At 59.6% G+C, this 55,659-nt stretch carries 53 protein-coding genes and 6 tRNA genes (2 of these 59 cut by a window edge); 32 read left to right on the top strand and 27 right to left on the bottom strand.

Going from position 1 to position 55,659, the window contains the following annotated elements; genetic code table 11:
- The 6 genes from QIT27_RS00800 to QIT27_RS00775 form a co-directional block, all read left to right on the top strand.
- Positions 1-185: the 3' portion of an ABC transporter ATP-binding protein gene (locus QIT27_RS00800; RefSeq protein WP_285262605.1), read on the top strand. Its footprint begins 778 nt before the window's first position; 185 of the gene's 963 nt are visible here — the last part of the coding sequence; its start codon lies off the left edge, out of view; its stop codon occupies positions 183-185.
- Positions 182-955, top strand: a complete 774-nt coding sequence (locus QIT27_RS00795; RefSeq protein ID WP_285262604.1) for an ABC transporter permease — start codon at positions 182-184, stop codon at positions 953-955. Before QIT27_RS00800 ends, QIT27_RS00795 begins: the two co-directional genes overlap by 4 nt.
- Before the next feature lie 54 nt (positions 956-1,009).
- A complete protein-coding gene (gene queF / locus QIT27_RS00790) occupies positions 1,010-1,843 on the top strand; it encodes an NADPH-dependent 7-cyano-7-deazaguanine reductase QueF (RefSeq protein WP_285262603.1) in 834 nt (277 codons plus the stop codon).
- A 28-nt stretch (positions 1,844-1,871) separates the two neighbouring features.
- The gene (locus tag QIT27_RS00785) at positions 1,872-2,432 is read left to right on the top strand and encodes a nitroreductase family protein (RefSeq protein ID WP_285262602.1); all 561 of its coding nucleotides are present in this window, start codon (positions 1,872-1,874) and stop codon (positions 2,430-2,432) included.
- 23 nt (positions 2,433-2,455) lie between these two features.
- Complete coding sequence (locus QIT27_RS00780) at positions 2,456-2,962, top strand: YiiD C-terminal domain-containing protein (RefSeq protein WP_285262601.1); 507 nt, start codon at positions 2,456-2,458, stop codon at positions 2,960-2,962.
- A gap of 92 nt (positions 2,963-3,054) precedes the next feature.
- A tRNA-Ser gene (locus QIT27_RS00775) sits at positions 3,055-3,142 on the top strand.
- Between the two features lie 182 nt (positions 3,143-3,324).
- On the opposite strand, the gene QIT27_RS00770 is transcribed toward QIT27_RS00775, so the two are convergent.
- Positions 3,325-3,702: a DUF6746 family protein gene (locus QIT27_RS00770; protein ID WP_285262600.1), complete on the bottom strand. Its 378-nt coding sequence runs from the start codon at positions 3,700-3,702 to the stop codon at positions 3,325-3,327.
- Positions 3,703-3,928: 226 nt separating this feature from the next.
- Between QIT27_RS00770 and QIT27_RS00765 the strand changes: the two genes are divergently transcribed.
- Entirely contained in the window at positions 3,929-4,810 is an 882-nt protein-coding gene (locus QIT27_RS00765) for a GGDEF domain-containing protein (RefSeq protein WP_159341625.1), read from the top strand.
- Between the two features lie 139 nt (positions 4,811-4,949).
- Here the strand turns inward: QIT27_RS00765 and QIT27_RS00760 are convergent, their stop codons facing one another.
- Positions 4,950-5,729 carry a CLCA_X family protein gene (locus QIT27_RS00760; RefSeq protein WP_285262599.1) on the bottom strand — a complete coding sequence of 260 codons (780 nt, stop codon included), beginning with the start codon at positions 5,727-5,729 and terminating at the stop codon, positions 4,950-4,952.
- Between the two features lie 500 nt (positions 5,730-6,229).
- On the opposite strand from QIT27_RS00760, the gene QIT27_RS00755 reads away from it, so the two are divergent.
- The gene (locus QIT27_RS00755; RefSeq protein WP_159341627.1) at positions 6,230-6,916 is read left to right on the top strand and encodes a type 1 glutamine amidotransferase domain-containing protein; all 687 of its coding nucleotides are present in this window, start codon (positions 6,230-6,232) and stop codon (positions 6,914-6,916) included.
- A 76-nt stretch (positions 6,917-6,992) separates the two neighbouring features.
- Here QIT27_RS00755 and QIT27_RS00750 read toward each other — a convergent pair whose 3' ends face one another.
- From QIT27_RS00750 to QIT27_RS00740, 3 genes are all read right to left on the bottom strand, one after another.
- On the bottom strand, positions 6,993-7,781 hold the full coding sequence (locus tag QIT27_RS00750; RefSeq protein ID WP_159343719.1) for a MipA/OmpV family protein: 789 nt from the start codon (positions 7,779-7,781) through the stop codon (positions 6,993-6,995).
- A 355-nt stretch (positions 7,782-8,136) separates the two neighbouring features.
- Positions 8,137-8,352 carry a hypothetical protein gene (locus QIT27_RS00745; RefSeq protein WP_285262598.1) on the bottom strand — a complete coding sequence of 72 codons (216 nt, stop codon included), beginning with the start codon at positions 8,350-8,352 and terminating at the stop codon, positions 8,137-8,139.
- A 379-nt stretch (positions 8,353-8,731) separates the two neighbouring features.
- A complete protein-coding gene (locus QIT27_RS00740; protein WP_285262597.1) occupies positions 8,732-9,991 on the bottom strand; it encodes a M20/M25/M40 family metallo-hydrolase in 1,260 nt (419 codons plus the stop codon).
- A gap of 190 nt (positions 9,992-10,181) precedes the next feature.
- Between QIT27_RS00740 and QIT27_RS00735 the strand changes: the two genes are divergently transcribed.
- Complete coding sequence (locus QIT27_RS00735; RefSeq protein ID WP_285262596.1) at positions 10,182-11,408, top strand: YbfB/YjiJ family MFS transporter; 1,227 nt, start codon at positions 10,182-10,184, stop codon at positions 11,406-11,408.
- A 63-nt stretch (positions 11,409-11,471) separates the two neighbouring features.
- Positions 11,472-12,935: a sodium-dependent transporter gene (locus QIT27_RS00730; protein WP_285262595.1), complete on the top strand. Its 1,464-nt coding sequence runs from the start codon at positions 11,472-11,474 to the stop codon at positions 12,933-12,935.
- Here QIT27_RS00730 and QIT27_RS00725 read toward each other — a convergent pair.
- A complete protein-coding gene (locus QIT27_RS00725; RefSeq protein ID WP_253017210.1) occupies positions 12,858-14,243 on the bottom strand; it encodes a Y-family DNA polymerase in 1,386 nt (461 codons plus the stop codon). The two genes, QIT27_RS00730 and QIT27_RS00725, sit on opposite strands and share 78 nt — an antisense overlap.
- Positions 14,240-14,683 (bottom strand): LexA family protein, encoded by a 444-nt coding sequence (locus QIT27_RS00720; RefSeq protein WP_159341633.1) that lies wholly within the window; start codon positions 14,681-14,683, stop codon positions 14,240-14,242. The genes QIT27_RS00725 and QIT27_RS00720 overlap by 4 nt, the downstream gene beginning before the upstream one ends.
- A gap of 363 nt (positions 14,684-15,046) precedes the next feature.
- On the opposite strand from QIT27_RS00720, the gene QIT27_RS00715 reads away from it, so the two are divergent.
- Together QIT27_RS00715 and QIT27_RS00710 are read left to right on the top strand one after the other, a co-directional pair.
- Positions 15,047-15,937, top strand: a complete 891-nt coding sequence (locus tag QIT27_RS00715; protein WP_285262594.1) for an alpha/beta fold hydrolase — start codon at positions 15,047-15,049, stop codon at positions 15,935-15,937.
- Between the two features lie 28 nt (positions 15,938-15,965).
- Complete coding sequence (locus QIT27_RS00710) at positions 15,966-17,015, top strand: patatin-like phospholipase family protein (RefSeq protein WP_159341635.1); 1,050 nt, start codon at positions 15,966-15,968, stop codon at positions 17,013-17,015.
- A 62-nt stretch (positions 17,016-17,077) separates the two neighbouring features.
- Here the strand turns inward: QIT27_RS00710 and QIT27_RS00705 are convergent, their stop codons facing one another.
- Entirely contained in the window at positions 17,078-17,641 is a 564-nt protein-coding gene (locus QIT27_RS00705) for a Smr/MutS family protein (protein WP_159341636.1), read from the bottom strand.
- 150 nt (positions 17,642-17,791) lie between these two features.
- Here QIT27_RS00705 and prmB point away from each other — a divergent pair, with 150 nt between their 5' ends.
- The 5 genes from prmB to phaC all read left to right on the top strand — a co-directional run bounded on the left by prmB (position 17,792) and on the right by phaC (position 22,814).
- A complete protein-coding gene (prmB, locus tag QIT27_RS00700; protein WP_285262593.1) occupies positions 17,792-18,751 on the top strand; it encodes a 50S ribosomal protein L3 N(5)-glutamine methyltransferase in 960 nt (319 codons plus the stop codon).
- 13 nt (positions 18,752-18,764) lie between these two features.
- Positions 18,765-19,856, top strand: a complete 1,092-nt coding sequence (gene aroC / locus QIT27_RS00695) for a chorismate synthase (protein ID WP_285262592.1) — start codon at positions 18,765-18,767, stop codon at positions 19,854-19,856.
- Positions 19,857-19,916: 60 nt separating this feature from the next.
- Positions 19,917-20,288, top strand: a complete 372-nt coding sequence (locus QIT27_RS00690) for a hypothetical protein (protein WP_159341639.1) — start codon at positions 19,917-19,919, stop codon at positions 20,286-20,288.
- A gap of 156 nt (positions 20,289-20,444) precedes the next feature.
- Positions 20,445-20,855, top strand: a complete 411-nt coding sequence (locus QIT27_RS00685; RefSeq protein WP_159341640.1) for a phasin family protein — start codon at positions 20,445-20,447, stop codon at positions 20,853-20,855.
- 105 nt (positions 20,856-20,960) lie between these two features.
- Positions 20,961-22,814: a class I poly(R)-hydroxyalkanoic acid synthase gene (gene phaC, locus QIT27_RS00680; protein ID WP_285262591.1), complete on the top strand. Its 1,854-nt coding sequence runs from the start codon at positions 20,961-20,963 to the stop codon at positions 22,812-22,814.
- Positions 22,815-22,904: 90 nt separating this feature from the next.
- Here phaC and lnt read toward each other — a convergent pair whose 3' ends face one another.
- The 5 genes from lnt to miaB all read right to left on the bottom strand — a co-directional run bounded on the left by lnt (position 22,905) and on the right by miaB (position 28,402).
- Positions 22,905-24,362 carry an apolipoprotein N-acyltransferase gene (lnt, locus tag QIT27_RS00675; protein WP_285262590.1) on the bottom strand — a complete coding sequence of 486 codons (1,458 nt, stop codon included), beginning with the start codon at positions 24,360-24,362 and terminating at the stop codon, positions 22,905-22,907.
- A gap of 46 nt (positions 24,363-24,408) precedes the next feature.
- Complete coding sequence (locus tag QIT27_RS00670) at positions 24,409-25,293, bottom strand: CorC family transporter (protein ID WP_159341643.1); 885 nt, start codon at positions 25,291-25,293, stop codon at positions 24,409-24,411.
- A 123-nt stretch (positions 25,294-25,416) separates the two neighbouring features.
- A complete protein-coding gene (gene ybeY, locus QIT27_RS00665; protein WP_159341644.1) occupies positions 25,417-25,878 on the bottom strand; it encodes an rRNA maturation RNase YbeY in 462 nt (153 codons plus the stop codon).
- Positions 25,875-26,972, bottom strand: a complete 1,098-nt coding sequence (locus QIT27_RS00660; protein ID WP_285262589.1) for a PhoH family protein — start codon at positions 26,970-26,972, stop codon at positions 25,875-25,877. The genes ybeY and QIT27_RS00660 overlap by 4 nt, the downstream gene beginning before the upstream one ends.
- Before the next feature lie 86 nt (positions 26,973-27,058).
- A complete protein-coding gene (gene miaB / locus QIT27_RS00655; protein WP_159341646.1) occupies positions 27,059-28,402 on the bottom strand; it encodes a tRNA (N6-isopentenyl adenosine(37)-C2)-methylthiotransferase MiaB in 1,344 nt (447 codons plus the stop codon).
- Between the two features lie 187 nt (positions 28,403-28,589).
- Here miaB and QIT27_RS00650 point away from each other — a divergent pair.
- The 4 genes from QIT27_RS00650 to QIT27_RS00635 all read left to right on the top strand — a co-directional run bounded on the left by QIT27_RS00650 (position 28,590) and on the right by QIT27_RS00635 (position 29,460).
- Positions 28,590-28,665, top strand: a tRNA-Asn gene (locus QIT27_RS00650).
- An 88-nt stretch (positions 28,666-28,753) separates the two neighbouring features.
- Positions 28,754-28,829 (top strand) — tRNA-Asn (locus QIT27_RS00645).
- A 32-nt stretch (positions 28,830-28,861) separates the two neighbouring features.
- Positions 28,862-28,937 (top strand) — tRNA-Asn (locus QIT27_RS00640).
- A 160-nt stretch (positions 28,938-29,097) separates the two neighbouring features.
- Positions 29,098-29,460, top strand: coding sequence for a metalloregulator ArsR/SmtB family transcription factor (locus tag QIT27_RS00635; RefSeq protein ID WP_159341647.1), 363 nt, complete (start codon positions 29,098-29,100; stop codon positions 29,458-29,460).
- Positions 29,461-29,544: 84 nt separating this feature from the next.
- Here the strand turns inward: QIT27_RS00635 and QIT27_RS00630 are convergent, their stop codons facing one another.
- Positions 29,545-31,638: a carboxy terminal-processing peptidase gene (locus QIT27_RS00630; protein WP_285262588.1), complete on the bottom strand. Its 2,094-nt coding sequence runs from the start codon at positions 31,636-31,638 to the stop codon at positions 29,545-29,547.
- A 138-nt stretch (positions 31,639-31,776) separates the two neighbouring features.
- Between QIT27_RS00630 and QIT27_RS00625 the strand changes: the two genes are divergently transcribed.
- The gene (locus QIT27_RS00625) at positions 31,777-33,081 is read left to right on the top strand and encodes a M18 family aminopeptidase (protein WP_285262587.1); all 1,305 of its coding nucleotides are present in this window, start codon (positions 31,777-31,779) and stop codon (positions 33,079-33,081) included.
- A 78-nt stretch (positions 33,082-33,159) separates the two neighbouring features.
- Here the strand turns inward: QIT27_RS00625 and QIT27_RS00620 are convergent.
- From QIT27_RS00620 to QIT27_RS00580, 9 genes are all read right to left on the bottom strand, one after another.
- Positions 33,160-33,236: transfer RNA gene (locus tag QIT27_RS00620), tRNA-Met, on the bottom strand.
- Between the two features lie 64 nt (positions 33,237-33,300).
- A complete protein-coding gene (gene ychF, locus QIT27_RS00615; protein ID WP_159341650.1) occupies positions 33,301-34,392 on the bottom strand; it encodes a redox-regulated ATPase YchF in 1,092 nt (363 codons plus the stop codon).
- A gap of 104 nt (positions 34,393-34,496) precedes the next feature.
- Positions 34,497-35,078, bottom strand: a complete 582-nt coding sequence (gene pth, locus QIT27_RS00610) for an aminoacyl-tRNA hydrolase (protein ID WP_285262586.1) — start codon at positions 35,076-35,078, stop codon at positions 34,497-34,499.
- A 198-nt stretch (positions 35,079-35,276) separates the two neighbouring features.
- Entirely contained in the window at positions 35,277-35,918 is a 642-nt protein-coding gene (locus QIT27_RS00605; RefSeq protein ID WP_159341652.1) for a 50S ribosomal protein L25/general stress protein Ctc, read from the bottom strand.
- A gap of 96 nt (positions 35,919-36,014) precedes the next feature.
- Positions 36,015-36,956: a ribose-phosphate pyrophosphokinase gene (locus QIT27_RS00600; protein ID WP_026001771.1), complete on the bottom strand. Its 942-nt coding sequence runs from the start codon at positions 36,954-36,956 to the stop codon at positions 36,015-36,017.
- Positions 36,957-37,015: 59 nt separating this feature from the next.
- Positions 37,016-37,090: transfer RNA gene (locus QIT27_RS00595), tRNA-Gln, on the bottom strand.
- Positions 37,091-37,120: 30 nt separating this feature from the next.
- Positions 37,121-37,981 carry a 4-(cytidine 5'-diphospho)-2-C-methyl-D-erythritol kinase gene (gene ispE, locus QIT27_RS00590; protein ID WP_285262585.1) on the bottom strand — a complete coding sequence of 287 codons (861 nt, stop codon included), beginning with the start codon at positions 37,979-37,981 and terminating at the stop codon, positions 37,121-37,123.
- A gap of 59 nt (positions 37,982-38,040) precedes the next feature.
- A complete protein-coding gene (gene lolB, locus QIT27_RS00585; RefSeq protein ID WP_159341654.1) occupies positions 38,041-38,685 on the bottom strand; it encodes a lipoprotein insertase outer membrane protein LolB in 645 nt (214 codons plus the stop codon).
- Between the two features lie 75 nt (positions 38,686-38,760).
- Complete coding sequence (locus QIT27_RS00580) at positions 38,761-40,554, bottom strand: tetratricopeptide repeat protein (RefSeq protein WP_285262584.1); 1,794 nt, start codon at positions 40,552-40,554, stop codon at positions 38,761-38,763.
- Positions 40,555-40,782: 228 nt separating this feature from the next.
- Here QIT27_RS00580 and hemA point away from each other — a divergent pair, with 228 nt between their 5' ends.
- From hemA to QIT27_RS00555, 5 genes are read left to right on the top strand one after another with little or no spacing between them, the layout of a single operon-like run.
- The gene (hemA, locus tag QIT27_RS00575; protein ID WP_159341656.1) at positions 40,783-42,093 is read left to right on the top strand and encodes a glutamyl-tRNA reductase; all 1,311 of its coding nucleotides are present in this window, start codon (positions 40,783-40,785) and stop codon (positions 42,091-42,093) included.
- On the top strand, positions 42,090-43,178 hold the full coding sequence (gene prfA / locus QIT27_RS00570) for a peptide chain release factor 1 (protein ID WP_253017234.1): 1,089 nt from the start codon (positions 42,090-42,092) through the stop codon (positions 43,176-43,178). Before hemA ends, prfA begins: the two co-directional genes overlap by 4 nt.
- Entirely contained in the window at positions 43,178-44,026 is an 849-nt protein-coding gene (gene prmC / locus QIT27_RS00565; protein ID WP_285262583.1) for a peptide chain release factor N(5)-glutamine methyltransferase, read from the top strand. The genes prfA and prmC overlap by 1 nt, the downstream gene beginning before the upstream one ends.
- Positions 44,027-44,056: 30 nt before the next feature.
- Entirely contained in the window at positions 44,057-44,557 is a 501-nt protein-coding gene (locus QIT27_RS00560) for an Lrp/AsnC ligand binding domain-containing protein (protein WP_044628221.1), read from the top strand.
- A gap of 4 nt (positions 44,558-44,561) precedes the next feature.
- Positions 44,562-45,317: a HesA/MoeB/ThiF family protein gene (locus QIT27_RS00555; RefSeq protein ID WP_159341659.1), complete on the top strand. Its 756-nt coding sequence runs from the start codon at positions 44,562-44,564 to the stop codon at positions 45,315-45,317.
- 100 nt (positions 45,318-45,417) lie between these two features.
- On the opposite strand, the gene ahpF is transcribed toward QIT27_RS00555, so the two are convergent.
- Positions 45,418-46,974, bottom strand: a complete 1,557-nt coding sequence (gene ahpF / locus QIT27_RS00550) for an alkyl hydroperoxide reductase subunit F (protein ID WP_159341660.1) — start codon at positions 46,972-46,974, stop codon at positions 45,418-45,420.
- A 179-nt stretch (positions 46,975-47,153) separates the two neighbouring features.
- Positions 47,154-47,717 (bottom strand): alkyl hydroperoxide reductase subunit C, encoded by a 564-nt coding sequence (gene ahpC / locus QIT27_RS00545; RefSeq protein WP_159341661.1) that lies wholly within the window; start codon positions 47,715-47,717, stop codon positions 47,154-47,156.
- Between the two features lie 353 nt (positions 47,718-48,070).
- Between ahpC and QIT27_RS00540 the strand changes: the two genes are divergently transcribed.
- The 4 genes from QIT27_RS00540 (at position 48,071) to QIT27_RS00525 (ending at position 52,233) form a co-directional block, all read left to right on the top strand.
- Positions 48,071-49,174 (top strand): polyamine ABC transporter substrate-binding protein, encoded by a 1,104-nt coding sequence (locus tag QIT27_RS00540; protein ID WP_159341662.1) that lies wholly within the window; start codon positions 48,071-48,073, stop codon positions 49,172-49,174.
- Positions 49,175-49,269: 95 nt separating this feature from the next.
- The gene (locus tag QIT27_RS00535; protein ID WP_159341663.1) at positions 49,270-50,451 is read left to right on the top strand and encodes an ABC transporter ATP-binding protein; all 1,182 of its coding nucleotides are present in this window, start codon (positions 49,270-49,272) and stop codon (positions 50,449-50,451) included.
- Between the two features lie 31 nt (positions 50,452-50,482).
- Positions 50,483-51,394 carry an ABC transporter permease subunit gene (locus tag QIT27_RS00530; protein ID WP_159341664.1) on the top strand — a complete coding sequence of 304 codons (912 nt, stop codon included), beginning with the start codon at positions 50,483-50,485 and terminating at the stop codon, positions 51,392-51,394.
- Complete coding sequence (locus QIT27_RS00525) at positions 51,391-52,233, top strand: ABC transporter permease subunit (RefSeq protein ID WP_159341665.1); 843 nt, start codon at positions 51,391-51,393, stop codon at positions 52,231-52,233. The genes QIT27_RS00530 and QIT27_RS00525 overlap by 4 nt, the downstream gene beginning before the upstream one ends.
- Before the next feature lie 18 nt (positions 52,234-52,251).
- On the opposite strand, the gene QIT27_RS00520 is transcribed toward QIT27_RS00525, so the two are convergent.
- Positions 52,252-52,461, bottom strand: coding sequence for a zinc ribbon domain-containing protein (locus tag QIT27_RS00520; protein ID WP_159341666.1), 210 nt, complete (start codon positions 52,459-52,461; stop codon positions 52,252-52,254).
- Positions 52,462-52,623: 162 nt separating this feature from the next.
- On the opposite strand from QIT27_RS00520, the gene QIT27_RS00515 reads away from it, so the two are divergent.
- A complete protein-coding gene (locus tag QIT27_RS00515) occupies positions 52,624-53,037 on the top strand; it encodes a DUF3617 domain-containing protein (protein ID WP_253017241.1) in 414 nt (137 codons plus the stop codon).
- Between the two features lie 71 nt (positions 53,038-53,108).
- Here the strand turns inward: QIT27_RS00515 and QIT27_RS00510 are convergent, their stop codons facing one another.
- Positions 53,109-55,659 carry the 3' portion of an efflux RND transporter permease subunit gene (locus tag QIT27_RS00510; RefSeq protein ID WP_285262582.1) on the bottom strand. It continues 590 nt past the right edge of the window, so 2,551 of the gene's 3,141 nt are visible here — the last part of the coding sequence; its start codon lies beyond the right edge, outside the window; its stop codon occupies positions 53,109-53,111.

Here is a 55,659-nt window from a genome sequence, read left to right as displayed (position 1 = left end):
AGCTGGCGCTGGTGATTCACCGTGGCCAGCAGTTGAACGATGTGTTCAGTGCGCTGAGTGCGCAGGGCATTCAGGTGGTGTCCATGCGTAACCGAGCCAACCGCTTAGAGGAGATGTTCGTTTCCATGGTAGAGAGCAGTCAGCAGGCCATCGACCAGCGTGAACAGCAGGAGGCCCGCGCATGAACGCAATGCAAACTCTGGTGGCTCTATGGACGCTGGTGCTCAAAGAGATCAAGCGCTTTACGCGTATCTGGCCGCAAACGCTACTGCCGCCATCGATCACCATGGCCATGTACTTCATCATTTTTGGCAACCTGATCGGCTCGCGCATTGGTGATATGGACGGCTTCAGCTACATGGACTTCATCGTGCCAGGGCTGATCATGATGTCGGTGATCACCAACAGCTACTCCAACGTGGCGTCCAGCTTCTTCTCCAACAAGTTTCAACGCTCCATCGAAGAGATGATGGTGTCGCCCATGCCCAATGGCGTGATTCTCTCCGGCTTCATACTCGGTGGCATGGCGCGCGGCTTGGGCGTGGGCTTGATTGTGACGCTGGTGTCGCTGTTCTTCACCCGTTTGACGGTCGAGCATCCGCTGCTGACGATACTGGTGGTCGTGCTGACCTCGGCGCTGTTCTCCATAGGTGGCTTTATCAACGCCCTATTGGCGAATAAGTTCGACGATATTTCCATCGTGCCGACGTTTATTCTGACGCCGCTCACCTATCTAGGCGGTGTGTTCTATTCGATTTCGATGCTGCCGGATTTCTGGCAGGGCGTTTCGATGCTCAACCCGATTCTGTATATGGTGAACGTCTTCCGCTACGGTTTTTTGGGCGTTTCCGATATTCCGGTAGGCTGGGCATTAGCGGCTATTTTCGCCTTTATCGTCGTACTGTTTATGGTTGCACTGACCATGCTGGAACGTGGCAAAGGCATTCGCAGCTGATTCACGGCCTGACTGCAATGACCTTATTGAACTAGCACGACTGAGAGAGTTTCCATGGCACATCGCCCCGATACCTTAGAGCACGCGCCCTTGGGGCGCGAATCCGCTTACCCAGAGCAGTACGACGCGGGACTTCTATACCCCATTCCCCGCGCAGCCAATCGCGCACCGCTGGGCATCGACGAGCATGCGTTGCCCTTCGTCGGCGAAGACGAGTGGCACGCGTTCGAGGTCTCTTGGCTCAACGCGCGTGGCAAACCCATCGTTGCGGTGGCGCGGTTTCGCTTGCCCGCCAGCTCGCCTCATCTCATCGAGTCCAAATCCTGGAAACTCTACCTCAACAGCCTCAACCAAACGCGCTTTGCCAGCCAAGCCGAGGTGGAGAAGACGTTGGTACACGACCTGAGCCGCGCTGCCGGTGCTAGCGTTAGCGTTGAGCTGCTGGGGGTAGACGATAGTGAGCTGGCCCCCCAGCGCCTGCCGGGAGAGTGCCTGGATGATCTAGATATCGAGGTGAGCGACTACACTCCAAGCGCCACGCACCTTGCTACCAGTGATGAGATCATCGAAGAGACGCTGCATTCGCATCTGCTAAAATCCAACTGCCCGGTGACCGGTCAGCCGGATTGGGGAAGCGTCTTGATTCGTTATAAAGGCCCCAAGCTCGACCGAGAAGGGCTACTGCGCTACCTGATTGGCTACCGGCAGCACCAGGATTTTCACGAGCACTGCGTCGAGCATATCTTCACTGATTTAATGCAGCAGGCGAAGCCGGAAGAGTTGCTGGTGTTGGCGCGCTACGTGCGTCGTGGCGGCTTGGACATCAGCCCGTGGCGTGCCACACCGGGTTTGGCACCCCCTAGCCCGCTGCGCCTGGCGCGCCAGTAACGCTCACCCTAACGGATAAGGAGTCACCATGGACGCCCTCACGCTGCTTCACGAACGTAGCTCCATGGGCAAGCTCGCTGAGCCTGCCCCCAGCGCCGACCAGCTCAGCGCCATCTATCAAGCGGCGCTTCGTGCCCCCGACCACAAAGGGCTGCGACCGTGGCGCTTCATCGAATTCACCGGTGAAGGCCGGGAGCGCCTGGGCGAGCTGTTTGCCGAAGCGGAGTTTCAGGAAGACCCTCACGCGAGCGACGAGACGCTCAACGCCGCGCGTAAAAAGCCTTTACGCGCGCCGATGATCATTGCCGTGATTGCCAAGGTCACCCCGGATATTCCCAAGGTGCCCAAGATGGAGCAGGTGATTTCCGCGGGTTGTGCCGCTCACGGCATCCTGCTGGCGGCTCATGCGCTTGGTCTTGGGGCCATGTGGCGCAGCGGAAAATACGCGTTCGACCCCGTGGTGCGTAAGGGGTTAGGGCTTGAGGAAGAAGACGAGGTCGTCGCCTTCATCTATCTGGGTAGCGTGGGCGGTCGCCACAAGCCTCTTCCCCAGCACGACACGGCAGATTTCGTCGAACGTTGGCAATAATCGCCGCCGCCAAGGAGAGCGACATGCGCCCAACACGCCAGCCGGGTATGCCAAACCCACGATTGCCGCTGCCGGAAGGAGAAGAGGATCTCATCGCTTTCCAGCGCTGGTTGGAGGCCGCCATTCCCATGGTGGCAGCGCTTGGTATTACCCGTATGAGCCAAGCCAACGGTGCACTCACGTGGCAACTGGCGCTGACGCCCAATCTCAACGACAAAGGCACTGGCTTCGGTGGGGCGCTGACCGCGCAAACCACGCTGCAAGGCTGGTGTTGGGTCACCCTGTGGCTTCGCCAGCAGGGCAGGGCGCAAGACGTGGTGGTCGCCGAGGCTAGCCAACGTTTTCTCGCCCCGGTCACGGGTGACTACCGCATGACCTGTGCCCCCAGCCATCCGGATGGCCCTGCAAAGCTTGCCGCCAAACTCAGCGAGAGAGGCAAGGGCAGTATCGAATTGACCCACCAGCTCTACTGCGGTGATGCGCTCTGTTTAGAAGCCACAGGCCGCTACGCCGTGCTGCCAAACGCCTAGTCAGGAAAAAGGCTTGCTATTTCACGGCTTAGACCATAGAATATGCGCCGTTCTGTTGAGAAAGGCAGCGCCTAACAGCAGAGCTGAAATGTGGAGAGGTGTCCGAGTGGTCGAAGGAGCACGCCTGGAAAGTGTGTAAGTCGAAAGGCTTCGAGGGTTCGAATCCCTCCCTCTCCGCCACAGAATTTAAAAAAGCCCGCTGAGCAATCAGCGGGCTTTTTTGTGCTTGAAATTTGGCTTGGCCGCTAGCCAAGCGACACGCCGTTGAGCGCTATTGCGTATGTGGGGCCAGGCCGATGAAGTTGCTTACTAGGCAGTGGTAAAGGTAATGCCCGTCGGTGCGACGGGCTTTCGAGCATTGTTTACTGGTTGGTTAGGGGAGCAGCGGCTTCCAAGTAAGCTGCGCCATTCGAGCTCACGCGCTCTTGATCCAGCGTTTCAGAGCCCAGGTGCAGCTCTTCCAGTGAGATTGCCATGGCGTCGACTTCTTGATCGATGCGTTGCAGTGCATTTTCAAGCGTGTACGTCAGCATGTGGATCTCACCCATTTGCTCGTCCGAGAGCGTCTCAGCGCTAAGGAGTTGGTTGAGACGTTGGTTCCCTTCTTGAATATTCTCAAGGGCTTGGGGGAGGTTCTCGGAGGGCGCGCCCTCAAAGTGATCCAGGCGGTCTTGGCTGTCTGCCAGCACCAGCCCGCTACTCATCAAGCCACCTACCATCACTAAGAAAAGTCGTTTCATTGAAAGCCTCGTCGGAGTGTTGCGGGATTATGTGAGCTTTTTATTTGAGCGCAAAAATAGTATTTTTGCAAATCTTAATGATATATATTCGTATTTGCGATCAAAGAATATCAAGAGTCCATCCCGGTTGCATGGCGAGCAAGCGGTGCACATGCCTGGACAATGGGTGTCCAGACGGTTCGTGATCCGTCTATACTCGGGATAAAGTCACCCCACCAGGCTGCCCATGTCCGTTGATTTGCAGGCGCTTTACCCCAAGCTGATTCACTTGATGCTCGATACTGTGTTCGTAGTCGATGCAGGGCATCGCATTCTATTCGTCAGCGATGCCTGCGAGTCGCTGCTGGGCTACCGCGCGGATGAACTGGTAGGCACACTGATTACTCGCTATATGCACCCAGAAGATTTGGCGGCCACCCAAGACTCCATCAAGCGGGTGATGAACGGGCAGCCCCATCTCGATTTTCGCAATCGCTACCTGCATAAAAGTGGAAGCGTGGTGCACGTGCTGTGGTCGGCGCGCTGGTCGGAGGAGGATCAAGTACGCATCGGGGTGGCTCGCAATGTGACCGCCCTGGTGCAAGCGGAAGACGATCTGCGGTTTCTTGCACACCACGACCCGTTGACCAAACTGACCAACCGGTCGCTGTTTTACGATCGTCTGGCGTCGGCGATAAGCGCTGCCAAGCGATATCGAACGCGTTTTGCGCTGCTCTTTTTGGATGTGAACGACTTCAAGCGCATCAACGATGTGCATGGTCATGCGGCAGGCGACGCCGTGCTATGTGAAATAGCGCGTCGTTTGAAAGAGTGCGTCCGGGAAACCGATACGGTGGCCCGTATGGGCGGCGATGAGTTCACAGTGCTGTTGACCGATATTCACTCTAAAGAGACCGCGATGGAAAAAGCGGCCCAGCTGCTCGATGCGTTAGTCACGAACGAAAAGAGCGGTACACCCAGTATCGGCATGCCGTCTTGCAGTGTAGGGGTGGCCATCTACCCTGAAGACGGCAAAAGTGCCGATGCGTTGCTTCACTATGCTGACGTCAACATGTATCGAATGAAGAGACAGCGCGGACGCTCGTCATCCGCCATGTTAAAACGGTAGGCCGCCGCTAACGCCAAAAACCGCCACGGCAACCACGACAACGACAACCACGATGGTAGTAGTAGATGGCATGCTCTCGTCCTTTGAGAAATGAGTGAGCTATTAGCCTAGACGCTAGTGGACGATTTCGCACATTGGGCTACCGCCCACAGCCTAGCGCTGCACCAAGAGCTGAAAAGTAGTCGCTAAACGCCCCGTTGATCTGCGCACGCTGTTCGCCTTGTGGGTACAGGCCGCGCTCGGCTTCAGGCGAAGTTTTGGTACCTTTGACCAAAAAGTGATTTGTGATGGCAGCGTCCTGCACGAAGGCTTCGAAAGCGCGGGCGCAAAGTTCTTCGGGTTTGCTGTAGTAAAGCTGTCCCAGCGCCTTGTCCATCGCGGCAGAGTGGCGAAATAGCGGGCTAGGCTGCTGGCCGTCCGATTGAAGCAAGATGGCCCGAAAGCAGGCGATCAATCGTTGGTTGAGAGGGTGGCGAATGGGCGTGGCATCGGCTAACCAAGCGGCGGATGCAAAGGCGTTGCGGGGGGCTGCCTGGAAGCACTTAGGCGCAATGTAGTGGTCGAAGGCGTGAAACCACTCATGGGCAATGCTGCCCGGTCCTGCGTTCTTGGCGAGTGCAAAGCTGCGCTGACTGGGGTCGTAGTGTGCCGATACCCCAGGGCGGCCTCCGGTGCCGTACTGTAGTGCCAGTGTGCCTCTCAGCGAAATCAACGTTTCCGTGCCCTGCAAGATCAGCATGAGGTCACAGAGTGCGTCGTGAAACAGCGCTGCGGCTCGGTCGCGCTCTTCGTTCGTCACCCAGCGGCCAATCTCGATGGAGCGGAAATCGAATTGGCGACGAATTGCGCCAAAGCTGCTGGCAGCGTCTGCGCGATGTCGCGGACCGTTACGAAAAAATGTGCGTTCGTGAAAGCTCACGTGTCACCTATGACGGTGGGAGTCATCGCGTTGGCTACATGGCGCCCATGAAAAAGCGCCCTCATAAATGAGGACGCTTTTTTAAGCACCAATGCTTCCAGTACCTAGCCTTCCATGGTCATCGCTTAGCTCTTCCTGAGCGTGCTCCTTCCTTGGCGTTACATGGCTCTTCCTGAGCATGCTCTTTCCATGAGCAGTGTCTTGCTGTTCCTTAGCGTTCATTCCCTTGTGACGCGGTATCCCTGCCGCGAACGTGTTCAACTATAGGTTAGGGATAAATAATGTACAAGATTAAATTGTATCTTTATTGTACTTGAATAGTACGTAAATGATGCTACGTGTTATCTATTGGCGCGAAAACATCGCGTTATCCGAGCGTTGGCACTGCTGGATTTTCTATACACGAGACGTGGAGGGGGCTTGTAACCCACCATGATCGCCCCAACGTAGGTGAAGCAACGCACCACGCTATCCCACTCTTCACTATTAGGAGCATCGAGATGAGCAAGCGTATTCTAGTGGTATTGACCTCGCACGATCAGCTCGGCGATACAGGCGAAAAAACCGGCTTTTGGCTGGAAGAGCTGGCAGCGCCTTACTACGTATTCAAGGATGCGGGAGCAGAAGTGACGCTTGCCTCACCCAAAGGTGGACAGCCGCCGCTGGACCCCAAAAGCGATGCGGAAGATAGCCAAACCGACGAAACCCGTCGCTTCCAGCAAGATGAGGTGGCGAAAGCCGAACTGGCGAACACTCACCGCCTGAGCGACATGAGCGCTGATGATTTCGACGCCGTGTTCTATCCCGGTGGTCACGGCCCCTTGTGGGATTTGGTGGATGACAAAGACTCCATCAAACTGATCGAAACCTTCATCGCTCAGGGTAAGCCGGTGGCATCCGTCTGCCACGCGCCTATCGTGCTGGTGAATGCCAAGGACAGCAATGGCGAACCGGTGGTGAAAGGCCGTCAAGTCACCGGGTTTACCAACGGTGAAGAAGAGGCGGTTGGCCTCACTAACGTGGTCCCACACTTGGTGGAAGATGCGTTGCAGAAGTGCGGCGGTATCTATAGCAAAGCCGATCTCTTCACTCCCTACGTACGTGAAGATGGCCAACTGATCACCGGCCAGAACCCGCCTTCCTCTGCACCCACGGCAGAAGCGCTGATGGCGTGGTTCACGCGCTAATCCATGGCGTGACAGCGAAAAAAGGCGGGCCGTTGAGCCCGCCTTTTTGATACCTGTGCGAGTGGCCGGTCAGATGCTAAAACCGATAGGTCAGCGATACGCCACCCAATCCTTGCCAGTCACTGCCCAGCTCATCCACGATGGGGCTATCCGACGCGTTGCCGGTGAGGACGGTCGTGCCTACGAAGCCCGTGGCGGTCCATTCCCGGGTGAGCGCGTAACTCAGAGAAGCATTGACACCTGCTCGCCAGTAGCCGCCATCCGGTGAGTAAGGAGCGATGCCGCTGCGTGCGCTATCTTGGGCAGAAACTCCAAAGAACGATTCGGTCCACTTTTCGTTGGAGTAGCTCACGCTGGGCGTCAGCGTGAAGAGCGCGCGCTCGCTCATGGGCAGTCGCAAGGCCGCCTCACCCGTGAAGTTAGCGCCTTCGACATCTCCCGTCACCGCCGTGCTGCCCGCGATGCTGTAGCGCCACATGCCCTGCTGGTAGCTGACGCGCAGGCCAAGGGTCGCGCCGCCATCCACTTTCTCGAAGCGGCTGATGTCGCCTTCGTTGTCTCGCCCGAAGGTGTAACCGATATATGGCGACACGGTCCAGTCACCTTGGCGGAGAGCGTGCCAAGCGATCCCGTCGCGCAGGTTGATGGAAACATCGTCACCGTACGTGAGGTTCAGCACCGGTAGCGGCTGCACGTCGTAATCATCGCTACCCAGATAGTCGGGGGCGTAGGCCGCACCGGCGCCCACGGTACCTTCCCAGCTATTAGCCAGGGCAGGGGTCGCCAGCATGACCCCGAAGGCTGCTGCGAGGTAAGGGGCCAAGCGCGTGGATGAAGCAGAGGCAGAAAACGTTGAGAGATTCATGGTCACGGGTATGTCCTCATGAGTAACAAACGTACGTGATGGTATGTTTTTCTCACTCGCCTGCGCAAGCGCGAGTGAGCGCGCCCGGCGATGACACGAAAAACTTTTTGCGTTTCATATCCCAGGTTAGATAACTGGGCCGTGATAGGGCGCACTGTGTGCACATAACGCAGGGATGGCGTTACAAGGAAGTGCAAGCAGGGAGTGCTTGCGGCGCACAAGGAAGCATGAACAGGACGTTCGTGACGTAAGATTAAGGAGGACCTGATGAAACCCCGGCCAGCGATGGCCGGGGTTTTTTTATGAGCCAGCAACGTACGGACTGTTGCTGTGGTCGCGGCCGTTGCAAAGGCCATTAACAGGCGTAGTGATAGAACAGAGTGCTGAGCTGGCTCATGGGTGCTGACACTGCCGTTTGGCAGCTTAAACAGCGCAGCAGCACGCTGTCTTTACCGGTGCCTTCCAACCGGAACCGATTGAGGTACGATGTTGTGGCGGATTCTGCATTGCCGCAGTGGCGGCACATGATATCCACACCGTGGACTTTCGAACTGATCATGATATGTCGCACGCTGACCTCCTACCGCTAGGGGGTGAATGGGTTCAGGCGTGGTAACGTCCGTGTAGAGAAGCATCACGAAGGATGCTCAAAAAGTATAGGTAGCGCTGACACAAAGCGCTATAAAAAGCATGCGCAGGCGTTTTTGGGCGAATGGCAGAAGGAAGTGTCAAAAAATTTAATAAAAGTGCGGTGTTTTCTATCTCACGTTAATGTCGTTGACACATATAAGGTTCATGGTGGGCAGTAACACAGGGAGGGTGTCAAGGAGTAAGAGCAAGCACGGAGCGCTTGTAAGACCAGGGATGCACGAACAGGACGTTCGTGAAGAAGGATTACGGAGGAGTCACTGCTACCCCGGCCATGTTTGGCCGGGGTTTTTTTATGCTGATTAAGCGGAGGCTTCTTCGTCGCTTCCGGGTTTGGCGCTGCCTTGGTGAGCCAGCGGGCTGGCTTGATCGAGACGCGGGTGATTATCCAAGAACGCCCGTTTGAGATTGGGCAGGGCATCCAGCGCTTGAATGGTGTGGTGCAGCGCGTGAATCGCTGCCAGCACGTCTTGGGTGTTACCGGTTTCCGAAATGGTGTGCATGTTGCGGATCGGGAACCCCATGGAGGTCGCTGCACTATCGATGGAGGCCAGGACGCCTGCCATGCCATCAGTGCCGGTATCCACACCCACGATGTCCCGCTGCATGGGAATGTCCTGCTCTTTAGCGGCGCTGGCGATGATGCGGTTGAGCTGCTCGCTGGCAATCGAACCCACCGATAGCGTAAAGCCTTTGCCCATTTCCAGCGGCTGCATGCGCTTGTCGCCAATGCCGGGTGCCGCTACGTAGTCGTGGTTCACGTCCACGCCAATCAGCGCATCGGGCTTTAGCTCACCGGCCAGCACGCGGCTGCCGAAGCGGCCAATCTCTTCGTAGCTGGCAATGGCAAACATGACCCGTACATTCTCGGTGCCGCCTGCTTCGGCGATCAGGCGCGCGACTTCAGCCGTCACAAAGCAGCCCAGGCCGTTATCTAAATACGCACCGTAGAACGTATTCGGGCTAAAGCCTTGGCGGATAGGGCGGTTGAAGATGATCGAGTCGCCCGGACGCACGCCCAGGTTCAGCACCTGCTGCTTCTTGTTCTCGCCATGAATCTGCAGGTCGAGGTAGATCTGCTCTTTCTTGATGCCTTTGCTGCCATCGCGCTGGGCAGGGTCGGAGAAGTGGATCGCACCTAGCGCTTCCACCGTGCCGCCCTCGATGCTGCGGTAGCTGCCGGGGGCGTCCGGGTCTTCGCTGAACAGCGTCACTTCATGACCGATCAACACGCCTGGCAGGAAAGAGTCGGTATTGATCCAGATTTTGCCGTCTTCACCAATCGAGCGAACCTGCATGCGGATTTTGTCCGCATGGCCGATGATCATCAGCTTGAACATATCATCACGGCCAGGGTGCGTATCCAGTACCACGCCCGCGTTGCCTTTGAACTGGTGCAAGTGCCAGTCGCTGGGGGCGAAGCGCTCGAAGTAGGGCTTCAGCACGCCGTAGGTCATCGCGCCTTCCAGGCCTACCGGGCTGGGGGCTGCCAAAATGTCGCGCATCAGTTTGAACTGCGCGTCGGGCATCGGTTGCGTCCAGGGTTTTGCAGTATCGCTCATGGTGCTTACTCGCTTATGAGGGTAGTGAACGTGAGAGTTAGTCTGCCAGATTCCGAGCGCTAATGCGCTGCTTCTCCATGCCACGTTTAGCCGATAGTACGGCACTGGTTTCCGCGTATGATGGAAGATAGCTGGCTACCTATTTAAGCCACACTACCACAACAAAAATAGTCACGACGAGGGAGTGTCCATGCCTACTAGAAGTGTTCAGGCCCAGCGCTTTAAAGTGCTGTTGGCGGGGGTATTTAGCCAAATTTTATGTATCGGCATTGCGCGGTTTGCCTATACGCCGCTACTGCCGGTGATGCAGCAGCAGAGCTGGATCAGTGATGCCGATGGCGGTTGGCTAGCAGCGTTGAATTACGCTGGCTATATGCTAGGAGCGGTGCTGGCGGCCTCTATTCGCACGATTTATTTGAAGGACACGCTGTTTCGCATTGGCTTAGTGCTGGCCGTATTAACCACCGCCGGTATGGCGCTAACCGAGCACTTTTGGGTATGGGCGGGGCTGCGCTTTTTGGCGGGGCTTTCTAGCAGCGGCTCGATGCTGTTGGCATCAGGGCTGATTTTGCACTGGCTGATTCAGCACCATCAGCGGGGCGAGCTGGGCATCCACTTTGCAGGCGTCGGCATTGGCATTGTGGTCGCGGCCTTAGCAGTAGAGCTAATGCTGGCGCTTTCAATGAGCTGGCAAGCGCAGTGGTGGGGCTTTAGCGCGTTGGGGGCGGTGCTGCTGGTGCCTGCCTGGTGCTGGTTACCGCGTCCGGTGAAACCGGTGGTAGGCAGCGCTGCCAGTCATCAAGCACCTGCAACGCCGCCTAGCCGCACCTTTATGCGTTTTATGCTGCCTGCCTACTTTTGTGCGGGCTATGGCTATGTGATCAGCGCAACGTTTTTGGTCGCGATTGTGGAGCGTGAACCGCTGCTGGCCGGAGCCGGAAACTGGGCCTTTGCGCTGGTGGGGCTGGCCGCAGCACCCGCCGTGATGCTGTGGGATTTAATCGCGCGGCGGATTGGTTACTTAGGCGCGCTGATTATGGCCATGATGGTGCAGGTAGTCGGCATTGTGCTGCCTGCGATCAGCCCAACGTTACCGGGCGTTTTGATTAGCGCAGTGCTCTACGGCGGCACGTTCCTGGGGTGCGTCAGTTTAGTGCTGACCATGGCGGGTAGGCTGTACCCCGCCAGCCCCGCCCGCTTGATGGGACAAATGACGTTGGCTTACGGCGCAGCGCAGATTGTGGCACCTGCGCTCACCGGCATGCTCGCGGAAGCCTCCGGCCATTACGATGTCGGCTTGTGGTTAGCGGGTGGCTTTGTGGGGTTGGGTGCCGTGCTGTTGGCGTGGCTGCGTCGCGTCGACCAAACCGCCCAGCGGCTAGATACCGAAGCCAAAGCCAGCTATGCCACGCCGTGATACGTGGGCATTCGCGGCAAAATCCACTAGGATAGGCGCTTTTTTCCGATAGGGTGGAAGGTCATGGCGTCTTCGGGACAACCTCGCATTCAGTGGCTGGGCCGCTGGGGCTTCATGCTGGCAGCCACAGGCTCAGCGGTAGGGCTCGGCAATATTTGGAAATTCCCTTACATCACCGGTGAATACGGTGGTGGGGCCTTCGTGCTGGTCTATTTGGCCTGTATCTTGGCGGTAGGTGTGCCGGTCATGATAACGGAAATTGCCTTTGGCCGCCGAGGGCGCGGTAGCCCCATCGACGCCATTCGCCGGGTGGTAAACGAGTCTGGCCGCTCGTCCGCTTGGTCGCTGTTGGGCTGGATGGCCATGCTGTGCGGCTTCATGATTTTGTCGTTCTACGTCGTGGTGGCGGGCTGGTCGTTCTCCTACTTGTGGAAAATGCTCTCCGGCGGTTTGGCAGGCACCAGCGTCGACGACATGGCGGCCGTGTTTGGGGCCAACAATGCCAACCCGCTGACGCTGGGGGGATGGAGCACGCTGGTCACGCTACTGACTATGGTCATCGTCGGCAAAGGCGTTCAAGAGGGCATCGAAAAAAACGTCAGTTGGATGATGCCTGGCCTCGTACTCATGCTGCTGCTGTTGATTGTGTTTGGCGTGTTTTCCGGCGGGTTTGGTGACGCGGTGCGCTTCCTGTTCTCCTTCAAGGCGGGCAGCCTCTCCAGCGAAGGGATGCTGGCGGCGCTGGGTCATGCGTTCTTTACGCTCTCGCTAGCGTCTGGAGCGATCCTGACCTATGGCAGCTACCTGCCCAAAGGCACCTCCATTGGCCGCACCACGCTCAGCGTCGCCGTGGCGGATACCGTGGTAGCACTCATGGCCGGGCTGGCGATCTTCCCGGTGATTTTTGCCAACGGCATGAACCCCGGCGAAGGCCCAGGGCTGATCTTCATGAGCTTGCCGCTGGCGTTCCAAGCAATGCCCATGGGGACGCTCTTCGGCGTGCTGTTCTTCTTGATGCTCTCCATGGCCGCGCTCACGTCGTCGATCTCCATGGTGGAAGCGACGGTCTCGTGGCTGTGCGATAACAAAGGCATGAGCCGTAAGTCGGCTGCTTGGGCCACCGGCATCGTACTGTGGCTGATCAGCACACTGGCGATGCTGTCGTTCAACCTGGGCGCCGACTGGACGATGGCAGGCAAGAACGTCTTTGACTGGCTGGATTACCTCACCTCCCGCTGGATGATGCCGCTGGGCGGTCTGGGCATGGTGCTGTTGGCGGGCTTCGTATTGAAAAGCGAGACGTTCCGCGACGAGCTGGGGCTAGCGCCGCTGCCCTATGCGCTGTGGTTGGCCATGGTGCGCTACGTCAGCCCGCTGGGCATTTTGGTGATCTTTGTCGATGCCTTGGGCCTGTATCAGGTCTCGTTTGCCGCCCATTGGCCGGTGCTGCTAGCGCTGCTGGTACTCATTGCCGTGATCGGTGAAGCCATTAGCCCGCGTCTTCGCCAAGCGCTTTCCGCCCGCTAAGCGCTGTTTTTCTCGCCTTGCCCTGGCGTCGGCAATCGCGCCAGGGTGAGTGCCGGCCTCCATTAACTCCTCCCAGCACGTGGTGTAACGCCTGGAGCGATGCGCGCAGCGCAGCTGCCAAGGCGCGTCGGCATCGGTCATGCCAAAGCGCAGCGTGCCTTGCCCCATCTTTTGGTTGATGGCGTCGACCGTCTTCATCAGCTGCGGGTGCGCCTTGGTCGTGGGCTGCAGCAAAGAGAGCTGGTACTGCTGCGCATCCACCAAGTCCAGCAGCATCACGCCGGCTTTCATGAATGTGTAGCCGGGGCGATACATCTGATCGAGCCCTTCACGCACGGCTTCTAGAATGAGGCGGGTATCGTCAGTGGGCGCAGCGAGGGGAATCATCGCGCTGGGCGAGAGCTGCGGCTGATCTTTGCGGTGGCGATTGGTGTTTAAAAACAGCATCACCGCGCGGGCCAGACTGCCTTGCTGGCGCAATTTTTCGGCACTTCGCTGGGCGTGACGGCGTAGGGCGGCGTGCAGCTCCTCTTTCACGCCGGTGGATTGGCCGAACGAGCGGGAGGTCATGATGCGCTGGCGGGGCTGCTCCACGGCGTTCATCTCTAGGCAGGGCGTACCGCGTAGCTCCAGCGCGGTGCGTGCCAGTACCACAGAAAAGCGTTTGCGCAGCTGCTTGGGGTCGCACTCGCGCAGATCCCAGGCAGTGCGAATGCCACTGACCGCTAGCCGCTCCGCCAAGCGCCGACCGACGCCCCATACCTCGCTAACGGCCAGTTGTCTCAGCACTACCTGCGTGGTAAGGCTCTCGCCGTGAAGCAAGCACACTCCCTCGTAATGCGGCTGCTTTTTGGCCACGTGGTTGGCAAGCTTGGCTAGCGTGTGTGTCGGCGCAAGGCCTACGCACACGGGCAGCCCTAAATGGCGACGAATACGGCGGCGCAGTGCTGCACCGATGGCTTGGCACTGGGCGTCGTCGAAGCCATCCAGGTAAATGAACATCTCGTCGATGGAGTAGGGGGCAACCTCGGGGCAGGCATCGCGCAGCAGTTGGGCAAGTCTCGCCGACATATCGCCATACAGCTCGTAGTTGGAAGAAAGCAGATGAATCGCCCCACGGCGGCGTAGCCCCTCTAACTGGTACGCGGGCGTGCCCATGGCGATCTCCATGGCTTTCATCTCCTCCGAGCGGGCAATCACACAGCCGTCGTTATTCGACATCACGCCAACCGGCTTGCCTTCTAGCGCGGGGTTGAACACCCGCTCGCAGGAGACATAGAAGTTATTGGCATCCACTAACCCGATCATGGCAAGTACTCGTGAATGACGGCGCGCACCACGCCCCATAGCTGGCAGTCGGTGCCTTCTAGCGGCAGCGGCGGATAGTGGGGGTGGGCAGAGCAGAGGTGGGGCGTGCCGCGATACAGCGCGTAGCGCTTGATCAGCACTTCCTCGTCGAACATGGCCACGAGGATATGCCCTAAGCGGGGCGTCACGCTGCGGTCGACGACCAGTAAATCGCCTTCGAAGATTCCCCAGCCCTCCATGCTGTCGCCGGTGGCGGTGAGGTAAAACGTTTGGGTGGGGTGTTTGATCAGCCGCGCATTGAGATCGAGGGTGCGCGGCTCGTAATCTTGGGCGGGGGAGGGAAAGCCGCTAATGCCGGCGCGGCCCGTTTGGGGAGGAAACGGCAGCGGCTGAGACGTTAACGGCAAGGCTGTCGCAACGGGGGCGAGTTGAGACGGCATCGTCGGTATCCTCAAGAATAAATAGTGTGTTTATATACAGTATATATAAACAGTATTTATTCACGAGGCAAAAATTGCAAGCACTGCCCTTAGCGAGCCAGCCACAGCCCCACGACCAAAGCACTGATGACTGTAATAAAGAACACAAGGTTGCGAACGCGGGTATCGCGGCGAGGTTTCATGGCAATCTCCATCAAAAAATGAACGGCGTCGTGGCCCATGGCCGCGTAAAAGCAGCACAAGCGCTGCGCCGAGCATGGTAACGTTTGAGCCACAACGTTTGCACCGCAATGTTTGCATCGTAATGTTCACATTTAGGCGCATCATCAGACGCGCCAGATTTTCGCAGTGAGACCCATTGTTATGAACGACGCTTCCCGAGTAGGCGCGGCGCCTCAGCCGCTTTCGTTGGCCGGGGGGCGGTTGGCGGCATTGAGCTGGGGGCAGTACGACGCACCCACCTGGCTGGCGCTGCATGGTTGGCTGGATAACGCCGCCAGCTTTACACGCTTGGCCCCACGCTTGGTGAGCGCGCTGGGCATTCGCATCGTGGCGATCGATTTTCGAGGCCACGGGCACTCCGCTCATGCCCCGACTGGCAGCGACTACGCGCTTTGGGACTACACCCACGATGTGCTGGATGCTATGGATGCCCTAGGCCTCGAGCAGACCACGCTGCTGGCGCACTCCATGGGCGCGGCGGTCTCTTGCTTGGTCGCGGCCGCGCTGCCGGAAAAAGTAGCGCGACTGATTCTGCTGGACGGGTTGGGCGCGCTCAATACGTCGGCAGAAGAGACGGCCAGCCAACTGCGTAAAGGCATCATCGCTCACCGGCGCTCCTCGTCTCGCACACCGCGCTACCCCGACCTGGAAAGCGCCATTGCGGCCCGGGTGGCGGGCGGCGTTACGCCGTTGGATAGCATCACCGCCACGCCGCTGGTCGAGCGTAATACTCAAGCCACGGCCGATGGCAAAGTGCAAATGCGTACCGACAGCCGCCTGCTCAAGCCCTCTCTGGTGCGCTTTACACCGCCGCAAGTGCTAGCGGTACTGAGCGAGATTCGCGCACCGGTGCTATTGATAGAAGGAGAGCAGGGCATTTTGGGCGAGCGTGCCTGGGCAGCCCAGGCGCGGCAGGCGGTGCCGCAGCTCACTCGGCACGTGCTGACTGGCGGCCACCATTTGCATTTGGAGCCGCAGGCCGTCGAGCGCGTGGCCGAGGTGATTTGCCGGGAAGGCCACACGGCCAGTTAACGTTGGAACACAAGAACGACGTGTGCGTATGAGACACCATGCCAAAAAGGAGGGGCAGAACGTGGTTAGCCAGTTGACGGGGAGAGCGTTGGGGAGCGGTCGTAAAGTGGCCCTGGTGCTGGGGAGCGGCGGTGCAAGAGGGTACGCCCATATCGGTGTGATTGAAGCGCTGGAGGCCCGAGGCTTCGAGATCATTTCGATTGCCGGGTGCTCCATGGGTGCGCTGATCGGTGGCATTTATGCCTCGGGCAAGCTGCCGGAGTACCGCGAGTGGGTGTGCAACCTCGACTACTTGGACGTGCTAAAGCTGGTCGACGTGACCTGGAGCCCCATGGGGGCGATGCGCGCCAATAAAGTGATGAGCAAATTGGAAGAGTTGGTGGGCGACCGGCTGATCGAAGATCTGCCCATCCCAGTGACCACCGTGGCGACGGACTTGGTGCGCCAACGCGAAGTCTGGTTTCAAAACGGCCCGCTGCTGCGAGCCATTCGCGCCTCGATTGCCGTGCCTGGGGTGATTACGCCGGTCCACATCGGCGAGCAGGTGCTGGTGGATGGCGGGCTGCTCAACCCGCTCCCCATGATGCCGATTCTCGCCGCCCACGAGGCGGATTTCGTGGTTGCCGTGAACGTTACCGCCCACAGCCCGCAGCCCGTAACGCTGGACGAGCTGCTGCCCCAAGAGGGGGGCGATGACGACCGCACCGCCTTGGAGCGGGACCGCGACGCCAACATAGGCGGCTGGATGGATGAAGTACGCGCCACGACCCGGCGGCTTTGGGGCGGCCTGGGCGGCGGCGGTGACGACAGCGACGACGATGAGACGGTGGATCTGCGCGGTAAGCGCGAGTGGGGCAAGCTGGATATGATTCTGGAGTCGTTCGATATCACCCAGGCGGCGCTGGCGAAGTACAAAGTGGCGGGCTACCCGCCTGACGTACTGATCGAAATTCCCAAAACGGTGTGCAGTACCTACGAGTTTCACCGCGCCAACGAGCTGATTCGGTTAGGCCGCCACCTAGCCGACGAAGCGTTGGAGCGACGCATGCCGAGCATCGCCTCGGATGCAGCTGAGTAGTCGTGACGAGGGCGTGGCGGCGAAAAAAACAGTGATTCAACGCAATGGCAGAAAAGGTATCGCTACTGGCCGCGCTTGCGCAGCAGGATATACACCGCCCCGGTGCCGCCATCGATATCGGTGGCGGAGCAGAACGCCAGCACGCCGGGCCACTCCCGTAGCCACGCGTTGGTGTGGCTTTTCAGTACCGGGAAATCAGACGTGGTGCCCCACGCCTTGCCATGCACCACCAGCACACAGCGCAGCCCCTGGGCAGCGGCATCGCGCAAAAAACTCTCCAGCTCCAGCCGCGCCTCTTCCAAAGTGTAACCGTGCAGATCCAACCCCGCCTGCCACGCCGTCTGCCCGCGCTTGAGCTGGCTGAAGGTGCGCCAGGGCAGGTCCGGCACGCTGAACTCTAAATACTCGGAGGGTCGAACCGCCTCCACCCGGCCATCGGACGTGCGCCCGCTGGTTTGCAGCGTACTGCTCTCGACCGCCGCTCGGCGACGCGCTTCGCTGGCATCTGACTGGCGCTTTGGCTTGCCGGGGTCGGCTTGGTTGGTGGCAATACGGCGTACCCCTGCCGCCTGCAGCGCTTGGCGAAAGGCACTGATATCGTCATCGTTGGGCAGGTGTCGCGTCATGGTCGGCTCGAATCAACTAAGTAGTGGTGAAAAAAGGGGCGGTGGATAAAAAACGCTAAGGCGAGACAGTATAGCGAGCTTGGCGCTGCTGTGAACCGGGCGGCGTCAAAGGTACAATCCCCCAACGACCTTTTGACGCCAGGAGCCCTTGTGACCACGCATCTCACCGATGAGTCCTCCCCTTCGACGCTATCGCTGCCGGATTCGGCGCTGGTCAGCGATCTTTTTACACTACGGGACTATTTGCGCTGGGTCTCCAGCGAGTTCTACTTGGCGGGGTTGCACTATGGGCACGGCACGCAGTCACCCTGGGACGAGGCGGTCGCCCTCTGCCTGGGCGCGCTGCATCTTCCTTGGAACGTCGACCCGGCCGTGCTGGATGCGCGGCTGCTGCCCATCGAGCGTGAGCGGATCATTCGCCTCGCCCGCGAGCGCGTTACCACGCGCCGCCCGCTGCCTTACCTGCTGGGGGAAGCCTTCTTCGCAGGCTACCCCTTCAATGTAGACGAGCGCGTGCTGATTCCCCGCTCACCGATTGCCGAGCTGATCGAAGATGGCTTTGCGGCGTGGTTCCCCGAAGAGCCGCCCGCCCGCGTGCTGGATTTGTGCACCGGCTCCGGCTGCATTGGCATTGCCACCGCGCTGGTACTGCCCACCTGCGAAGTGGCGCTGGCGGATATCAGCCAGGATGCCTTGGCCGTAGCGCGGCAGAATATTACCCGCCACGATGTCGGCGACCGTGTACGCGCCGTGGAGTCTGACGTGTTCGACGGCCTGGAAGGCCAGCGCTTCGACCTGATCGTCTCCAATCCGCCCTATGTCGATGAGCGCGACCTGGCCACCATGCCCGCCGAGTTCCGCCACGAGCCGTCGTTGGCGCTGGGCGCGGGCAGCGACGGCCTGGATATCGTGCGGCGTATTCTGCGCGAGGCCCGGTCACACCTAACGGAAGAGGGGTGGCTGATCGTCGAAGTCGGCAACTCTGACCGCCATGTGGAGGCCGCCTTCCCCGAGGTGCCCTTTATCTGGCTTGAATTCGAGCGTGGCGGCCAGGGCGTGTTTGCCCTGAGCGCCGCTGAACTCGACGCCCATGCGGCGTCTTTTGCGTGAGGAATTAACGCCCATGTCTGGCAATACGTTTGGCAAACTGTTTACCGTCACCACCTTTGGCGAAAGCCACGGCCCCGCGTTAGGGGCCATTGTCGATGGCTGCCCTCCGGGCATTGCGATTAGCGAAGAGGATCTGCAGGGCGATTTGGATCGCCGCCGCCCCGGCAGCTCGCGCCACACCACCCAGCGCAAAGAGCCGGATCAGGTGCGTATTCTGTCCGGCGTGTTCGAAGGCAAGACCACCGGCACCTCGATTGGCCTACTAATCGAAAACACCGACCAGCGCTCCAAAGATTACTCCAAGATCAAAGACCAGTTCCGCCCCGCCCACGCGGACTACACCTACCATCACAAGTATGGTCACCGGGACTACCGGGGTGGCGGCCGCTCCAGCGCCCGTGAGACCGCCATGCGCGTGGCGGCAGGTGCCATTGCCAAAAAGGTGCTGGCGGCACAGGGCATTCAAATTCGCGGCTACATGAGCCAGCTCGGCCCGATCAAGATCGACTTCAAAACCTGGGAAGCCGTCGATCAGAACGCCTTCTTCTGCCCCGACCCCGATAAAGTCGCCGAGCTAGAAAGCTACATGGACCAGCTGCGCCGGGACCAAGACTCCGTGGGCGCGGAAATTACCGTGATTGCCGATGGCGTGCCCGTAGGCCTGGGCGAGCCGGTCTTCGACCGTCTGGATGCTGACCTAGCGCACGGTTTGATGAGTATCAATGCGGTAAAAGGGATCGAGATTGGCGCGGGCTTCGGCTGCATTGCCCAGCGCGGCAGCGAACACCGCGATGAGATGACGCCGGATGGCTTTCTTTCCAACCATGCGGGCGGCGTACTGGGCGGTATCTCCAGCGGCCAGCCCATCGTCGCACGCCTAGCGCTGAAGCCGACCTCCAGCATTACCACGCCAGGGCGTTCCATCGATGTGCACGGCGAGCCGGTCGAGGTGATCACCAAAGGGCGTCACGACCCCTGTGTGGGCATTCGGGCAACGCCGATTGCCGAGGCCATGATGGCGATTACGCTGCTCGACCACTGGCTGCGCCACCGGGGCCAAAACGCTGATGTCAGCGTTGATACACCGCGTTTAGGCCAGCAATAACGCCAAGGTACGCTGAGTGGTTCGCTGCTACACTCAAGGAAGACGGTTAAGGAGTGCCCTATGAAAATTAACGTTGAGTTTGACCTGACGCCGGATGAATTTCGGCAGTCGCTGGGGCTGCCCGATGTGGAAGCATTCCAGCAGAGCCTGCTGGACAACATCCAACGGCAGATGGAATCAGGGGTAGAAGGTTACGACCCCATGAGCTTGATGCGTCCTTTCCTGCAGCAACCCATGATGCAGCAAGGACTTTCACAGGGGCTTGCTAACTTTGGCACCTATCAGCAGATGATGCTGGATATGCTGCGTCAGGCCGGTAGTGCCCATAGTGGCGGTGCCAGCCAAGCAGATAGCGAACCCTCGTCGGCGGCCAGTGAGAAGACCACCAAGGCGAAAGCCACGGCGTCGTCGCGCTCTCGGGCCAAAGGGTAGGCGAGCTAGGCGCTATCAAAAGGGGCCCGCAGTGGGAGTCAGTGGCATGTTGCAAAGCAGCATGCCACGTATTACTCTTTTTTGCGGTGCAACAATTTGCGATGTGATGAGCCACTCCAGGCTCATGCCAAGGAACGAGAGACAGGAGCAACCACAATGCAAGATAAAATGATGGACGCCTTTAACGCCCAAACCCGCCAAATGTTCGAGCCGATGCGTAAGATGAACTCGCTGATGCTCAACAACATGGAAAAAATGACCCAATACCAGCTGGAAGCGATGAAACGCTACAGCCAAATGGGCACCGAGCGCATCCGTAGCGCCACAGAGATCAGCGACGCCGAAAGCCTGCGCGATTTCGGTACCAAGCAAGCGGAAATGATGAACGAGCTTTCCCAGCAAATGCAGGAGGACGCGCGGGTGATGAGCGAAATGAGCCTGCAGTTCAAATCCGAAATGGAAAAGCTGTTTAGCGAAGCCGGACAAAAAATGAGCGAACAAGCCAGCGCGGCCGCCAAAGGCGAGCAGCCTGCCAAGGCGTCCAGTCAGTCGTCTCGCAAGAGCTAATCGTTGAAAGAGTCGTGCGGCGCCCATAAGGCGCCGCCTTCTTTTGTCGTGTTCTTTAGTGCGTTGCCAGGGCGGACGCCGCCTAGCAGGTGAGGGGGAAGTGGTATGCAGTCAGGGTGGAAAATGCCGTCTCAACACTATTCGCAAGAAGAGATGGAGGCATGGAAAGAGCAGCTCGACGACATTGGTGAGCAGTACAAAGCGCTCTTGGGAGACTTGCTGACGCGCATGGCGCCCAGCGAAGCCGCCGACTCCGTCTACAGCGATATGCGCGAGAGCTTCGAAGCCGCCGCCCGTTCGCTGATGAGCAACCCGAATCTGCTGTGGCAGACCCAGTCGCGGCTGCTGCAAGACCAGTGGCTGCTATGGCAGCAGGGCGTGCGCGCCATGGCCGGTGAACAGGTGGCTCCGCTGGTGACGCCGCCCAAACATGACCGCCGCTTCAAGGACGACGCCTGGACCACCGACCCCTACTACATGGCGATCATGCAGCAATACCTGCTGTTTTCGCAGATGGTCGACGAGCTGATTAACGACCTCGATGGGTTAGACCCCGTACATAAGCGCAACCTGACGTTCTATGCCCGGCAGTTGGTGAATGCGATGTCACCCACCAACTTCGTCTCCACCAACCCGGAAGTGATGCGCCGCACCCTAGAAACCAAAGGCCAGAATCTCGTCGATGGCCTGACCCGGCTGCGGGAAGACCTCGCCAACTCGGCAGAGGGCATCAACGTGCGCATGACCGACCGCAGCGCCTTTGGCGTGGGCGAGAATATCGCGGTAACGCCTGGCGCCGTGGTGTATGAAAACGAGCTGATTCAGCTCATTCAGTACACGCCGACCACCGAAAAAACGTTCAAAACGCCGTTGTTGATCGTGCCGCCCTGGATCAACAAGTACTACATCCTCGACCTGCGGGAAGATAACTCGCTGGTGAAGTGGATGATCGATCAAGGTCACACGGTCTTTCTGATCTCCTGGCGTAACCCAGGTCCCGAGCAGCGCGACATTACCTGGGCCGACTATATGCAGATGGGCCCGATCAGTGCCATGGAGGCCATCGAGCATGCCTGTGGTGAGAAGTCGGTCAACCTGCTGAGCTACTGCGTGGGCGGCACGCTGACGGCCTCCACCGTGGCCTACCTCACCAGCACCCGCCGTGGCCGCAAGGTGAAGTCGGTCACCTATATGGCCACGCTGCAGGATTTCCGCGATCCGGGTGATATCGGCGTGTTCCTGAACGAGCGCGTGGTGCAGGGTATCGAACAAACCATGCAGATGAAGGGCTATCTGGATGGCCGCTCCATGGCCTATACCTTCAACCTGCTGCGGGAAAACGACCTGTTCTGGTCGTTTTATATCAATAACTACTTGAAGGGCGAGATTCCGGCGGCCTTCGATCTGCTCTACTGGAACACCGACGGCACCAACCTGACGGCCGGTACCCACGCGTGGTACCTGCGCCATATGTACCTTGAAAACCGCTTGGTGGAACCCGGCGGCATCGAGTTGGATGGCGTCAAAATCGACCTGCGCAAAATCTCGGCGCCCAGCTATTTTGTGTCCACCAAAGAGGACCACATCGCCAAGTGGAACAGCACCTACTATGGCGCACTGTTGCCCAAAGGCCCGACGACCTTCGTGCTGGGTGGTTCTGGACACATTGCCGGTATCGTGAACCCGCCCCATAAGAACAAGTATGGCTACTGGACCAACGACACGCTGCCCGAAACTCACGACGCCTGGCAGGAAGGCGCGACCTTTAACGAAGGCTCTTGGTGGCCCCACTGGCAAGCGTGGGTGACGGAGAACGGCTATGCGGATGCCGACCCGAAAAAGATGGTGCCCGCCCGCCAGCCGGGGGAGGGGGAGTTAAAAGTGATCGAACCCGCACCGGGCCGCTACGTGCGCATGACCATTCCGGAAGTGTTAGGAGAAATCCCCAGCAGTACTTAGCCGGCGCGTTTTAACGAAGCCGCCTAAAACACGAAGCCCCCGGCCACGAACGTGGCTGGGGGCTTTTGTATGGCCGCTGGGCTACGGGCATTAGCGCCGACGCACGAACCCCGGCAGCAGCAGTAATCCCGCCAGCAACCAAACGGGCAGGCTGCCCAGTCGGGTGAACGGCGTGAGCCCCTCCATGGCGTAAAACTCGCCGGTGAGGTAGGTGGTCTCGAACTGCGGCGCGCGGTCCACCACGTTGCCACGCGGGTCGATGATCGCGGTAATACCGTTGCTGGTGGCACGTACCACGTAGCGGCCGTTCTCCAAGGCGCGCAGGCGCGCCATTTGCAGGTGCTGGTGCGGGCCAATGGAGGCCCCGAACCACGTATCGTTAGAAACGGTCACGATCACGCCGCTGTCTGCCGCCCGTTGGGCAACAAGTTCAGGGTAGATGATCTCGTAGCAAATGGCGTTACCGATAGCGACACCGGCCGCTTGCATGGGCGTTTGATCCGCAGCGCCCTTGGTAAAGCTGGACATGGGCAAGTCGAAGAAGTTGATTGCGCCGCGCAGCAGGCTCTCCAGCGGCAGGTACTCACCAAACGGCACCAAGTGCTCTTTTTGGTAGCTGCCTTCCACGTTGCCAACGCCAATCACGCTGTTGAAGTAGCGGTCGTCCTCATCCAACTGCACGATGCCCGTCAGCAGCGCGGTGTCGACGGGCAGGTTGGCCTGCACTCGTTCCAGCACGGGCCGCGCCTGGCTATCGATCATGGGCAGAGCGGTTTCCGGCCACAAGATCAGATCTGCCTCGTCTGCGACGTCGCGAGTCAACTCGCTGTAGGTATTGGCGGCGGTGCGCTGGCCTTCGGGGGTCCACTTGAGCAGCTGCGGCAAATTCCCCTGTAGCAGCGCCACGCGAGTCGGTTCGCTGACCGGTGTCGTCCACTGGTGGGGTAGCGCAAGCGGGGCTAGCCAAATGGCTGCCAGCGGAAGCGCGGCCCACCACTGGCGGCGCAGCACTTCCACCCCCAGCGTGCCGGTAAGCACCACCAGCAGCGAGAGTAAGTACACGCCCCCAACGGGTGCCCAGCTAGCCAGCGGGGAGTCCACGTAGCTAGAGCCCACCAGCAGCCAGGGGAAGCCGGTAAACAAGTACGTGCGCAGCACTTCGCCCAGCACCCACGCGCCTGCGAAGGTAAGCAGCGCCCAGCGGGGGCCGATAAAGCGCCGGTAGAGCCAGAACGTGCCCGCGAAGAACAGCGCCAGTACGCCCACAAACAGCGCGGTTAAAAAGACCGCGAGCGGCACACCGGTATAGCCGTAGTCGTGAATCGAGACGTAAACCCATGAGGTGCCGCTGGCAAACAGCGCCACGCCATACAGCCAGCCTTTTAGCGCTGCCTGGCGCGGGGTAAGCGTGTGTAGGCCCACGTACAACAGACCCATGGCCACCGGGCCTAGCCACCAGAGTTCGAAAGGGGAAGCAGTCAGCGTGGTGAAGCCGCCCGCCACCAGGGCGGCGAGCAGCTGTAGCGTCAACGTGGGTGTGAACCCCATGGCGATATCCTATCTAGGGTGGTAGAGGCAGTGAGAGAACGACCGCCTAGTCGTCCTGTGGTTCGTCGTCAGCGGCGTTGCTGTCGCGATAGGCTTCGAGCAGGCGAATGCGGCGGTTATCGGCGTTCAGAATGACGAACCGCCAGCCGCCCAGCGTCGTGTGTTCGCCGCGACCGGGTAGGTGACCAAACTGCTGCATCACCAGCCCGCCCACCGTATCGAATTCGTCATCGGAGAATTCGGTGCCGAAGCGTTCGTTGAAGTCTTCGATGGGCGTGAGGGCGCGAATGGCGAAGTGGCCGTTCTCCAGCGTGCGGATGTCGTCCTCTTCATCGGTGTCGTGCTCGTCTTCGATATCCCCGACGATCTGCTCGAGAATATCTTCGATGGTGATGATACCCGCCGTGCCGCCGTACTCGTCCACCACGATCGCCATGTGGTTATGGGTTTCGCGGAACTCTTTGAGCAGGGTATTGAGGCGCTTGGATTCGGGAATGAACATCGCCGGACGCAGCACGTCTTCCAGTTTGAACGCGTCGCGGCTCTCTTGCGATTGCGACAGCAGCGGCAGCAGGTCTTTGACCAGCAGAATGCCTTTTACGTCGTCCAGGTTCTCGCCCACCACCGGGTAGCGGGAGTGGCCGGTCTCTTGGATCAACGGCAGGTAGTCGTCCCGCGTTTGGTCGAGGGTAATGGCCGACACCTGAGAGCGTGGGATCAAGATTTCACGCACCTGCTGATCGCTGATATCGAGCGCCCCCTCAATAATCATGATGGCGTCTTGATCCAGCTTCAGTTTCCCTGCGGTGTGGCGTAAAAACGTCATCAGCTCATCCCGCGAGCTGGGTTCGTCGTTGTCTCCGGAAAGGGCGCCAAAGAGTTTCTCGAGCCATGATTTTTGATTGGGGTTGCTCGATCGGTCTTCGCTCATTGCGTCAAATCTCTCAGTTACGAAAAAAGGTGTTACCAGGATGATCGTACGTACACGCCATCGTTTTATCACTGAGTGGCCGTTGACACCACTCTAAACGTTCGCTTGATTTAGGGGGGCGGCTTACGCGTGATAAGGATCAGGAATATCGAGAGTCGCCAACAGCTCGCGCTCTAGCTGCTCCATCTCCTCGGCTTCCTGGTCGTCGATATGATCGTAGCCCATTAAGTGCAGCGTGCCGTGTACGACCATATGCGCATAGTGGTGGGCCAGCGGTTTCTGCTGTTCGTCGGCTTCGCGGGCGACCACGGCGTGGCAAATGATCAGATCGCCCAGCAGCGGCAGGGTGATGCCGGGTGGGTTCTCGAACGGAAACGAGAGCACGTTGGTGGGCTTGTCTTTACCGCGATAGTCGCGATTCAGCGCCTGGCTCTCCTCTTCGTCCACGAAACGGATGGTCAGCTCTTGGCGTTCGTCATCCGGATGGCGAGAAAAGACACAGCTCACCCAATGGGTGAGCTGTTCGAGCGACGGCAGCCGCGGCTCGTCGATGGCCGCCTGCCGGTCGATCACGATATCGCTCATCGGTCGTTCTCTCCCGAGCGGTCGCTATAGCTGCTGCGTTCCATGGCCTGCATACGCGCTTCGCGCTCCTGCTGGCGAGCTTCACGCCGGGCGCGCTCGGCCACTTCCTGCTGAGACTCGAACTCGTCGTAGGCTTCGATGATGCGCTGCACCAGCGGGTGACGCACCACGTCCTTCGCGGCAAAGTGGGTCACGCCGATGCCGGGGGTGTCTTTGAGGACGTCCAGCACCTGCGACAGCCCTGAGCGCTGCCCGCGGGGCAGGTCGACCTGGGTAATATCGCCGGTGATCACGGCGGTGGAACCAAAGCCGATCCGTGTCAGGAACATTTTCATCTGCTCCGGCGTGGTGTTCTGGCTCTCATCCAGGATGATGTACGAGTTGTTCAGCGTACGGCCACGCATGTAGGCCAGCGGGGCAATCTCGATCACCTGACGCTCGATCAGTTTCGCCACCTGCTCGAAGCCGATCATTTCGTACAGCGCGTCATACAGCGGGCGCAGGTACGGGTCGATTTTTTGCGCCAAGTCGCCCGGCAGGAAGCCCAGTTTCTCACCGGCTTCCACCGCTGGGCGTACCAGCAGAATGCGGCGCACCTCTTGCTGGTTGAGCGCTTCCACGGCAGCCGCCACGGCAAGGTACGTTTTACCGGTGCCCGCTGGCCCGATGCCGAAGTTGATGTCGTGTTCGCGGATGCTCTGCACGTAGCGCTGCTGGTTCAGGCCGCGCGGTTTGATCATGGTGCGCGGTGTGCGCATGATCACTTCATCGCTACCGCCTTCGCCATCCTCTTCCTCCTCCAGCGCTTCCAGGCCGGATTCTTGCAGGAACAGGTGCACGGTATCCGCCGAGAGTTCATCGGCGGCGGTTTCACGGTAGAGGTGTTCCAGCACGTTGGCGGCCGCTTTGATACGGTTCGCGGCACCGGCCAGCTGAAAAACGTTGCCACGGTTGCGCAACGTCACGTCCAGGCGGCTCTCAATCAGCTTTAGATGCTCGTCCTGTTGGCCGCAGAGACTTGCGAGACGCTGCGGGTCATTGGGTTCAAGGCTTAGGGTGATAATGCGATTGGCCTGAGGTGATGGCTGGCTCAAGAGTAAGAAACCCGTTAGTTGATGTGTGTGAGTCTCAGCTTACTGCCCCGGCGGGGCCGGGGCAATTACCTAGGATACGCGAGCGATCAATAACGCTCGCCAGAGGCAAGCTCGCCACGCAGCGAGTTGGGTAGCGCTTCGGTGATCTCGACATCGACGAAATAGCCGATCAGCTCGGTCGGGTTGGCCGCGCGGAAGTTCACTACGCGGTTGTTTTCGGTGCGCCCAGAGAGCTGACCGGGGTCTTTCGGTGAAAACCCGGTCACTAGAATGCGCTGCGTGGTACCCACCATACGGCGACTGATTTGCGCCGCCTGCTGCAGAATGCGCTCCTGCAGGATGGCGAGGCGCTGCTTCTTCACGCTTTCCGGCGTGTCGTCGGCCAAGCCAGACGCCGGGGTGCCGGGGCGCGCCGAGTAAACGAAGCTGAACGAGTGGTCGAAGCCGATGCGATGAATCAGATCCATCGTCGCTTCGAAATCTTCTTCCGTTTCACCGGGGAAGCCGATGATGAAGTCGGAGGAGAAGCTGATATCTGGACGGTTCGCGCGGATACGCTCCATCTTCTCGATGTACTCTTCTGCCGTGTGCCCGCGCTTCATGGCGCTAAGGATGCGATCAGAGCCTGATTGCACCGGCAGGTGCAGGTGGCTGACCAGCTCCGGTATCTCGGCAAAGGCGTCCACGAGGCTGTCGGTGAACTCCACCGGATGCGAGGTTGTGAAGCGAATACGGTCAATGCCATCGACGGCGGCTACGCAGGCAATCAGCTCGGCCAGGTCGATCTCGTCGCCGTCGTCGTTCTCGCCACGGTAGGCGTTCACGTTCTGGCCCAGCAGGTTGATCTCCCGCACGCCCTGGTCGGCCAGGTGGATGACTTCATCCATCACCGCCTCGAAGGGGCGCGAGACCTCTTCGCCACGGGTGTAGGGCACCACGCAGAACGTACAATACTTAGAGCAGCCTTCCATGACCGAGACGAAGGCCGTCGCGCCATCGGACTTGGGCTGGGGCAAGTGGTCAAACTTCTCGATTTCCGGAAAGGTGACGTCCACCGCCGCAATTTGGTTGTTGTTGCGGGCGTCGAGCATTTTCGGCACGCGGTGCAGCGTTTGCGGGCCAAAAATCATGTCCACGTAAGGGGCGCGTTTGCGCAGCGCCTCACCCTCCTGGCTGGCCACGCAGCCACCCACACCAATTACCAGATCGGGATTGGCGTCTTTCAGCTTTTTCCAGCGGCCTAGCTGGTGGTACACCTTATCCTGCGCCTTTTCACGAATGGAGCAGGTGTTGAGAAGGATGACATCCGCCTCCTTCTCGTTATCGGTGAGCTCCAGCTGGTGAGATTCGCCGAGTAGGTCCGCCATACGCGAGGAGTCGTACTCGTTCATTTGGCAGCCGTGCGTTTTGATGAAGAGCTTCTTCGCCATCGGTACCTGTCATCTATGGGTCGTCAAAGGGGACGAGGGATGAATGAAATAACGGTGAGACAGCGGCAGCGCTGCCGTCGAATGGCTGCATTATACGGACACAGCAAACCAGGGGCTAGCATTCCCCCATAATCGATACTTGACCCGCGCGATTCAATCAGTATACTACGCACCGTGTTTGAGCAGTTCCTCGATAGCTCAGTTGGTAGAGCAAATGACTGTTAATCATTGGGTCGCAGGTTCGAGTCCTGCTCGAGGAGCCAAAACACTTGTCAGCACAATTGCTTAGAACATTTTAAGTGAATACTGATAAGTGATAGGCTCTGCTTCAAACGCAACAGCAAATGATGTTCCTCGATAGCTCAGTTGGTAGAGCAAATGACTGTTAATCATTGGGTCGCAGGTTCGAGTCCTGCTCGAGGAGCCAAGCTGCTGTTCTGCTAAAGATCTTTCTGTTGTTCCCCGATAGCTCAGTTGGTAGAGCAAATGACTGTTAATCATTGGGTCGCAGGTTCGAGTCCTGCTCGGGGAGCCATCTAGCTTACCATCTTTCCTATCTAAATGAGTGCCCGCCCGCTGCCAACTGGCATTTTGGGTGTTTTTTTGTGCGTGGCTGTTTGTGGCGAGTCATTTCTTAACGCTTGTCCACGCTTCGCGTAAACTAGTTGCTTCAATTTATAGCGTGGGAAGGTGTCGTGGGGAAAGCGGCTAGCCTGCAGGCGCTGCAGGTCTTTAAGTGTTTGAGCGATGAAACGCGGCTGATGCTGGTGCTGTTGATTGCCCAGGAGCAGTCGCTGTGCGTGTGTGAGATGACCTACGCGCTGGAGGAGTCTCAGCCCAAGGTGTCGCGCCATTTGGCGCAGCTGCGCCAGTGCGGCCTGCTGATGGATCAGCGGGAAGGGCAGTGGGTTTACTACCGTTTAGCGCCGCAGCTGCCTGCCTGGGCGCAGTCGATTATTGATTCAGGTGCGCAGGGGAGTGCAGTGCAGCTTGAGGCGCTGACGCAGCGTTTGGCGCGTATGGGGGATCGTCCGGCGCGGCGTGCTGCCCTCTGCTAGTAGCGTTTCGGTACCAGCAAGCGTCCACAAAAAACGCCAGCCCTCGGGCTGGCGTTGTTGTTGCTAGCGCAGAGTAAGCGTGGGTTAACGCTTGGCCATGCGCTGGCTCTCTTGCAGGTGAACGTAGTCGAGCAGCACTTCAGCGGCTTCGAGCACGTGGGCGCGGTCCACGGGCATCTCTTCGTCGTCGCTGTCGTTCTCAGCTTCGGCATCTTCCGTGGCGGCGGTGCCGTCGCTACGTGCATCCATCCACTCTTCCAGTTCCGGCAGGCCCAGCGCACGGCGGCGCTGGTTTTCCAGCGAGAGCTGTTCGGCTTCTTGGGCTTCTAGCTCGCGTTGGCGCTGCTCGCGGTTCAGGCTGACGCTGGTGTGCTGTTCACGCAGCTGGCGAGCCAGCGTGGACTGACGCTCCAGGTAGCGGAAGTTGGGGTTCTCTTTGGCGCGCTCTTCATGGCGAGCAATCAGCGCGGGCAACACGCGTTCCGGCTCGCCGTAACGACGGTACTGCACGTTTTGCACGTTGTCCCACGCCAGGGCGTTATCCAGGCTGCTTTCGCCAATGCGCTCGGGGTCGATCAGGCTAGGGAAAGTGATGTCCGGTTCGACACCGCGATTCTGGGTGCTGTCACCTGAAATGCGGTAGAACTTGGCGCGGGTCAGTTTGATCTCGCCGTGGCTCAGCTCGTTCAGGGTTTGAACGGTACCTTTACCAAAGGTCGAGGCGCCCACCACGATGCCGCGGCCATAGTCTTGAATGGCACCGGCGAAGATTTCCGAGGCAGAGGCCGAGAGGCGGTTCACCAGCACGGTCAGCGGGCCGTCGTACACGGTGCCTGCTTCGGTGTCGCCGTAGAGCTGAATGCGGCCCTGGGCGTCGCGTACCTGCACGGTGGGGCCACGATCAATGAACAGGCCGATCAGCGAGTTGGCCTCTTGCAGTGCGCCGCCGCCGTTATTGCGCAGGTCGAGCACGATACCTTCTACGCCCGCTTGTTTGAGGTTCTCGATTTCGCGGGCCACGTCGCGGGTGGTGCTGCGATACTCTTCTTCACCGGCTTGCCAGGCGTCGAAATCGACGTAGAAGGTGGGTACGTTGATCACGCCGATGCGATGTGGCTCGCCGTCGCGCATCACTTCGATCACTTCGCTGTCAGCCGCCTGATCTTCCAGACTGACCGTGTCGCGGGTGATCTCGACGATTTGCGAGCGGGTCATGTCTACGGCTTGGGCAGGCACTACGTCCAGGCGAACCACGGAGCCTTTGGGGCCGCGAATCAGATCGACGACGTTATCCAGGCGCATGCCGACGACGTTGACCATCTCGCCCTCTTCCTGGCCGACGGCGATGATGCGGTCGGCCGGTTCCAGCACGCCTGCGCGCTCAGCGGGGCCGCCGGGCACGAGGCTGGAGACTTTGACGTATTCACCGTCCGCTTGCAGCAGCGCGCCAATGCCTTCCAGCGAGAGGCTCATCTGAATATCGAAGGATTCGCCTTGACGCGGGGAGAGGTAGCCGGTGTGCGGGTCGATGGTGCCGGAGATGGCGGCCATCAGCAGGCCAAACACATCTTCGGATTCCGCTTGGCGTAACCGCGAGAGCTGACCTTCGTAGCGCTGGCGCAGGTTGTCTTCGATCTGATCCGCGTCCTGGTCGGTAAGAGCGAGGGTCAGGGCGTCGTTTTTCAACCGTTTGCGCCATAGCTCGTCCAGCTCGCTGTCGCGGGTGGCCCAGGGAGCGTCTTCACGATCCACTTCCAGGCGCTCGTCGCTGTTGAACTCTAGCGATAATCCTTCGTCCAATTCGGCGAGCAGCCACTCCAAGCGGGCGGTGTGACGCTCGCTCAGGCGGTTGTAGAGGGCGAAAGCGTCGTCCAGGTCGCCATCGAACAGCACGTCGGCCATGTCGTTCTCAAGGTGGCGATAGGGTTCGATGTCTCGGTTCAGTAGGTAGGCGCGCTGACCATCCAGAATATCCAGATAGCGTTGGAAAGCTTCCTGCGACCACTGCTCGTTGAAAGTAATATCAGCATAGTGGCCGTAGCGGAGTGAATCCGCAATTTCCACTGCCGCTTGGCGTTGTTCGTCGGTCGGCGCGAGTTGCGCCAGCGCTGCCGGGCTGGTGATCACCAGCATCACGGCAAGGGCGACCGAGCGCGAAAGCGTTGCAAACAAGCTCATCAGTCAAGCTCTCCCGGATTTGTGTACACTCATTCTTCCCTAGACCCGCAGTTAGCCTATGAGTTGCGTAGGCCGAGGGAGCATTGTAGCAGGTCATTTCCCCTGTGAGACTCAATCATTACTGTTATGAGGAATTCCATGTCCGAGGCTTTCAACGCGGAACGTTTAACGCGGCTGTGCGATTTTTTGCAGCAGTCGCCTACGCCATGGCATGCCACCCAGAGCATGACTGAGCGTTTGGAGCAGGCGGGCTTCACGCGCCTGGAAGAGACCGCGAACTGGCAGCTTGCGCCAGGAAAGCGCTACTACGTGACGCGTAACGATTCGTCGGTGATCGCGTTTCAGTTACCCGTTGGCAAACTGACTAGCCTGCGTATGATGGGCGCTCACACCGATAGCCCAGGGCTGCGCCTGAAGCCCAACGCGACCCAGTACTCGGCCGGCTGGCTGCAGTTGGGCGTGCAGGTATATGGCGGCGTGCTGCTAGCCCCCTGGTTCGACCGCGATTTGGGTTTGGCGGGGCGTGTACACGTGCGCCATGCCGATGGCCGTTTGGAAAGCGTGCTGCTGAACGTAGACCGCCCCATCGCGATGATTCCGAGCCTCGCGATCCACATGGACCGCGACGTGAACGGCGGGCGCTCGATCAATCCGCAAACGCAAATGGCACCGGTGCTGATGCAGAGCGATACCGCCAAATTGCACGAGCTACTGGGACAGTGGCTGGAAGAGCAGCACGGCCTGCGTACGGTCGAGGTGGTGGATTTCGAGCTGGGCTTTTACGACGTTCAGCCGCCGTCACTGGTTGGGCTGCGCAAAGAGCTGCTGGCCAGCGCACGGCTGGATAACCTGCTGTCTTGCTTCGTTGCCCTAGAGGCGCTGCTGGAGTGCGATGGCAGCCAAGGAGCGCTGCTGGTGGCGAACGACCATGAAGAGGTGGGTAGTGCCAGCGCCTGCGGCGCACAGGGGCCGTTCCTGGGCGATGTGCTAAAGCGCTTGAACGCCCAGGTCGGTGGCGGCAGTGAGGAGTCGCTGATTCAGCTGATCCAGTCGTCGCTGATGATCTCCTGCGATAATGCCCACGCGCTGCACCCGAACTTCCGCGACAAGCACGATGAACGCCACGGCCCGGCCATCAACGGTGGGCCGGTGATCAAGGTGAACGCGAGCCAGCGCTACGCCACCAATAGCGTCACCGGCGCGCTGTTCCGGGATGTGTGCCGCGAAGCGGATGTGCCGGTGCAGTCATTCGTCACCCGGGCAGATATGGGCTGCGGCAGCACGATTGGGCCGATTACCGCTACGGAAGTGGGCGTGCCGACCATCGACGTAGGATTGCCCCAGTGGGCGATGCACTCGATTCGTGAAACGTCCGGCACGCGAGATGTGGATTACCTGACGCGGGCGCTGACGGTGTTCCTGAATCGCCCAACGCTCTCCTGATTCAGCCGCCCGGTTAGAAACGAAAAAGGCCCGCTGACTGAGTCAGCGGGCCTTGCTATTGCTAGCGTAATTCGGTGTTGGTGGCTACGCCCTGATTTGAACAGGGGACCCCATCATTATGAGTGATGTGCTCTAACCAGCTGAGCTACGTAGCCGTTCAACGGGGGCGAATATTACTCAGGGAGACGCCGCCCGTCAAGCATTTATTTCTTTTCTCGCTTATACGTTGAAGCGGAAGTGGATCACGTCGCCATCTTTGACGATGTACTCTTTGCCTTCCAAGCGCCATTTGCCGTTGTCTTTGGCGCCTTGCTCACCGCCCAGCGCGACGTAATCGTCATAGGCGATGACTTCGGCGCGAATGAAGCCCTTCTGGAAATCGGTGTGAATCACACCGGCGGCTTCCGGCGCGCTGGCGCCCTGTTTCACGGTCCAGGCGCGGACTTCTTTCACACCGGCGGTGAAGTAGGTTTGCAGGCCCAGCAAGGCGTAGCCCGCACGAATCACGCGGTCAAGTCCTGGCTCTTCCATGCCCATTTCGGCCAGGAACATGCTGCGCTCTTCGTCTTCGAGCTCGGCAATTTCGGCTTCTAGCTGGTTGCACACCGGCACGACGACCGCGCCTTCTTCGGCGGCGATCTCTTTGACGATGTCCAGGTAGGGGTTGTTCTCGAAACCATCTTCATTGACGTTGGCAATGTACATGGTGGGCTTGAGGGTCAAGAAGCCGAAGCTTTTCACCTGGCGCTTCTCGTCCTCGTCTAGCCCAAAGCTGCGCAGCGGCTGGCCTTCGGCCAGATGTGGTTGGATCTTGTCCAGCACGGCTTTGGTGGCAATGGCGTCTTTGTCGCCACCTTTCACCACGCGCACCAGGCGCTGGCTGGCTTTCTCGACGGTGTCCAAGTCGGCCAGGGCGAGTTCCAGGTTGATGGTCTCGATATCGGCGCGGGGGTCGACCTGGTTGGCGACGTGGATGACGTTGTCGTTATCGAAACAGCGCACCACGTGAGCAATCGCTTGGGTTTCACGAATGTTGGCCAAGAACTTGTTGCCCAGGCCTTCCCCCTTGGAGGCGCCCGCTACGAGGCCCGCGATGTCCACGAACTCCATGGTGGTGGGCAGCACTTTTTCGGGCTTAACGATGGCCGCCAGCTTGTCCAGTCGCGGGTCGGGCATCGGTACGATACCGACGTTGGGTTCGATGGTGCAGAACGGAAAGTTCTCCGCATCAATGCCAGACTTGGTCAACGCATTGAAGAGCGTGGATTTGCCTACGTTGGGTAGGCCGACGATACCGCAGTTAAAGCCCATAAAATAACTTCCTGACCGCTAGGGCGGCGCAACCGTTCGTGCGTCTGCCCGGTGTGAAAAGAGTGCGTTCGTAACGCGTGGTAATAGAGTCCGACAGCGTGCTGCTATTTTACGCTATGTAGGCGGTTCATGGCTTTAGCCCAGTCGCCGGAAAGCGCGAGCGGCAGCGTGGCCAGGCACTCGTCCAGCGAGCGCTCGATGGCTTCTTGCTCGGCCTTGCCGGGGCGGCCCAGCACGTAATTGACCACCTGCTTCGCCTCGCCGGGATGGCCAATGCCAATGCGCACGCGGTGAAACTGGTTCTGGTTGCCCAGGGCGCTGATGATATCGCGCAGCCCGTTGTGGCCGCCGTGCCCGCCGCCGGTTTTGTAGCGTGACTGCCCCGGGGGAAGGTCGAGCTCGTCGTGCGCGACCAGCAGATTCTCCGGGGATAGTTTGAAAAATTGGGTAAGCGCTGCGACCGCCGCACCGCTACGGTTCATGAACGTGGTGGGGTTGAGCAAGTGCAGCTCATGGTCACCCACACGGGCTTTGGCGTAGAGCCCTAAAAACTTTTTCTCAGGACGCAGTTCGGTGTGGGCGCTGCGTGCAATGGCGTCGACTAGCCAAAAGCCCGCGTTGTGTCGGGTGGCGTCGTATTCAGCGCCTGGGTTGCCCAGTCCTATAATGGCCGTTACCTGGCTCATTTTCCCACCTCCAACGGTTCTGGAAGATATGACGACGTGTGACGGAGCTGCCTCCGCAGGCGGCTGCCTGAGGCTATCGAGCCCCATGCCGCAAAAAAAAATCAAGCGCCGAAGCGCTTGATTTTAACATCCTTGGGCCATGCGAGCATGGCCCAGGTAGCGCTGGTCAGCGTGGGCTGGCAGCACCTTTAGCAAGGCTTACTCGGCGCTGCCTTCTGCGTCGCCTTCACCTTCGCCTTCTTCTTCGTCATCGCCACGTACTTTCACTTTGGTGATGCTCAGAATGGCGTTGTCGTGCTCTTCACCGTGGGCCAGGTCAACAGACGTGACGCCGGCCGGCAGGGTCAGGTCAGACAGGTGCAGGGTAGTGCCCAGCTCGACCTTGCTGATGTCCACTTCCAGGAAGTCCGGGAGGTCTTTCGGCAAGCAGCTGATGGCGATTTCGTTCGCCAGCACGTGCAGTTCGCCGCCCTGGTCTTTGATGCCGACACACTTCTCTTCGTTCACCACGTGCAGCGGCACGTTCATGGTGATTTCGTGAGTGGCGTCAACACGCAGGAAGTCAGCGTGGGTCAGCAGCGGCTTGAACGGGTGACGCTGCAGGTCACGAACAACCACTTGCTCTTCTTTACCGTCGATCACCAGCTTGATGACAGAGGAGAAGAAGGACTCGTCTTCGATCGCCTTGTAGAACGCAGTTTTTTCTACGGAGATCGACTGAGCGCCTTTCTCGCCGCCGTATACAACGGCCGGTACTTGTTGGTTCGCACGACGCAGGCGGCGGCTCGCACCTTTCCCCAGGTCGTTACGAACGCTGGCTTGCAGGATAAAATCAGACATGGAATTTGCCTCTTGGTTTAAGTAAGGAAACGCCGCCGCCCGCGACCAGACGACGACGTTTCCAGGGCCCCAAGTGGGGGCTCATAACGTCAGGCGTTAGTGAAACATCGCGCTGACGGATTCCTCGTTGCTGACGCGGCGAATGGCTTCCGCAATCAGGCCAGCAACGCTCAACTGACGAATTTTTCCGCTGCGACGCGCGTGGTCGGCGAGCGGAATGGTGTCGGTCACGACAACCTCGTCCAGTACAGAGTTGGTGATGTTGTCGACCGCGGGGCCGGACAAAATCGGATGCGTGGCGTACGCAACAACGCGCGCAGCGCCGTGGTCTTTCAGAGCTTCACCGGCTTTACACAGCGTGCCGGCGGTGTCGATCATGTCATCGACGACCACGCAGGTGCGGCCTTCGATTTCACCGATGATGTGCATCACCTGGGCTTGGTTCGCCTGAGGGCGACGCTTGTCGATGATGGCCAGATCGGCGTTGAGCTGCTTGGCGATGGCGCGGGCACGCACAACGCCACCAACATCGGGGGAAACAACCACGAGATCGTCGTAGTTTTGACGCTCGATGTCGTCCAGCAGGATCGGTGAGCCGTACACGTTATCAACCGGTACGTCGAAGAAACCTTGGATTTGGTCAGCGTGCAGGTCCATGGTCATGACGCGGTCAACGCCTGCTTTCACCATCATGTCCGCCACGACTTTGGCAGAGATGGGAACACGGGCGGAGCGTACACGACGGTCCTGGCGGGCATAACCAAAATAGGGAACCACTGCCGTAATACGGGTCGCTGAGGCGCGACGCAGAGCGTCGACCATCAGGATCAGTTCCATCAGGTTGTCGTTCGTCGGGGCACAGGTGGATTGCAGGATGAACACATCCTTACCACGCACGTTCTCATTGATCTCGACCGCGATTTCGCCGTCGCTAAATTGACCAACCGTTGCGTTACCCATACGGCTGTCTAAGCTCTCGGCAATCTTTTGAGCGAGTTCGGGATTGGCATTCCCGGTGAAAACCATCAATTTTGACACGCGCAGCCACCTTTGCAGTGTTGGGGATCAGGGGAGAAAACGCAGATCAACATTAGAATTGGCTGGGGTACCAGGATTCGAACCTGGGAATGCCGATACCAAAAACCGGTGCCTTACCACTTGGCGATACCCCAGCAATAACCTAATGCGATGACCGGGCGCTTTCAGCAGCCCAGAGCATCTTGTAGGGGAGAGGTGTTAAGTCCGCGCGCGACCCATGCTTGCCAGCGCTGATTAGCCTGTTCAACCACCGTTTGCGCAGCTTCTTTGGAATCGAATGCTGCAAACAAACAGGCGCCTGTGCCTGTCAGCCGACTAGGTGCATGCTGCGCGAGCCAGTCAAGCGCTTCCGCAATATGCGGGTAGCGTTTTTTGACGGTAGCTTCGCAGTCATTACGCCACTCGGCCACTCCCCCCTGCAGTGCGCGCGCCATAGTAATGGGGAGGCTGTCGCGTGTCAATTCCGAGTCTTGGAAGATGGCCGGGGTGGAAACGCTAATGCCGGGGTGAATGACCGCGAACCACGGAGTGTCGAGGGTCACGGGCGTCAGCTTTTCGCCGATGCCTTCCGCCCAGGCGCTGCGGCCATGGACGAAAACCGGCACGTCGGCACCCAAGACTAGCCCCAGCTCTGCCAGGGAGGTATCGCTAAGCCCCAGCTGCCAGAGCTGGTTGAGTCCTTTGAGCACGGTGGCCGCGTTGGAGCTGCCCCCACCCAGACCGCCGCCCATGGGCAGGTGCTTCTCGATGGTGATCGACGCACCTAGGTGGGTGCCGCTGGCCTGCTGCAATAACGTGGCTGCCCGAACGATCAGGTTGTCATCGTGGGCGACGCCTGCCATTGGCGTCATGAGTTCGATGACGCCATCGTGGCGTAGTGTCATGCTCAGGTAGTCGCACAGGTCGATGAGTTGAAACAGCGTCTGCAGTTCATGGTAGCCGTCTGGGCGACGCCCTACGATATGCAGCATACGGTTCAGCTTGGCGGGAGCAGGTAGGGTAAGGGTGTGGGGTATTGCGGACATGCCGTCTCTCTACTGCTAAACGTATGAAAAAGGGCTGGCGCTGGGCCAGCCCGAGGAGCCTATTCCGTCGCCTGCCACTGGTTGACGACCAGCGTAATGCGCACATCGCCGTAATTCATTACCAAGCGGCGCGGCAGCCACATGCCTTCGGCCTGCTCCCAGTCGCGGTAATCGATGTCCCAGCCGTCCTGCTGCAAGAAGCTGGGGAAACCCAGCTCGTCGGTTTCGAGCTGGTAGCTGGCGTGGTCGCCGGGCAGGCCGCGCACCCAGTCGGGCATGGCGCGCACCGGTAACGACCAGCCAAGCTGCTCTTCCATCAAAGCTTCGGGTGTTTCGGCTTCGAAACGGCCTTCGCTGGTGGTCAGTGAGAAACGTCCTTCACGGCCTTCCAGAACGCTGCGGCCGCCACCGAAGGGGCCGCTGATCAGCATGCGGAAGTAGTAGGGCGTTTGGTTCCAGTCCAGGTTGGCGCTGGTGTTCTCCTGGGGCGTGCGCAGACCCGCTTTACCGACCAGCGTCCAGCTATCGAACGCTTCCACCTCGGCCTGCTGGCGCTCCCACTGTCCGGCTTGACGGCCACTCTCATCGACGGGCGCTTGGCTGGCACACCCCGCCAGTGCGGCCATGGCCAGCGCAGCTACCCATAGGCGCGCAGAGCGGTAGCGTGGCGAGGTCGGTGTGCTGTGTAAAAAAGAGATCAACATAACTGGCTCCATGTCCGTGCTGTCGGTAAAGAGGAGACGCGGGCGGCGGTGACGCGCGCCCACAAAACGTATGCCTTAGGGCGTGCGCGAGGGGGTAAGTTCAGGATAGCGCTCGAGTAGGTCGTCGATTTGCGGATGATACGTCGCGCGCTGAAGAATGCGCTCGATGAGTTGCCGCGCTTCGTCGCTACGGCCCAGCGAGTGCAGCACCTCAGCCAAGTGGGCGGCAATTTCTTGGTCGGGCATCTGAGCGTAGGCGCTTTCCAACCATGCCAGCGCGTCGTCGGGCTGACCGAGGCGGAAGTACACCCACCCCATGCTGTCGAGCACCGCCGGGTTATCCGGGTCAGCTTCGTAGGCACGCTCGATGAGGTCGCGGGCCTCTTCCAGCCTGCTGGGGAGGTTGAGGTCAGCGAGGGTGTAGCCCAGCGCGTTCAGCGCATCGGCGTTGTTGGGCTCGGTGCGCAGAATTTGCCGTAAGTCCCGCTCCATGCCTGCCAAGTCACCCATCTCCCAGGCGCGCATGGCGCGTAGGTAGAGCAGGCTGGTGTCATCCGGCGTGCGGGTGATTTCGCGATCCAGCAGCGCCGTGGCGTCCTCTTGCAGTGAGAGTTCGTCCAATAGCTGCACTTCTAAACGGACCAAGTCGCCGAAATAGGCGTCGTGGCGCATACGCTCGATGCGCAAGAACGCACGGGCGTCCAGCAGGCGGTCGTCTTCAATCAGCATGTTGGCGGCAGCGGCCCGGGCGGGCAGGAACTCTTCGCCCTCGTGTACCTGGCGGTAGTAAAGAAGGGCGTTATCCACTTCACCCTGCGACTGCGCAATCGCGCCCATCAGAAAGTAGGCGACGTTGGGGATGTTCTCTTGACCGATCAGCGGTTGCAGTAACCGGTAGGCAGGCTCGCTGTGGCCCTCTTCTAAGTAGAGCTGCGCCAACGCGATACGCAAATCCTGGTTGCCGCCGTGGCTATCGAGCAGCGCGTTGGTTTGCACTTCGGCGGCAGCAATGTTGTTGAGGCGAATTTCCGCCTGCGCCAACATCAGGATGAAGCGCACGTCGTCAGGGGCTAGGCTCAAGCCCTGTTGGGCAGCTTGCTGGGCGCCACGGTGGTCGCCGGTTTCCAGCGCTAAGCGGGCTTTCGCCAGCCACAGGGCGGCGGACTCGGGCTCTTGCTGCTCTACTTCATCTAAATAGCGCTGGGCCGTTTGCGTTTCGCCTAAGGCGGCTTCGATCAGTGCCGTGCCGAGCAGTACGTCGCTATGAAACTCGCGTTCAGATATTCCGGGCTGGGCCAGATAGCTGCGTAGCTGCTGTGCCAGTAGCCGCAGCGGTGCCTCTTCGGCCACCGCAATTTCGGCGAAGGTGGCAATCTCGCCGTTGCCATCTGCTTCAGCAATGGCGAGCCGCTGCTCGAGGCTGTCGAGCCAGTCGCCCCGCTGCAGCGACAGCGATGCCAGCAGGCGATTGGGCGTTTCTGCGCGGGGGTCGAGTTCCCGCCAGCGCAGCGCCGAGGCTTCCATTAGCGCAGCGTCGTTGCCAAACCGAGCGGCGAAGGTAGCGCGTTCGGCAAGCCTCGGTGAGGGATAGCGCTGCGCGGCGTCGAGATAGCCTTGCCCCGCATAGCGATAGTCGCCGCGCTGCCCGGCCAGCTCCGCTGCCAGCAGGGTGCTCAACCCAGCGGCATCTAACCCGCGCGTGACGGGTGGCGCCGAGGCCATGGGGTCTTCGACGCGAGCGTGCTCGTCGTCACCCAACAGCGCAGGCGAGAGCTGGCAGCCGCTCAGTAGCAGCGTGGCGGCCAGGGGAAACAGTGGAAAACCCGAAAACGAAAGGGGAATACCCAGAAGTGTTGCGCGATGGGGCATGCGTATCTCGATCAAGTGGCCGAGTGTTCAGCATAGCGGCTTGGCTGCCTGCGGCAAAGTGGTGTGCGCCAGAAGATGCTCGGCTGTGATAGAATGATCCACCTTGAAAAAGAGCCGAGTCAGCGCAATTCACTCAATAGGCTGCTCTCTTAGACTTGTATCAGCAAGCCAAGAAACAATGACCGACAGTGACGTGACGACCGATCCACTAGCGAAGACGCATAACCCATGACGCTTCTTGCCCTGGGAATCAATCATCGTACTGCCACCGTAGCGGTGCGTGAGCAGGTAGCCTTTACGCCGACGCAGCTAGAAAGCGCGTTGGCCGAGCTGCGTAGCCTGCCGCACATCAGCGAAGCGGCGGTGCTTTCGACGTGTAATCGCACGGAGCTCTACTGTGTGACGGATGCCGCCGGTGAGCAGACCGTGCTGGACTGGCTGGGTCGTTTTCACAATTTACGCGTGGAAGAACTCTCCCGCTGCGCTTACCACTACCACGACAACGACGCCGCTCGGCACTTGATGCGCGTGGCCGTTGGTCTGGACTCCATGGTGCTGGGCGAGCCGCAAATTCTCGGCCAGTTGAAAGAGGCCTATCAGCAGGCGCGTCAGGCCAAAGGCCTGGGCGGTGAGCTGGAGCGCCTGTTCCAGCACACGTTTGCCGTGGCCAAACAGGTGCGCACCGAAACTGGCATCGGTAAAAATCCGGTGTCCGTTGCCTATGCTGCCGTGAGCATGGCTAGCCGCATATTCGATGATTTCAGCCGCGCCAACGCGTTACTGATTGGGGCCGGTGAGACCATCGAGCTGGTGGCCCGCCACCTGCACGAAGCCGGGGTGCGCCAGCTCACCGTTGCCAACCGTACTCGAGAGCGCGCCGAGCAGGTCTCTTCCTCGCTGGGGGGGACGGCGATTACGCTGCCGGAGATTCCCGATGCGCTGGAACGCGCCGACATCGTCATCTCTTCCACTGCCTCGCCGCTGCCGATTCTGGGCAAGGGTATGGTCGAGCGGGCGCTGAAAAAGCGCCGCCATCGCCCGGTCTTCATGGTAGACATCGCCGTGCCCCGGGATATCGAGCCGGAAGTGGGGGAGCTGGCGGACGTGTTCCTCTATACCGTCGATGACCTGGAAGAGGTGATCGAAGAAAATCGGCGTCATCGCCAGGTTGCGGCCGACCAAGCCGAGTCGCTGATCGAACACGGCGTGGGGAGCTGGCAGCAGGAGCGGCGGGTACGCAACGGGGGCGAGGTGATTCGCGATTTTCGGCGTCACGGTGAATCGCTGCGCGACCAAGCCCGCGACCAAGCGTTGGAGCGCCTGGCCAAAGGCGAAGACCCTGCCAAAGTGGTCGAGCGTTTGGCGCACCAGCTCGCTAACCGCTTCATGCATCAGCCGACGCTGACCATTCGCGAAGCGGCCGCCCAGGAAAACCACGATTTGCTCAGCGCCGCGCCGCGCCTGTTACTGCCTCCGAAGCCCGCCTTCGAGCAGCCTGCGCCCTCGGCAAAACGCCAGAAGGATGATACGCCCGCATGAAAGAGACTTTGCGCCAACGTTTAGACAGCTTTTCCGACCGGTTCGAAGAGCTGGCCATGCTGCTGTCGGATCCTGAGGTGATCAACCATCAGCAGCGCTTTCGCGACTACTCCCGTGAGTACGCCGAACTCGAAGAGCTGGTCGCCGCGTGGAAACGCTACCTCGACGTGGAACAGGGCATTGCCGAGGCCGAGCAGCTCAGCCGCGATAGCGACCCCGAGATGCGCGAGCTGGCCGAGATGGAGATTCTCGATGGCCGCGAGCAGTTGGAAACGCTCGATGCAGAACTCAAGCGCCTGCTGATTCCGAAAGATCCGGACGATGGTCGCGGCGTCTTCTTGGAAGTGCGCGCGGGCACCGGGGGCGATGAAGCGGCGATTTTTGCGGGCGACCTGTTTCGTATGTACTCCCGCTATGCGGAAAAGCGCGGCTGGCGCGTCGAAATTGTTAGCGCTAGCCACGGCGAGCAGGGCGGTTATAAAGAAGTGATCTCCCGGGTGAAGGGCGATGGCGTTTATGCACGGCTCAAGTTCGAATCGGGCGCTCACCGGGTGCAGCGCGTACCGGCGACCGAATCCCAGGGGCGTATCCACACGTCAGCGTGCACCGTCGCGGTGATGCCCGAGGTGGACGAAGTGGGCGATATCGATATCAATCCGGCCGATTTGCGGGTCGATACCTACCGCTCCAGCGGTGCCGGTGGTCAGCACGTCAACACCACCGACTCCGCGATCCGGATTACCCACCTGCCCACCGGCGTGGTCGTGGAGTGCCAGGAAGAGCGTAGCCAGCACAAGAACCGCGCCAAAGCGATGTCGCTGCTGGCCGCCAAGCTCAAGCGCAACGCGGTGGATTCCCAGCGCCAGGAGCAAGCCGATGCCCGCCGCTCGCTGGTAGGCTCTGGTGACCGCAGCGAGCGAATTCGGACGTACAACTTTCCTCAGGGGCGCATTACCGACCACCGTATCAACCTGACGCTCTACAAGCTGACCGAAGTAGTGAGCGGTGAGCAGTTGGACGACGTGATCGAGCCGCTGATTCACGAGTACCAAGCGGAACAGCTTTCGGCCCTGCAGGACGCGTAATGACGTTCGATGCCTTGCTGAACAGCGCGGCCCAGCGGCTGCAGCGCGCCGGTTCGCCATCGCCACGGATCGATGCCGAGGTGCTGATGGCCTTTGCCACGGGGCGCAGCCGCACATGGCTATACACCTGGGGCGATGGTGAATGCCCTACTTGGGAACATGCCCGCTTTGATGCACTGGTCGCCGCCCGCGCCCTGGGCCAGCCGGTGGCTTATTTGACCGGAGAGCGCGAGTTTTGGGGGTTGCCGCTGGCGACCTCTCCCTCCACGCTGATTCCCCGCCCCGATACCGAAACGCTAGTGGACGCCGTGCTGGCGCGTGCCAAAACGTCCGTCGGCAGGCTGCTAGACCTGGGCACGGGCACCGGGGCCATCGCGCTGGCCTTTGCCAGTGAACGACCGGCATGGCAGGTCGTTGGGGTCGATGTTCGCCCGGAAGCAGTGGCACTAGCCACTCACAATACTCAGTCGCTGCGCATCACCAACACAACTTTTCTGGTAAGCGACTGGTTTGCCGCGCTGACGGCGCCGCCTGAGGGCGCGGCTTTTGACATCATCGTCAGTAATCCGCCTTACATCGCAGCCGACGACCCGCATTTAGCCGAGGGTGACGTGCGCTTCGAGCCGCGTTCAGCGCTGGTGGCCGGGGCCGATGGCATGGCCGACCTGCTGCATCTGATCACCGCTGCGCAAAGGTTTCTTTCGTCGGGCGGCTGGCTGGCGCTGGAGCACGGCTACCAGCAGGCGCCCCTTGTTCGCCAAGCGCTGATTCATGCGGGCTATCAAAACGTTGAAAGCGTGCAAGACATCGGCGGCCATGAACGGGTTACCCTGGGGCATCTCGACTAACTGCCTGATTCATCAGTATTGGATCCTGCCATGAAACCAAAAAATAGAACGCTGGACCGTATCGACCTGAAAATTTTGCGTTGCCTGCAAGAAAACGCGCGCATCTCTTATGTAGACCTCGCGTCAGAGGTTGGGTTATCCACAACCCCTTGCCTAGAGCGCGTCAAGCGCCTGGAGCGTGCGGGGATCATTCGCGGCTATCAGGCCATTCTCGACCCTCGGGCACTCAAGGCGAACCTGCTGGTCTTCGTGGAAATTAGCCTGGAAACCCAGTCACCTGCCGTGTTCGACGAGTTTCGCCGTGCGGTGGAGAAGCTGCCGCAAATTCAGGAGTGCCATTTGGTCTCTGGGCAGTTCGATTACATTTTGAAGTGCCGCATTCCCGAAATGGCCGCGTATCGTCAGCTATTGGGCGATGTGGTGCTGACCCTGCCCGGCGTGAAAGAGTCGAAAAGCTACGTGGTGATGGAGGAGGTGAAGGAGAGCTTTAGCCTGCACATCCCCGACTTCGAGGAATTTGAGGATAAGTAACGCGATGATGGACGACCAGGCGCTGCTGCGCTATAGCCGCCAAATCATGCTGCCTGAGGTGGACATTGAAGGGCAGGAGCGCTTGCGCGCTGCCCATGCGCTGATCATCGGTGCCGGTGGGCTGGGCTCGCCGGTGGCGCTCTATCTCGCGGCGGCGGGCGTAGGCACCATTACCATCGCCGATGCTGACCATGTCGAGCTAACCAATTTGCAGCGCCAAATTGCCCATCATCAGGCAAGCCTGGGGGTGAACAAAGCGCGTTCAGCCAAGGAGCGTATGCAGGCGCTCAATCCTGAGTGCCAGGTCGTGGCGGTAGAGCAGCACGCAGAAGGCGAAGCGCTCACTGCACTGGTGGCCTCGGCGGATGTGGTGCTGGACTGTACCGACCGTTTCTCCAGCCGCTATGCCATCAATGCCGCCTCCCAGCAGGCAGGCGTGCCGCTGATTTCCGGCGCGGCGATTCGCTTTTCGGGCCAGCTGGCGGTGTTCGACCCGCGTGATGAGGCGTGCCCTTGCTACGCCTGCCTCTACCCGCCAGCAGACAGCGACGACGAAGCGCTGAGCTGTGCAGAGAGCGGTGTCATGGCTCCGCTGGTAGGGCTGATTGGCTGCTTCCAGGCGGTGGAAGCGTTTAAGCTTTTAAGCGGCGCGGGGAGGACGCATCAAGGCTTATCTACCTTCGATGGTTTGACCGGCCAGTGGCGCCATTTCCAGGTGCCGAGAGACCCCGCCTGCTCGGTGTGTAGCGCCCGCGCATAAAAAAACGCCCGCAGGGAGGCGGGCGCGACGTCACGGTCTTCACGTCAAAGGGAACGAACTCAGTAGGGCGGCGCTGCCGCCCTCTTAGCCAGTCATTCGGTTAGTTACGAATCAGGTAATCGAAGGCACCCAGTGACGCCTTGGCACCTTCACCCATGGCAATGATGATTTGCTTGTAGGGCACGGTAGTGACATCGCCTGCGGCGAACACGCCGGGCACCGAGGTCATGCCGTGGGCATCGACGATGATCTCGCCACGGGGTGACATTTCGATGGGTGAGCCTTTCAGCCACTCGGTATTGGGTACCAGGCCGATTTGTACGAAGATGCCTTCCAGCTCGATGCTCTTCACTTCATCGGTGTTGCGGTCTTTGTAGGTCAGGCCGTTGACACGGCTGCCGTCACCGGTGACTTCAGTCGTTTGGGCATTCAGCACGATATCCACGTTCGGCAAGCTCTTCAGCTTCTTCTGCAGTACCGCGTCGGCGCGCATTTCACCCATGAACTCCACCAGCGTCACGTGACCGACGATACCGGCTAGGTCGATCGCGGCTTCGACGCCAGAGTTACCGCCACCAATGACCGCCACACGCTTGCCTTTGAACAGCGGGCCATCGCAGTGAGGGCAGTAGGCAACGCCTTTGTTGCGGTACTCTTGCTCGCCGGGCACGTTCATTTCACGCCAGCGGGCACCGGTCGCCAGTACCAGGGTCTTGCTTTTCAGCTTGGCACCGGACTCGAAAGTGACTTCGTGCAGGCCGCCTTCGGCTTCCGCCGCTTTGAACGACGTGGCGCGCTGGAGGTTCATCACGTCGACGTCGTACTCTTTGACGTGTTCTTCAAGGGCGCTGACCAGCTTGGGGCCTTCGGTATGGGTGACGGAGATGAAGTTCTCGATGCCCATGGTGTCGGCAACTTGGCCGCCAAAACGTTCGGCAGCAACGCCGGTATTGATGCCCTTACGGGCAGAGTAGATCGCTGCCGACGCACCTGCCGGGCCGCCGCCGATAACGAGGGTGTCAAACGCGGCTTTTTCGCTCAGCTTCTTGGCTTCACGTTCGGCAGCGCCGGTATCTACTTTGGCCAGAATCTGTTCGAGGGTCATGCGGCCCTGGTCGAACGGCTTGCCGTTCAAGTAGATGCTGGGCACGGACATGATTTCGCGCGATTCGACTTCATCCTGGAACAGCGCACCGTCGATGGCGACGTGGCGCACCTTCGGGTTGAAGATCGCCATCAGGTTCAGCGCTTGCACGACATCCGGGCAGTTCTGGCAGGAGAGCGAGTAGTAGGTCTCGAACAGCATCTCGCCGTCGAGAGCTTTGATTTGATCGAGCAGTTCTTGAGAAGTCTTGGGTGGGTGGCCACCCACTTGCAGCAGCGCCAGTACCAGCGAGGTGAACTCGTGGCCCATGGGGATGCCAGCAAATACCACGCCGGTCTCTTCGCCGGGGCGGTTGATAGCAAACGACGGGGTACGGCTGTCTTGCCCGTCGGTGTGCAGAGTAATCTTATCGGTGAGGCTGCTGATATCTTCCAGCAAACCCAGCAATTCACGTGACTTGGCACCGTCATCGAGGGACGCAACGATCTCGAACGGTTGAGTCACTTTTTCCAGGTAAGCTTTCAACTGATTTTTTAAATTGGCGTCCAGCATGACAGTGGCTTCCTCGCAGTCAGCAGTAAGTCGTTCTCGACCTAAAACGCACGCTGCCGAATTAGTCGGGCAGCCGATGGCGCTAGGGAAAACAGGGATGCGGTGATACGGGTACTTAAACAAAACACCCGGGCCGAGTGCCCGGGTGTCGTGCTGCCTTTGGGGCAGCGGTAGGCGATTTAGATTTTGCCTACGAGGTCCAGAGACGGGGCAAGGGTCTCTTCGCCTTCTTTCCATTTGGCCGGGCACACTTCGTTCGGGTTTTCACGAACGTACTGAGCAGCCTTCACTTTACGTAGCAGCTCTTCTGCATTACGACCGATGTTGCCAGCGTTGATTTCGACGATCTGGATTTTGCCATCCGGGTCGACGACGAAGGTGCCGCGCTCGGCCAGACCTGCTTCTTCGATCAGAACTTCGAAGTTGCGAGAAATCTGTAGGGTCGGGTCAGCGATCATCGGGTACTGGAGCTTGCCGATGGTGTCAGAGCTGTCGTGCCATGCTTTGTGGGTGAAGTGAGTGTCGGTAGACACGCTGTAGATCTCGACGCCCAGCTTCTTGAAGGCTTCGTAGTTATCGGCCAAGTCGCCAAGCTCAGTCGGGCAGACGAACGTGAAGTCGGCCGGGTAGAAGAAGAAGATGGACCACTGACCTTTCAGGTCCGCTTCAGTGACGTCGATAAACTCGCCGTTCAGGTAAGCGGTGGCTTTAAACGGTTTTACTTCAGTGTTGATCAAAGACATTCAGAACGTCTCCACAAAAGGTGAATGGCAGTAGAAAAAGTTGTTGCTCATGGTAGCGGACTACGACTAATAGCTAAAATTGGAAAAGCGAATCTTTCCAATAGGTAGTGGCTATTGAACGATGTGGCTACCGTCAGCGACCCTTGAGGTGGGGGCGGTGGCTCCTGAATACAAGAATTTTTCAGTTACTCTTGCGATAGACGGCACTGCACCGCAAAATTCGCACGGTTGCGATAATCGCCTAAGCTGTTTTCAGTTGGATTCGGTGTGCACATGACGACACCTGCCAACGAACAGCCGGTGGCCGAACGTGGGCTGTGGTGGTGTGGACTTTACATTTTAGGAGTAGGTCAATGGGGAACATCCAAAAACTTTCAGGGGCCGTTACGGCCATCTCTTTCGCCGTAGCGGCTGCCGCTGCCCACGCTGACGAAGTGCGGGTATACAACTGGTCTGACTATATCGCCCCGGAAACGCTGGAGAAGTTCACCGAGCGTACCGGTATCGAAGTAACGTACGATGTGTACGACAGTAACGAAATTCTCGACGCTGCGCTGCTGTCCGGCCGTTCAGGCTATGACGTGGTGGTGCCGTCAACCTACTACTTTACGCGCCAACTCAAAGCAGGCGTGTTTCAGCCGCTCGACCACGAGCTGCTGCCCAACCTGGACAACCTCGACCCTGAGCTGATGGCCAACCTCGAGTCCATCGACCCAGGTAGCGAATACTCCGTTCCTTACATGTGGGGTACGAATGGCATCGGCTATAACGTCGAGCGTGTCACCGAAATTCTCGGTGACGATGCTCCGTTGGATAGCTGGGCGCTGCTGTTCGACCCGGAAATCACCACCCAGCTGAGCGAAGCAGGCTGCGGCCTTGCCATGATGGATTCAGGCGATGAAATGCTGTCGCCGGCCATGGTTTACCTTGGTTTGGATCCGCTGAACGAGACCGTCGAAGACATCGAAGCCGCCGGTGAGCTGATCGCCAACGTTCGTGACAACATTACGTACTTCCACTCTTCGCGTTACGTGTCTGACCTCGCCAACGGCGATATTTGCGTGGCCGCAGGTTACTCTGGCGATATCTTCCAAGCCGCTGCGCGTGCCGAAGAAGCGGGTCGCGACTTCACCATCGGTTACAGCATTCCGAAAGAGGGCGCTGCCCTCTGGTTCGACATGATGGCGGTGCCGGCGGATGCGCCGAACCCCGAGAACGCTCACGCCTTCATCAACTTCATCCTCGACCCGGAAATCGCCGCTGAGATAAGCGAGTACGTGCGTTACGCCAACCCCAACCTGGCGGCTAACGAGTACCTGTCCGATGAACTGATCAACGACCCGGCCATTTACCCCGAGACCGACGTGATGAAGAACCTCTACGTTCAAGTCGAGAAACCCCAGGAACTATTGCGTGCTCGCACGCGCACCTGGAACCGCGTCAAATCTGGACGTTAATGCCAATCATCGTCTGACGGCGAGCCGGGCTGCTGCCCGGCTCGCTGTTTGTCTTTTATCGCCCGGTTAACCGGGCCTTTTGATGGGAGTGGCGAATGGTCACTACGCCCCTGTCGAACGACGCCTCCTCTGCTTCGTCTGCCGTTCCTCCTCCGGCTCGCGCCCAGGGGAAGGCACCTCGATTTGCCGAGGATATCGTTTTAGAGGTCAAGCGTTTGAGCAAGCGATTCGATGATGCGCTTGCCGTGGATGACGTGAATTTACAGGTAAAGCGCGGCGAAATTTTTGCCCTGCTGGGCGGCTCGGGGTCGGGTAAGTCGACGCTGCTGCGCATGCTGGCCGGGTTCGAAACGCCCAGTGAAGGGCGCATTTTGTTGAGTGGCGAGAACATCACCGAGATGCCGCCACACAAGCGTCCCATCAACATGATGTTTCAGTCGTATGCCCTGTTTCCGCATATGACCGTGGCCCAAAACATCGCCTTCGGCCTGAAGCAGGACAAGCTACCTAAAGCTGAAATCGATGCGCGGGTTGCCCAGATGCTCAAACTGGTGCACATGGAGCGCTTCGCCAAGCGTAAGCCTCACCAGCTCTCGGGTGGTCAGCGTCAGCGTGTGGCTTTGGCCCGCTCGCTCGCCAAGCGACCCAAGCTGCTGCTTCTCGATGAGCCCATGGGCGCACTGGATAAAAAGCTGCGTACCGAAATGCAGTTGGAAGTGGTCGAGATCATCGAGCAGGTAGGCGTGACCTGCATCATGGTGACCCACGACCAGGAAGAAGCCATGACCATGGCGGATCGGGTGGCGATCATGGCCGATGGCTGGATCGAGCAAGTCGGCTCGCCGGTGGATATTTATGAAAGTCCCGCTAGCCGTATGGTGGCCGAATTCGTGGGCACGGTGAACCTGTTCGAAGGCGAGATCATCGAAGACGCCGCCGATCATTGCCGCATCGAATCACCGGCGCTGTCTCGGCCGATCTACATCGACCACGGCATCACCACGCAAGCGGTGGACCGTCGGGTGTGGGCAGCGCTGCGCCCCGAGAAAATCTGGCTGACTCGCGAACAGCCGACGTGTGAGTACAACTGGGAAGCGGGCAAAGTGGACGATATCGCCTATTTGGGCGGCTACTCGCTCTACTACGTGCGCACCGCCTCAGGGCAGATGATCAAGGTGAGCATGGCCAACACCGAGCGTCGCGGCGACCGTCCCACCTGGGAGGATAGCGTGTACGTTTATTGGGAAGACCATAGCGCTATCGTGCTGAACCGCTAATGCCCGGGTGGCTGAGAGGAGATTGCCTATTATGATGCCATCTCGCATTGCAGGCGTGATCAAGCGGATGCAGCTAGGCCGTCGCGCCGTGATTGCGTTCCCGCTGGTGTGGCTCACGCTGTTTTTCCTGCTCCCGTTTGCGCTGGTGCTGAAAATCAGCCTGTCAGAGTCAGCGATTGCCATACCGCCCTATGGGCCGCTGGTGGAGTATGCCGACCAAACGCTGAACATCTTTTTGAATGTGGGCAACTATCTGTTTTTGTTGTCCGATTCCCTTTATGTGGCGGCGTACTGGGGGTCGATCAAGACCGCCTTCATCGCCACGGCGGTGTGTTTGCTGATTGGTTATCCAATGGCGTATGCCATGGCGCGTGCGCCGGGCCGCTGGCAGCTCATTCTGCTGCTGTTGGTCATGCTGCCATCGTGGACCTCATTTCTGATTCGGGTCTACGCCTGGATGGGCATTCTCAGCAATAGCGGCTTGATCAATAACCTGCTGATCGGTTTGGGGATCATCGACTCCCCCTTACAGATGATGAACACCCATTTTTCGGTGATTGTAGGGATCGTCTACGCCTACCTGCCGTTCATGGTGCTGCCGCTGTATGCCCACTTGACGCGTTTGGATAACTCGCTGCTGGAAGCGGCGTCGGATCTTGGGTCACGTAAATTCAACACCTTCTTGAAAGTCACGCTGCCGCTCTCGATGGGGGGCATCATCGCAGGCTCGATGCTGGTGTTCATACCGGCAGTCGGGGAATTCGTCATTCCTGAGCTGCTGGGCGGCCCAGATACGCTGATGATTGGTAAGGTGCTGTGGGAAGAGTTCTTCCTCAACCGGGATTGGCCCGTGGCCTCGGCGCTCGCCATGGTCATGCTACTGCTGTTGCTTGTCCCCATCGTGTGGTTTCACCGTTACCAGTCACGGGAGCTTGAAGAATGATGAGATCGCGTCGACGCCCAAGTTTTACCACCGTGATGCTGGTTGCAGGGCTGCTGTTTCTCTATCTACCCATGGTCGTGCTGGTGGTCTATTCGTTCAACGAATCCCGCTTAGTGACGGTATGGGCCGGGTTTTCCACCCAGTGGTACGGCGAGCTGTTCCGTGACCAGCAGATTCTGTCGGCGGTTTGGACCAGCCTGGAGATCGCCTTCTTTGCCGCCAGCATGGCGGTGTGCCTAGGCACGGTCGCTGCCTTCGTCATGACGCGCTACGGCCATTTTCGGGGGAAAACGGCGCTCTCGAGTATGGTGACCGCGCCGCTGGTCATGCCGGAGGTGATCACCGGTCTTTCGCTGCTGCTGCTATTCGTGCAAATGGCGCAGCTGATCGGCTGGCCCGCCGACCGTGGCATGGCGACCATCTGGATTGCCCACACCACGTTCTGCAGTGCCTACGTGGCGGTCGTGGTGGCCGCTCGTCTGAGGGAAGTGGACCGCTCTATCGAAGAGGCGGCCATGGACTTAGGCTCACCGCCGGTCAAAACCTTCTTCTTCGTGACGCTGCCAGTGATCTCGCCCGCGCTGGCCGCGGGCTGGCTGCTGGCGTTCACCCTATCGCTGGACGACTTGGTCATCGCCAGCTTCGTGTCGGGCCCCGGTGCGAATACGCTGCCGATGGTGGTGTTCTCTTCCGTGCGTATGGGGGTGTCTCCGAAGATCAATGCGCTGGCGACGCTGATCATTTTGACGGTGTCGTTGGCGACGCTGCTGGCGTGGTACTTCATGCGCCGCAGCGAGGCCAAGCGTTTGGCAGCCATTCAGCAAGCCGAAGGGGCTTGAGGGCAGGGCGGTAAAGCGCTAGAGGACGTCGTCGTCACGCCCCGTGATGACGGCGTCTAGCTCACCGGTCATGGGAGAGACGATGACCTGTAGCTGAATGGGCGCACAGCACTGGTGACAATCCTCCCAGGTGTCGTGGCTGCCCTGGGAGGTGTCGATCACGAAGGTGAGCGGCGTGTCACAATAAGGGCAGTGAAAATCGTGATTGACTAACGCATCGTCTTGCATGGTATTTGCCCTTTTTAGCGTTACACTCGTGGTACATCAGCATGATGGTTTCTTAGTGTAGCAGTGCTGTTGGCAAGCAGGCACCTGAGGCGCGAATCAGGTAGGATAGTGGCAGGTTGTCCCGAATCACCTAGCGAGATGAAAGCGATGATGAAACGATACATGGCAGTTGCGGCCCTAGCGGCCTTCCCGATGGTCGCCCAGGCGGAAACACCCAACGTGACGCCCGGCGAATGGGAGTTCGTCAGCGTGACCAGCGTCAGCGGCGATATGCAGATTCCCGATCAAACCGAAACCGAGCGTCAGTGCATCACGCAGGAAGAGCTGGAAGGCGCGGAGTTTGGGTTCATCGAAGAGGAAGAGGGCTGCGAGCTGCTTGACCAAGACATGAATGCCGACGGCCTCTCCTACAGCATGGTATGCCGCGCTGAAGGTGGCGAAGCCACCATCGACGGCGAAATGCGCTTCATGGGCGAGCAGATCGAAGGCACCGTGGATATTCTGACGCAGTCCCCCATGGGTGAGCTGACCATGAACACCGCGATTGAAGGCGAGCGCATCGGCGACTGCGAATAAGCACAGCCGTTGTGACGATTAAACACTAAGGGCGCCGCGTTGGCGCCCTTAGTGTTTCTGGTGGTTATGTTTTATCGCTCGGGCGTATCAAGCGGCGTGTGTTGAGCCGTGGGCGCATTAGCGATTTCTTCTTCGAGCTGGCGCTTCACTGCTCCAGGCGAGCCAGAGTGGCGGGCCAGCAGATCGTAGGCCACTGGCACGACGAACAGCGTGAAGACGGTTGCCGCCCCAACCCCGGCCATGATCACCGTGCCAATCACCAACCGCGATTCCGCCCCCGGGCCGCTGGAGATGATCAGTGGAATGGCCCCCGCCATGGTGGTCACGGCGGTCATCAAAATGGGCCGCAGGCGAGTGACCGAGGCTTCAATCAGCGCCGAGCGAAATCCTTGGCCCTCATCGCGCAACTGGTTGGCGAACTCGACGATCAAGATACCGTTCTTGGCTGCCAAACCAATCAGCAGCACCAGGCCCACTTGGCTGTAGATATTCAGTGACTGGCCGCTGAGCAGCAGCGCAAGCAGCGCCCCGCTCATGGCCAGCGGCACCGTGAGCATAATCACAAACGGGTGGATGAGACTTTCGAACTGGGCGGCCAGTACCAGGAACACCACCACCGCACCCAGCACCAGCAGGAACATCGTCGCACCGCTGGCCTGCTGGAAATCCCGGGATGGCCCCGCCACGTTGGTTTGTACCTCTTCTGGCAGCAGGGTGTCGGCGGTATCTTGCAGGTAGGCCAGCGCTTCGCCCAGCGGGTAGCCGTCGGCGAGGTTCGCTTCGATGGTGATGGCGCGTACACGGTCGAAGCGGTTGAGCGTGCTGGCATCGGCAAAGTCGGACAGCGTGACCAGACTGGCCAGCGGAATGAGCTCTCCTGTGCGTGCTGAGCGCACCTGAATGTTATCCAGCGCGCGGGGGCTGTTTTGGCGGCTGCGGTCGCCTTCCACGATGACGTCGTACTCCTCACCGTCGTCCACGTAACGGGTCACGTTACGGCCCCCCAGCAGCACTTCCAGCGTGCGGCCAATCTCGGTCACGGTCACACCTAGCGAGGCGGCACGCTCGTAATCGATATCGACCCGCAGCTGCGGCTGGGTTTCGTCGTAGTTGCTCTCGATGGCCGTCAAACGCGGGTTGTTTTCCCGCACGTGATTGATCAATCGATCACGCCAGCGGGCAAGCTCTTCGTAAGTGCCGCCGCCCAACACAAACTGCACCGGCTTTTGGGTGCGCTGGCCAAAGCCCTGGCGCATCACCGGAAAGGCCTGAACGCCCGGCAGCGAGCGGAGCTGCTGGCGCACGTCGGCCATGATCTCCCAGGCGCTGCGGCGGCTGCCCCAGTCGGCCATATTGACGATGATGAAGCCGCTGTTGAAGTTCTCGATATTGCCGAAGCCGCGCGGGGCACGCACGACCACGCGCTCCAGCTCGCCGCTCTCAACAAACGGCGTCAGCCGCGCTTCGATTTCATCCATGTAATCCATCATGTAGTCGAAGGTAGCTCCCTCAGGCCCGTTGACCAGCACGATGAAGTTGCCGCGGTCTTCCTGCGGGGTGTACTCATTGGGCAGTTCCGATGCCAGCCACGCTGTGCCTGCAATCAGCAGCGCAAACAGGGCGACCACCAGCCACTTGGCCGCCAGCACGACTTCCAGCGCTCGCTGGTAGCGGCGCTTGGTGCCGTCCAGCAGCCACTGCACGCCTTGGCCAACGCGGCTATCGTGCATGCCGGGCTTAAGAATTTTGGAGGCCATCATCGGCGTTAGGGTGAGCGCGAGCAGGGTAGAGACGACCACCGCCGCTGCCATGGTGAGGGCGAATTCCGAGAACAGCCGGCCAATGTCGCCTTGCAGCATGCTGAGCGGCACAAATACGGCGACTAGCACCAGCGTCGTGGCGATCACCGCAAAGGCGATTTGACGCGTGCCGCGAAAGGCGGCCACCAGCGGCGTTTCGCCGTAGTCATGCATGCGTCGGTTGATGTTTTCGAGCACCACAATGGCGTCGTCCACGATCAGCCCGATGGCCAGCACCAGGGCGAGCAGGGTGAGCAGGTTGATGGAGAAGTTCATCGCCGCGAGCGCCGTGAAAGCGCCAATCACGGCAATCGGCACCGTGACGGCGGGGACGAGGGTCGTGCGCAGGTTGCCCAGGAACAGAAAGATCACCACCACCACGAGCCCCATGGCGATAAAGAGGGTCATCACCACCTGCTCGATGGCACCGGAGACGAATACCGAGGCGTCGTAATTCAGAGCCAGCGACATGCTTTCGGGCAGAGTGCCTTGTAGTCGCGTCAACTCCTGTTGCACCGCTTCCGACAGCTCGATCACATTGGCGGTGGACTGCATGATCATCCCTAGGCCCACCATGGGCACGCCATTGGCTCGGAACACCGAGCGATCCTCCACCGACCCAACTTCCACGCGGGCGACATCGGAAAGACGTACCAAATAACCGTTGCTGCTCTGGGCCAGGGCCAAACGCTGAAAATCATCGGCGGTAGAGAAGCTGCGCGGCAGACGGACGATGAACTGGCGGTCGTCGGACTCGATCGAACCTGCGGGAAGTTCGACGTTTTCCGCCCGCAGTGCATCTTCCACGTCGCCCACGGTGAGG

Origin of the sequence: Halomonas sp. LC1 (assembly GCF_030247125.1) — a bacterium.
In the GTDB taxonomy this organism is placed as follows: domain Bacteria; phylum Pseudomonadota; class Gammaproteobacteria; order Pseudomonadales; family Halomonadaceae; genus Vreelandella.
Note: the sequence above shows the minus strand (reverse complement) of the source record. Positions and strands in the feature narration are given on the sequence as shown.

Coding starts and splice junctions, on each gene's coding strand:
- QIT27_RS00605 (WP_159341652.1), bottom strand. CDS start 35,918: ATGTCTGATTTTATCCTGCAAGCCAGCGTTCGTAACGACCTGGGGAAA.
- hemA (WP_159341656.1), top strand. CDS start 40,783: ATGACGCTTCTTGCCCTGGGAATCAATCATCGTACTGCCACCGTAGCG.
- QIT27_RS00540 (WP_159341662.1), top strand. CDS start 48,071: ATGGGGAACATCCAAAAACTTTCAGGGGCCGTTACGGCCATCTCTTTC.
- ybeY (WP_159341644.1), bottom strand. CDS start 25,878: ATGAGCGATATCGTGATCGACCGGCAGGCGGCCATCGACGAGCCGCGG.
- QIT27_RS00750 (WP_159343719.1), bottom strand. CDS start 7,781: ATGAATCTCTCAACGTTTTCTGCCTCTGCTTCATCCACGCGCTTGGCC.
- ispE (WP_285262585.1), bottom strand. CDS start 37,981: ATGTCCGCAATACCCCACACCCTTACCCTACCTGCTCCCGCCAAGCTG.
- QIT27_RS00535 (WP_159341663.1), top strand. CDS start 49,270: ATGGTCACTACGCCCCTGTCGAACGACGCCTCCTCTGCTTCGTCTGCC.
- QIT27_RS00530 (WP_159341664.1), top strand. CDS start 50,483: ATGATGCCATCTCGCATTGCAGGCGTGATCAAGCGGATGCAGCTAGGC.
- QIT27_RS00705 (WP_159341636.1), bottom strand. CDS start 17,641: ATGACGCGACACCTGCCCAACGATGACGATATCAGTGCCTTTCGCCAA.
- QIT27_RS00780 (WP_285262601.1), top strand. CDS start 2,456: ATGCGCCCAACACGCCAGCCGGGTATGCCAAACCCACGATTGCCGCTG.
- QIT27_RS00520 (WP_159341666.1), bottom strand. CDS start 52,461: ATGCAAGACGATGCGTTAGTCAATCACGATTTTCACTGCCCTTATTGT.
- queF (WP_285262603.1), top strand. CDS start 1,010: ATGGCACATCGCCCCGATACCTTAGAGCACGCGCCCTTGGGGCGCGAA.
- QIT27_RS00740 (WP_285262597.1), bottom strand. CDS start 9,991: ATGAGCGATACTGCAAAACCCTGGACGCAACCGATGCCCGACGCGCAG.
- QIT27_RS00670 (WP_159341643.1), bottom strand. CDS start 25,293: ATGAGCGAAGACCGATCGAGCAACCCCAATCAAAAATCATGGCTCGAG.
- QIT27_RS00560 (WP_044628221.1), top strand. CDS start 44,057: ATGAAACCAAAAAATAGAACGCTGGACCGTATCGACCTGAAAATTTTG.
- miaB (WP_159341646.1), bottom strand. CDS start 28,402: ATGGCGAAGAAGCTCTTCATCAAAACGCACGGCTGCCAAATGAACGAG.
- aroC (WP_285262592.1), top strand. CDS start 18,765: ATGTCTGGCAATACGTTTGGCAAACTGTTTACCGTCACCACCTTTGGC.
- QIT27_RS00625 (WP_285262587.1), top strand. CDS start 31,777: ATGTCCGAGGCTTTCAACGCGGAACGTTTAACGCGGCTGTGCGATTTT.
- QIT27_RS00525 (WP_159341665.1), top strand. CDS start 51,391: ATGATGAGATCGCGTCGACGCCCAAGTTTTACCACCGTGATGCTGGTT.
- phaC (WP_285262591.1), top strand. CDS start 20,961: ATGCAGTCAGGGTGGAAAATGCCGTCTCAACACTATTCGCAAGAAGAG.
- QIT27_RS00795 (WP_285262604.1), top strand. CDS start 182: ATGAACGCAATGCAAACTCTGGTGGCTCTATGGACGCTGGTGCTCAAA.
- QIT27_RS00685 (WP_159341640.1), top strand. CDS start 20,445: ATGCAAGATAAAATGATGGACGCCTTTAACGCCCAAACCCGCCAAATG.
- prmC (WP_285262583.1), top strand. CDS start 43,178: ATGACGTTCGATGCCTTGCTGAACAGCGCGGCCCAGCGGCTGCAGCGC.
- QIT27_RS00690 (WP_159341639.1), top strand. CDS start 19,917: ATGAAAATTAACGTTGAGTTTGACCTGACGCCGGATGAATTTCGGCAG.
- QIT27_RS00755 (WP_159341627.1), top strand. CDS start 6,230: ATGAGCAAGCGTATTCTAGTGGTATTGACCTCGCACGATCAGCTCGGC.
- QIT27_RS00720 (WP_159341633.1), bottom strand. CDS start 14,683: ATGCCGTCTCAACTCGCCCCCGTTGCGACAGCCTTGCCGTTAACGTCT.
- QIT27_RS00630 (WP_285262588.1), bottom strand. CDS start 31,638: ATGAGCTTGTTTGCAACGCTTTCGCGCTCGGTCGCCCTTGCCGTGATG.
- QIT27_RS00580 (WP_285262584.1), bottom strand. CDS start 40,554: ATGCCCCATCGCGCAACACTTCTGGGTATTCCCCTTTCGTTTTCGGGT.
- QIT27_RS00735 (WP_285262596.1), top strand. CDS start 10,182: ATGCCTACTAGAAGTGTTCAGGCCCAGCGCTTTAAAGTGCTGTTGGCG.
- QIT27_RS00765 (WP_159341625.1), top strand. CDS start 3,929: ATGTCCGTTGATTTGCAGGCGCTTTACCCCAAGCTGATTCACTTGATG.
- prfA (WP_253017234.1), top strand. CDS start 42,090: ATGAAAGAGACTTTGCGCCAACGTTTAGACAGCTTTTCCGACCGGTTC.
- ychF (WP_159341650.1), bottom strand. CDS start 34,392: ATGGGCTTTAACTGCGGTATCGTCGGCCTACCCAACGTAGGCAAATCC.
- ahpF (WP_159341660.1), bottom strand. CDS start 46,974: ATGCTGGACGCCAATTTAAAAAATCAGTTGAAAGCTTACCTGGAAAAA.
- QIT27_RS00725 (WP_253017210.1), bottom strand. CDS start 14,243: ATGATCGGGTTAGTGGATGCCAATAACTTCTATGTCTCCTGCGAGCGG.
- lolB (WP_159341654.1), bottom strand. CDS start 38,685: ATGTTGATCTCTTTTTTACACAGCACACCGACCTCGCCACGCTACCGC.
- lnt (WP_285262590.1), bottom strand. CDS start 24,362: ATGGGGTTCACACCCACGTTGACGCTACAGCTGCTCGCCGCCCTGGTG.
- QIT27_RS00515 (WP_253017241.1), top strand. CDS start 52,624: ATGGCAGTTGCGGCCCTAGCGGCCTTCCCGATGGTCGCCCAGGCGGAA.
- ahpC (WP_159341661.1), bottom strand. CDS start 47,717: ATGTCTTTGATCAACACTGAAGTAAAACCGTTTAAAGCCACCGCTTAC.
- QIT27_RS00555 (WP_159341659.1), top strand. CDS start 44,562: ATGATGGACGACCAGGCGCTGCTGCGCTATAGCCGCCAAATCATGCTG.
- QIT27_RS00785 (WP_285262602.1), top strand. CDS start 1,872: ATGGACGCCCTCACGCTGCTTCACGAACGTAGCTCCATGGGCAAGCTC.
- QIT27_RS00730 (WP_285262595.1), top strand. CDS start 11,472: ATGGCGTCTTCGGGACAACCTCGCATTCAGTGGCTGGGCCGCTGGGGC.
- pth (WP_285262586.1), bottom strand. CDS start 35,078: ATGAGCCAGGTAACGGCCATTATAGGACTGGGCAACCCAGGCGCTGAA.
- QIT27_RS00715 (WP_285262594.1), top strand. CDS start 15,047: ATGAACGACGCTTCCCGAGTAGGCGCGGCGCCTCAGCCGCTTTCGTTG.
- QIT27_RS00710 (WP_159341635.1), top strand. CDS start 15,966: ATGAGACACCATGCCAAAAAGGAGGGGCAGAACGTGGTTAGCCAGTTG.
- QIT27_RS00770 (WP_285262600.1), bottom strand. CDS start 3,702: ATGAAACGACTTTTCTTAGTGATGGTAGGTGGCTTGATGAGTAGCGGG.